Here is a 57510-nt window from a genome sequence, read left to right on the forward strand (position 1 = left end):
TGGACAAAGGGCAAATACGCCTTTTTTATTGCCACCCACACGGACAAGGCACACATCCACAATCACATTTATTACAATTCGACCTCGCTGGACTGCACCCGGAAATTTCGGGATTTCATCGGATCTGGCCGTGCGCTGCGGCGGCTCTCTGACCGCATTTGCCTTGAAAATGATCTGTCCGTCATTACCAATCCCAAACTGCACAGCAAGGGACGCTTTCTCCATTATGGGGCGTGGCTGGGGACGGATCGGCAGCCCTCGTACAAGGAGCAGTTACGGCTTGCCATTAATGAAGCTCTTGCCAAACGCCCCGCCGACTTTGACGCTTTTCTCCGGCTCATGGAGGCATCCGGCTACACGGTCAAGCATGGGCGCGGCGGTACGATCTCTTTTCTTGTTCCGGGGCAGAAGCGGGCAACCCGGCTGCGGGCGTCCACCCTCGGGGACGGCTACGATCCCGAGGACATCAAGGCGGTTATCGCTGGGGAGCGTCCAATCCCGGAGCAGCCTGTTTCTGCGCCTGCTGCCCCTCGCCGTGTCAATCTGATTGTTGATATACAGGAGCGCCTGCGTTCTGGCAAAGGTGCGGCCTATGCACGGTGGGCAAAGGTCTATAACCTTAAACAAATGGCGGCGGCACTTCAATTCATGCAGGAGCAGAATATCACCGAGTATGACCAGCTCTCCGCAAAGGCCGAGGACGCCGTTGCTTGTTTCCATACGCTGACGGAACAGCTTCGACAGACCGAGGCCGACCTTTCCCATACCTCTGAACTGATGGGAGCCGTGGTGCAGTACGCCAAGACCCGCCCGGTGTTCGATGGGTACAAGGCCGCAAAGTACAGCCGAAAATATCTTGCCGAGCATGAGGCGGAGCTGGCGGACTACCGAGCAGCCAAGGCTGCGATGGGAGAGCTGCTGGACGGAGAGAAGTTGCCCAAGATGGCAGAGCTAAAAGGAAAACGCCGCCAACTGGCGGCGCGGAAAAAGGCACTCTACGCTGACTACCGAACGGCACAGGAGCAAATGCGGCAGGCCGTGGCGGTCAAGGCCAATATTGATCATCTGCTGGGCGTCACGGACGGCCAACACAAAAAGGAACAGGAGCGATAAGCGACAGTGACGCAGACAATTACTTTGGGACAAAATGTCCCAAAGCCGGGTTTGGGGAGGCTCCCCAACAAGCGTTTTTGCAGCCCGCCGGGATGCAAAAATAGCAAGTGTGGCTACACTTGCCCTGCTTGCCGTTAGTGCGTTCCCCAGAAACCCCACGAAAAACGGAGGCAGCGCCGTTTCTTACGCTTCCTCCGTTTCTCTGGCTTTTTGTATTCCCTCTGCGGTAGCTTCCATGATCGTCAATTCATTTTCGTCCATTGTGTTTAGCATCCTGTCAATGTGCTGGCGGCAATCACTTTCTTCATTCTGCTTGTCAGGATAGAAGAATTGATCGACGGAAATATCCAGTAGAGTGACGATTTTATAAAAGGTATTCAAGCTCGGATGTTGACCACGATTTTCAAAATACATAATGGAACGAGGTGTACGGTCAACGAGCTGCGCGAGGTACTCCTGTGTCCAGCCTTTGGCTTCTCTTTTGCGCTTGATCTCCCGACCTAAAGCATGGAAGTCAAGCCGTCGTTCGTCTTGGTACATTCTCATATCACCCATATATTATTCTACATTTCGGGTTTGATTATGAGAACGAAACGATGTTTTATGTTTGGTAGTATTTAATTTCATATCCGTGCGTAAGGACGCGAGAATGGAGTTCGCTCTTGACAATCTAACGATTGTTAGGTACAATATTTCTAACAGTTGTTAGGTCGAGGAGGGATTTAACAATGAATGAAACAAGAGAACGCATACTAGAGGTGTCCTTATCCCTGTTTTCGGAATATGGATTTTCCGCTGTTTCTATCCGAGATATATGTAAAATGGTAAGCATCAAGGAAAGCACAATTTATTATCACTTCAAGAATAAGTACGCAATTTTTGAAGAACTATTATACCGATTTCAGAGTAAGGCCGATAGCATGATGGGCCATCTTACATCACAAATATCCAGTGAAACAAACACCTTTGGTGATAATTTTTATTTTGAAATTTGCAACCACTTTTTTGAACATTATCTTATGGACGAGTTTTGCAATAAGATAATGCGCATAATGCAGATCGAGCAATTCAATAATGAGGAAGTTCAAAAGATATATAAACATTGGATGTTCGCAGAGCCTTTGAAATTCCAGAGCAGTATATTTCAAAGGCTTATGGACATCGGGATCATGGAGAAAGCGGATAGCGAATATATGGCAATCAAGTATTATGCCCCGATTTTTTTCTTTGCCCAAAAGTGGCTTTTATGCGGAAAACTGTCCGAGGAAAATAAGGCGGCCTTTCGCAAAGATGCCTATCAGCATATCCATGTGTTTTTTTCTGAAATGGGGGGAGTATAAATGTCCAATATTGTTATAACTGGAGCAAATCAAGGTATAGGATATTTCCTTGTAGAGCAGTTGCTCAAAGATGGAAATAGGGTGGCTGTTTTAGATTTAGAAACGGAAAATCTTGAAAAGCTCAAAAGAGAACATGGCAATAATCTTTTATACTATGTAGTCGATGTACGAAACCACAACGGCCTGCGAAATGCCGTGCAAGCAGCTGCTGCGGAGTTTGGCAGCATAGATATTGCAGTTCACAACGCCTGTAAATGCACCTTTGATGCAGAAGTGAACACCGACCTGCATACATACAGAGATGTGTTTGAAGTAAATTATTTTGGTGCGTTGTGCCTGGCAAAAAGCGTCTTGCCGTACATGGTCAAACAAAAGAACGGCAGGATCATTTTTACGAGTTCTGGTGTTGGAGTCACTGGATTTGCAAACATCTCTCCGTATGCTTCCACAAAAGGCGCGTTGGAGGCATTGGCAAAGTGCTTGAAAATCGAATATGCCAAAGACAATATATCGTTCCATATCTTCCACCCGCCGCTGACGCGAACGAGATCGTCTGCGCCCCTGCCTGTTCCCAAAGAATTTATGGCTGCACCTGAGAAGGTGGGACAGGGTCTTGCCAAACATATTCATTCCAAGCGGTTTATCATTTGCCATAGCCTGTGGCAAAAAATTCAAACACTCGGATGCTATCTGTTTCCCATCAAGATGGGAAGCCTGTTGTCAAAAATGACCTCTCGTGCTGAAAATCAAGCAGGAAACAAATAAAGCGTCCGCTCGGCCAACCATGGAGTAAGACATCCACAAATCTACCGACTTTTATAACTGTAAGGAAAGGAGGATTCGATGAAGAAAAATATAATGATAATCAATACAGACCGTGAGGCTGCCCAAATCGTGAAGGACAACCTAGCTTGCCCCAGTACCAATATTCTTTGCGTGTCCTCCATGCACGAGGCGTTGTTGTCATTCATGGACAAGAAGTTTTGCTTGGTGATACTGGACGCCTGTATTTCCGCAGAGGATGACCACAAACTGCTGAAAGCCATGCGGAAGGCCAGAACAACGCCCATTCTGATCCTTTCCTCACAGTTCTGTCATATAGAGCGGTTAGAGGTACTACAAGCCGGTGCCCATGCCTATATCGGCTACCCCTATTCGTTGGAAGAATGCCTTGCCCAGGCACAAGCGCTTATGCAGCTATATTGTGACCTCAAACCACAAAAAGAAGTGTGCTATACGCTGGCCTTTGGCAAAAACCTCATTATTGATCCGCTGACAAGGCAAGTACAGCTCAACGGCCAAAATCTGCAACTTACCCGCAAGGAGTTCGATTTGCTGTTCTGCCTTGCAAGCAACCCCGGACAGATATTCAGCCGGGAACAGCTATACAACCAAGTATGGGACGAACACGCAGCCTACAATGTGGATGATGTGGTAAAGTCACAGATCCGTTTGCTGCGGCAAAAGCTGTCTGTTGCAGGCAAGGAATACATAAAGAATGTTTGGGGCGTAGGATACCGATTTCATAGTGAGCCGGATGACGAGTAAAAACCGTCATCCGGTTTTCCTCTTTTTCCCCTATTACTATCCCTTAGATTTTCCTTTTCCAAAATACGATTTACGCATCCGTAGTTTTACGGCCAATTCTGCTTGCCGCAGAGGGCTTGGATGCGTAAGTCAGACCCTATGCGGCGGCATACAGGAGGATGCCGTCATTGCTTATTCTAGGATTTCTACATAATATCCATGATCTTCACCAGCTAAAAAAAGCGTAGCTCCCCCGTTGGAGAAGTCCGGGTACGGACATGAAACAAATAAGTACAAAAACAACGATAATATTTCGCGCGCCCGCATAGCGTCATGCTATGCGGGCGTTTTTATATGCCTATACCTTGGGACAATTTGTCCCAAAGCAGCCAGCCCCGGCTGCCGATCCCCTCCGTGCCTCCGTTCTGTTCACCCACCCACACACGAACTGAATGGAGGAATTACAAATGACGACCATCAATCTGAAGGACTTTTACGCTTGGTACACCCATGATGAATACATCGAAGTTTCCGACGAAGTGGCCGCCGAGCTGAAGGCGGACAAGCTGTATGAGGCAGCCTATCAGCGGCGCACGACCCGCAATAAGGCGCAGTATTCCCTCGACTGTGACGATGGGATCGAATACTCGGCCTGTCTGCATGAGCCGACGCCGCAGGAGCTTCTGGATCGCATGGAGCTGTTCGTCCACCTCTGGAACGCCCTCAACTCTCTGCCGGAGGTGCAGGGCGTCCGGGTGGAGGCGCATCTGATTCTCGGCAAGAGCTACCGTCAGATTGCCCGGGAGCAGGGCGTAGACAAGAGCGCTGTTCGCCATTCCGTCAAAAACGGCAAGGCGGCCATGAGAAAATATTTGAAAAAATTTCTCTAAGGGTATCTCCAGTTGCCCGATTTTTGTCCTTGGTATATGAGAGGTAGTTTTCACCTCTCCGCAGCAAGGTAGTTGATGCTCCGTCACGGATCGTCGCTGTCCGCTGTGAGGGAGCGCCGCATTGAATATGAGCTGTCTTATGACAGGCCAACAGGAGCGGGTGCGGCGCTCCCGCCTTTCAAAAACACCTTGGGATTTGGGGTACCCCGCAAAGTCACAAGACTTTGTGGGGAGAGGAGGCGCAACGAAGTGGGCGGATTTTGGAACATTTTGTCCCAAAGCAGCATAGCGGAGTTTGTGCCGACGAGTACCGAGGTCATAAGCTACAGGCCAGCACCCGGCGTGCTGGCCTGTTTGCTTTCCCCAGCGGACAACGGGGAACGCGCATTGTGTTTTGCATCTGTGAAAGGAGGACGCCATGACTGAGAAGCCCGCCACGGAAGAATATGTGTACTACATTGGAAAGATCCGCTTTATCGTCACGCCTGTTTACAAGGAAACGGGAGAGCTGATGCGTGACATCCTTTTGAAGCTGATGCTGGCTGATCTGGAGCCGGTATAAGCCCCCATCGACATCCTTAACATGGGCGGTCGGGCGAGGTATAATATAGATAGAATAAAACCCCTTGCTTGACTGCCAGAGAGGAGGTTTATATGAAACAGTCAAGCAAAAAACACGAACTCGGCACAGCCGCTCTTTACTGCCGACTGAGCCGTGATGATAATATGGACAGCGAGTCCAACAGCATCCAAAATCAGCGGAAGATACTTCAAAAGGCTGCCAAGGACAAGGGCTATACCGACACGATCTTTTTCGTGGATGACGGTATCACGGGTACGACGATGAAGCGTCCCGGATTTCAGAAAATGCTGACCGCTATCGAGGCCGGGTACATCTCGGCGGTGTTCGTCAAAGACCTGTCCCGGCTGGGGCGCAACTACATTGAAGTCGGCAAGCTGACCGAAGAATTTTTCCCACTTCACGATATACGGCTGGTGGCTGTTTCTGATGGCGTGGACAGCGATGAAGGTGAGGACGATTTCACCCCGTTCAAAAACATTATGAACGAGTATTACGCCAAGGACATTTCCAAGAAGCGCCGGATCGTGAATAAGATGAAAGGCAACGCGGGCGTTCCGCTCTCTCCGCCGCCCTATGGCTACATCAAAAACCCGGACGATCCCCGCTTTTGGGTGGTAGAGCCGGAGGCCGCCGAGGTGGTGCGCCGGATCTACCGTATGGCGCTGGAGGGGTACGGGCTGGCGGAAATTGCCGCCCGCCTTGCCGCCGATGGCGTGGTCAATCCCACCTACTACTGGCGCAGCCGTGGGACGAGTCGGGGTGGGTCGAAAAGCACCGTGGAGCCTACCAAGTGGGGGCATACCACCGTCAAGAAGATCCTCACCTTGCAGGAATACTGCGGTGATGTCATCAACTTCAAAAGCTACTCCAAGTCCTATAAGATGAAAAAACGGATCGAGAACCCTGAGGAAAACCGGGCGATCTTCCTCAATGTCCATGAGGCCATTATTGACCGCCAGACTTGGGAAAAGGTGCAGGCGCTCCAAAAAGGGACACGCCGCAAAAAGCCCACGGTCACGCAGGAGTCCAGCGTATTCTCCGGCCTGCTGAAATGCCCGGAGTGCGGCGGCAACCTCAATTTCCACTTCAACCAGAACAATCACGACATCAAGTTTTTCAGCTGTCAAAATCATAACTCCGGCTATCGCAAGTGCAGCAAGACGCACTATATCCGGCTGGACTTCTTAGAGCAGGTTGTTTTGTACGAGGTCAAGCGGCTGGCCTGCTTCGCCAGCGAATACGAAAATGACTTTATCAAAGTCATGATCGGACATTCGGCAAAGGTGGCAGAAAATGGACGCATCCGCAAGCAGCGGGAGCTGGACGCTCTGACTGCCCGTGACCGGGAGTTGGATATGCTCTTTGAACGGCTCTATGAGGACAATGTAGCGGGAAAAATCGACGATGCCCGGTTTTCCAAAATGTCCAAACGCTATGAACAGGAGCAGGGCGAAAACGCAAAGAAGATTAAGGCTCTGCGGCTGGAACTGAAAAAGGACGAGAGCAAGCGCATGGACATTGACGATTTCCTTGAAACGGTGCGGCAGTACACGGACGCAACCACCATTACAAAGCGCATGGTCGCGGAGCTGATCGACCACATCGAGGTGTACCACGCTGAAAAGCAGGACGGCATTACCAACCAGCGCGTCGATATTCACTACAACTGCATCGGTGCCTTTGATGTGCCGGATCGCCGGAAGATCCCGGAGGCCGACATTATCATGGAAACAAGAAAAGGCGTAGCACTCAGCTACGCCCCGGAACAGGTTGCAGTATGAACTTTGTGGGAAATAAAAAAGCAGAGTGTCCATTACAGGATACTCAGATCCTATAAGGACACTCTGCATGGTCCGAGTGTCGAGATTCGAACTCGAGGCCTCTTGAACCCCATTCAAGCGCGATACCAAACTTCGCCACACCCGGATATGTAATTTTTGCTGCTCAAATCGAATCAGCTTGCTTATAATACCACCGTCCACGGCAAATGTCAACACCTTTTTTCAAATTACGAACGAAATGTAAACTTGAGCGGGAATGGGGGAGAATTGGCCGCTTCGGTGTTGACGGAAAACGATGCAAGGGTGTATAATACATTGATTTAATATGCGGAGGTAGACCCTTTATGTGGATCGCAGACGGTTGGAAGGACTATGAGCTGTTGGATTGCGGCGGCGGGGAAAAGCTGGAGCGCTGGGGACAGCAGATTTTGGTGCGGCCTGACCCCCAGGCTATTTGGGAGACGGACCATCGCCACCCCGGCTGGCGGCAGGCCAACGCCCGGTACAGCCGCTCCTCCACCGGTGGCGGTCACTGGGACAAGCACAAGCTTCCGGAGCAGTGGGCCATAGGCTATAAGGACCTGCGCTTTCAGGTGAAGCCCATGAACTTCAAGCACACCGGCCTTTTTCCGGAGCAGGCGGCCAACTGGGACTTTGCCATGGAGAAAATCAGAAACGCCGGGCGGCCCATCCGGGTGCTGAACCTCTTCGCCTATACCGGCGGGGCTACGGTGGCCTGTGCGGCGGCGGGGGCCAGCGTGTGCCATGTGGACGCGGCCAAGGGCATGGTGGCCTGGGCCAAGGAAAACGCCAAGGTCTCGGGCCTTAGCGAGGCGCCTATCCGCTGGATCGTGGACGACTGCGCCAAGTTCGTGGAGCGGGAGATTCGCCGGGGCAAGACCTACGACGCCATCATCATGGACCCGCCCAGCTATGGCCGCGGTCCCGGGGGCGAGGTGTGGAAGCTGGAGGATAACCTCTATCCCTTTGTGAAGCTCTGCGCCCGGGTGCTGTCGGATAAGCCCCTGTTTGTGATTTTGAACTCTTACACCACGGGCCTTGCGCCTTCGGTGCTGGGCTATATTTTGCAAATGCTCATCGGTAAGGAGCGAGGCGGCAAGGTCACCTGGGACGAGCTGGGCCTGCCGTGCAGCGAAAGCGGCATGGCGCTGCCCTGCGGCGCCACGGGCCGGTGGATGAGCGAATAAAAACTGCGTAGTAAAGAAATGAGATAAATCGTATGGCAACCATGATAAAAACAGAAAAACTCACCTTCACCTACCCGGCGGAGGAGGGGGGGCGGCAAGAGTCCTCCGCTCTGCGGGAGGTGGAGCTGGAGATCGAGAAGGGGAGCTTTGTGGCGATTTTGGGCCACAACGGCTCCGGTAAATCCACTCTGGCCAAGCACATGAATGCGGTGCTGCTGCCCACCGGCGGAACGGTTTGGGTGGAGGGGTTGGACACGGCGGACCCGGCGCTTTTGCTGGAGGTGCGCCGCCGAGTCGGAATGGTATTCCAAAACCCGGACAACCAGATCGTAGCCAATGTGGTGGAGGAGGATGTGGCCTTTGCCCCGGAGAACCTGGGTGTGCCCTCGGCGGAAATCCGCAAGCGGGTGGACGATGCTCTGGAGGCCGTGGGCATGGAGGAATACGCCCGCCATGCGCCGCACCTGCTCTCCGGCGGACAGAAGCAGCGCGTGGCCATTGCCGGAGTCATTGCCATGGAGCCGGAGTGTATCGTGCTGGACGAATCCACCGCCATGTTGGACCCGGTGGGCCGCCGGGAGGTGCTGACCACGGTCCACAAGCTGAACCGGGAGCGGGGCATTACCGTGGTGCTTATTACCCACCATATGAACGAGGCTATGGAGGCCGACCGGGCCATTGTGATGAACCACGGACAGGTAGCCATGGACGGCACACCCCGGGCGGTATTTGCCCGGGTGGAGGAGCTGCGGGCCCTGGGCCTGGCGGCGCCGGACACGGTGGAGTTACTTTATGAATTGCGGAGCCGGGGCATAGACATCCCGCTGGATGCTATGACCGTGGAGGAGTGCGCAGACGCTATCTGCCACGCCTTTTCCGGTGAAAAATAAAAGGGGATTAAACAAGTTGAAACCAGTATTAGAAGTTAAGGCTCTCACGCACACCTATAGTGCGGGGACACCTTTTGAGCACAAAGCCATTGAAGATGTAAACCTGGAGGTGATGCCGGGGGAGTTCCTGGGCATCATCGGCCACACTGGGTCGGGTAAATCCACCCTCATTCAGCACCTGAACGGGCTGCTGCGCCCCACCGGCGGAGAAATCCGCCTGGACGGGGAGGACATTTGGGCGAAGCCCAAGGAAATCCGCCGGGTGCGGTTTCAGGTGGGGCTGGTATTCCAGTACCCGGAGTATCAGCTTTTTGAGGAGACCGTATTCAAGGACATCTCCTTCGGACCCAAGAACATGGGCCTGGAGGACGAGGAGGTCGAGCGCCGGGTGCGTCAGGCGGCGGCCTTTGCAGGCATCGATGAGGAGATGCTGGAAAAGTCTCCCTTTGACCTCTCCGGCGGACAGAAGCGCCGGGTGGCTATCGCGGGCGTCATCGCTATGGAGCCGAAGGTGCTGATTTTGGACGAGCCCACGGCGGGTCTGGACCCCCGGGGCCGGGAGGCTATATTGGCCCAGCTGCGTGACTATCACCGGCAAAAGGGCAACACGGTTATTCTTGTGAGCCACTCCATGGAGGAGATTGCCCGGAATGTGGACCGTATCATCGTTATGAGCCACGCCCACAAGCTGATGGACGGCACCCCGGAGGAGATTTTTTCCCGGGCCAACGAGCTTTTGCAGGTGGGCCTGGATGTGCCCCAGGTAACGAAGGTAGCCATGGAGCTGCAGAGGCGGGGCCTGCTGCCGGACAGCAGTATATATACCATTGACGAGCTGGTGCGCCGCCTCCTGGCGCTGAAGGGAGGCGAGGCCGTATGCTGAAGGATATTACCCTGGGCCAGTTCTTCCCCGGCAATACCATCGTCCACCGGCTGGATCCCCGGACGAAGATTTTGGCGGTGGTGCTGTACATCGTGGCCCTGTTCAGCGCGGATAGTGTGCTGACCTATGCCATCGTCATGGTGGCGCTGACGGTGAGCATTTTGGTCTCTAAGGTGCCGTTCCGGTCGTTAACCAAGGGACTCAAGCCCATTGTCATCATAGTTATTTTCACAGCCGTTATGAACCTGTTTTTTACCAAGGGCACGCCCGTGTGCGATGTGTGGCTGCTGCGGCACATCACCTGGGAGGGCCTGGTTGCGGCGGTGAAGATGCTGCTGCGCATTGTGATGCTCATAATGGGGACCTTTCTGCTGACCTATACCACCAGCCCCATCGCCCTGACGGACGGACTGGAGTCTCTGCTGGGCTTTTTGAAGAAGATCAAGGCGCCCATCCATGAGCTGAGCATGATGATGTCCATTGCCCTGCGGTTTATCCCCACTCTCATCGAGGAGACGGATAAGATCATGTCCGCCCAGAAGGCCCGGGGCGCGGATTTTGAGTCCGGGAATATTTTCAGGCGGGCCAAGGCCCTGGTGCCGATCCTGGTGCCGCTGTTTATCTCCGCCTTCCGCCGGGCCGATGAGCTGGCCACGGCCATGGAGTGCCGCTGCTACCACGGCGGCGAGGGCCGCACGGCCCTGCATGTGCTGCGCTATGAGCGGGCGGATTGGCTGGTGCTGGGGGGCTTCATAGTCCTGGCGGCAGGGATCATCGTGCTGGGCCACTTCGGCCTGTAAAAAAACGGGAGGAAAGGATGCCCTATGCGGAACATAGCCCTTGTGCTCATGTATAACGGCACGGCCTATCACGGCTGGCAGGTGCAGAAAACCGAGATTTCCGTGGCGGAGACCCTGGAGCGGGGCCTTTCCATGGTGTGCGGTGAGAAGATCAAGTGCGTGGGCTGCGGCCGCACCGATGCCGGCGTACACGCGGAATACTATGTGGCCAATTTCCATACCAATTCCCGCATTCCCGTAGAGCGCATCCCCTTTGCGGTGAACACGCATATTCCCGAGGACATTGTAGTGCGTCGAGCCTTTGAGGTGGCGGAGGATTTTAACGCCATCGGCTCCTGCATAAAAAAAGAGTATACCTACCGTATTTATAATTCCCGCATCAAAAACCCGTTTTATGTCCATCGGGCCTATTTCTATCCCAAGAGGCTGGACGAGACGCTCATGGATCGGGCGGCGCGGATGTTTGAGGGGACCCATGACTTTGCTGCGGTGCGGTCTGTGGGGACCAATGTGAAAAGCACGGTACGCACCATTTATTATTGCCGCGTGGAGCGCCGGGGCGAGCTGCTGGAGCTGAAGGTGTGCGCCAACGGATTCCTATATAATATGGTGCGGGCCATCACGGGCACGGTGCTGTACGCCGCCGAGGGGAAGCTGCTGCCGGAGGACATTCCGGCGATTCTGGACTCGGGCAACCGCACCTTGGCCGGCCCCACGGCGCCGCCGGGAGGACTGTATCTGACCCGGGTGTGGTATGAGGATGAAAGACTGAATGGAACAGATGAAATTTGAGCAGGGAGACCTGCAGCAGGAGGCGCCCAAGCGCATAAAAAAAAGACAGCCGCCCCGGCGAAGGCTGCGGGCGCTGGCGGTGGTGGCGGCGGCGGTGCTGGCGGTGGTGGCGGCCTTTGTGCTGCTGGACCGTACCGCCTTTGACGGCCTGCGCCGGAGCATCGCCTATATGCAGGCGGAAAAGGACGAGAGCGGCTGTGCGCGGCTGTTTCAGTACAGCAGCGACGGAAGCAGCCGATATGCGGACCTGAACGGAAGCCTGCTGGTAGCCTCTGCAAATGAGATCACCCTCCTGGATGACAAGGGAAACGCTGTCTACCACACGGCCCTGCAGTTTTCTCAGGTGGCCCTCAGCGCTGCGGACGGGCAGGCGGCGGTGTATGAGATCGGAGGCCGGACCCTTTATCTGCTGAATAGCCGCGGACTGGTGCAGCAGATGGACCTGGAGGGCGATATTTTCGCCGTGCAGATGGGCCAGGGCGGCAGATTTGCCGTGACGCTTAAAAAAACAGGATATAAAACCACGGTGTCCGTCTATAATGGCAAGGGTGAGCCGCTGTACGATTTTAACTCAGCCCAGAGCTATCTGCTCACCGCCGCCGTGTCGGAAAACGGGAAATATATGGCCGCTGCGGCCATGAGCCAGGATAACGGCAGCTTTGTAAGCTCCCTGCAAATTTATAAGCTCACCTCCGAGACCATGGCAGCTGAGGGGACTCTGGAGGGCGGCGTGTATGAGATGGGCACCGTGGGCGGCCGGTTCTGCGCCGCTACGGATAAGGCGCTGTATTTTGTAAAGACCGACGGCACCGTGACCTCTTATGATTTTCAGGGTGCCAGCCTGTCCCGCTGCGGCCTGGGCGCGGATAAATTTGCCGCCGTGCTGCTGGAGAATTATGCCTCCGGCGGGCAGACGCACCTGGCCATAGTAAATGCCGCCGGAGAGGAGATCAGCTCCATGGCCGTGGACAGCGAGGTGCTGGACCTGTCGGCTGCGGGGCGGTATTTGGCGGTGCTTTACAGCAATAAGCTGGTGATCTACGATCAGAAGCTGCGGGAGTGTGCCGTGCTGGAGGATGTAAGCTCCGCCCGGCGGGTGCTTATGCGCAGCGACGGGTCGGCGGTGCTGGCGGGAACCAACGCCGCCAGCCTGTATTTGCCGTAAAAAAGGAGGCGAGTGCGTATGATTTGGTTGGATCTGGTAATCGTGGGCGTGCTGCTGCTGGGCCTGGGGATCGGCGCCAAGCGGGGCTTTTTGCAGACCCTGGGCGGCGTGGCGGCTATGATCGTGTCCTTTGCGGGGGCCGGAATCGCTGCCGGAGCTTTTTCTGGCACGGTAGCCAAATGGATACGCCCCGTACTGGAGAAAAAGCTGGAAAGTAAGGGCATCACCGGCGGTAGCACTGCCGAAATGGTGGAGCAGGCGGGCTTCTTTGGCGACACCGCCCGCCGCATTACCGACAGCGTGGGCACTCTGATGAAGGAGACCAAGGAGACCATGGTGGCTGCCGTCACCGACGGCATTGCCCAGTCCATTGCCTATGCGCTGGTGTATTTGGCGGCATTTGTGATACTGATGCTGCTGTGCAGGCTCCTGCTTCGGATGCTGAAGCTGGCGGGAAGGCTGCCGGGGCTGCGCACCCTGAATTTGGTGGGCGGCGGCGCGCTGGGGCTGGCCGTGGCGGTATTGCTGGTATTTTTGGCCGTGTGGGTGCTGCAGAGATTGCAGCTGGTCATCACGGAGGATATGGTGCAGCAGTCCGCTTTGCTGCAATTTTTCGTGGGGCAGTCCCCTATGGACTGGTTCACATCGCTGTAAACCCAAAGTCCATCCCCGGGTGGGGTGGCAGGAAAAACGGAGGAAACTATGCAACCTACTCTTTGCTCAAAGTGTAAGAAAAATGTGGCTGTGGTGTTCATCTCCCGGATGAACGAAAAGGGCGAGCCGGTGAATGAGGGCCTGTGCCTGCAGTGCGCCGCCAAGCTGGGCCTGCCCCAGGTGGAGGACATGATGAAGCGCATGGGCATCACCCCGGAGGATCTGGAGAGCCTCAGCGGCGAGATGATGCAGGCCTTCGGCGGCGCCGAGGAGCTGGAGGATCTGCCCGAGGAGGAGGGCGGCGACGAGGATGAGAGCGGAAAGACCGCTACCTTCCCGTTTTTGAACCGTCTTTTCGGCGGCAGCCAGACCCCGGCGGAAAAGCAGCCTGGGGACCAGTCTGCCCAGGGCCGGGAGACCAAGGGCGGTAAGACCGAGAAAAAGCGCAAGTTTTTGGATAATTACTGCATCAACCTTTCCCGCCGGGCTCGGGAGGGAAAGCTGGATGCGGTTATTGGCCGGGAGGAGGAAATCGAGCGTGTGGTGCAGATTTTGAACCGCCGCCAGAAGAATAATCCCTGCCTTATCGGTGAGCCCGGTGTAGGTAAGACCGCTATTGCCGAGGGCCTGGCCCAGCGTATCGTAGCCGGGCAGGTGCCCTTTAAGCTGCGGGATAAGGAGGTCTACCTGCTGGACCTGACGGCCCTGGTGGCCGGGACCCAGTTCCGTGGCCAGTTCGAGAGCCGTATGAAGGGACTCATCGAGGAAATCCGCAAGGCCGGGAACATCATCCTGGTCATTGACGAGGTGCATAACATCGTGGGCGCCGGAGATGCTGAGGGCAGTATGAATGCCGCCAACATCCTCAAGCCCGCCCTGTCCCGGGGTGAGATACAGGTTATCGGCGCTACCACCTTTAATGAGTACCGCAAGTTTATTGAGAAGGATTCCGCCCTGGAGCGTCGCTTCCAGCCGGTAACGGTGGCAGAGCCCAATATGGAGGATACGCTGAAGATCCTCAAGGGTATTGCCCATTACTACGAAAATTTCCACGGGGTGCAGATTCCCGAGGGCATTCTGCGCCAGGCGGTGACCCTGTCAGAGCGGTACATTACGGACCGTTTCCTGCCCGATAAGGCCATCGACCTTATCGACGAGGCCTGCTCGGACCTGAATCTCCGGGATGCGTCTATTAACCGCCGCATGGAGCTAAAGCGCGACCTGGAGAATATCACCTTTGAGCGGGAGAAGCTCATGTCCGCTGAGCCGGAGGAGGGGAAGGAGTTCACCCAGGAGGAGCTGGACACCCGCTACGCCCGCATTGCCGAGCTGCGCAGTCAGGAAATGCGCCTGCAGGCGGAGCTGACGGAGATCGAGAAAAAGGGCGTGCCCCAGCTCACCATGGAGAACATCGCCCGGGTCATTGAGCTGTGGACCAAGATCCCGGCCAGCAAGATTCGGGAGGAGGAGTTCAAGCGCCTGTCGGAGCTGGAGCTTCGGCTGAAGCAGCACATCGTGGGGCAGGACGAGGCTGTGGCCGCCGTGGCTGCCGCCATTCGCCGCAACCGTGTGGGCATTTCCCCCAAGCATAAGCCTGTGAGCTTCATTTTCGTGGGCAGCACGGGCGTGGGTAAGACGGAGCTTGTCAAGCAGCTGGCCGATGATCTTTTCCACGCGCCGGAGTCTCTGATTCGGTTGGATATGTCCGAGTTTATGGAAAAGCACTCCGTTTCCCGCATTGTGGGCTCCCCTCCGGGCTATGTGGGCTACGATGAGGCGGGCCAGCTGACAGAGAAGATCCGCCGCAAGCCCTATTCCGTGGTGCTGTTCGACGAAATTGAAAAGGCCCACCCGGATGTGCTGAATGTGCTGCTGCAAATTCTGGACGACGGACAGATCACCGATGCCCATGGCCGCAAGGTGAATTTTGAAAACACCGTCATCGTGATGACCTCCAACGCCGGCTCCGACAAGAGCGCCGGCGGCACCGTAGGCTTTGGCCGCAGCAGCGACGAGCAGGATAAGGAGCGGGTGATGAAGGCCCTTCAGTCCTTCCTACGCCCGGAGTTTATCAACCGTGTGGACGAGATCGTGTATTTCCATCAGTTGACCAAGGATAACTTCCGTGGCATCGCCGCCATTATGCTCAATGAGCTGGCGGAATCCCTTTCCGCCAAGGGCTTCGCCTTTATTTACGACGACACGCTGCTGGATTACCTGGTGGAGAAGTCCTATTCCGCCGCCTACGGCGCCCGAAATCTGCGCCGCTGTATCCAGAAGGAGCTGGAGGACCCCATGGCGGTGCGCATCATCGAGAGCTTCGACCATCCCATCACCCATATCCGGGCCTCTGCCGCAGACGGCAAGGTGACACTGGAGACACTGTAAGGAGGCGCTTATGCTGTTTCGCAAAAAAATAGACCCCCGCTGCGCCTACTGCGTAAAGGGGACCCGCATCAGCGACAGGGAGGTGGCCTGCGTAAAATGCGGCGTGGTGGCGGCGGAGCACCATTGTAGTGCGTTCCGCTACGACCCCCTGAAGCGGGTGCCGCCCCGGCCTGTGAAGCTGCACACCGGGGATTTGAAGCAGGAGGATTTTGACCTGTAAGGAGGGCGCACCATGAAACTGAAAAAGGTTTGGGCCGTGTACTTCAGCGGTACCGGCACCACCCGGCGCACGGTAGAGTGCATCGCCGGAGATATAGCGGCCCGGCTGGGCCTGCCGGTGCAGAGCGTGGATTTTTCCCGTCCCGCCCTGCGGCAGGAGACACTGCGCTTTTCTGACACGGATCTGGTTGTGTTCGGCACCCCGGTGTACGCCGGGCGCGTGCCCAATGTGCTGCTGCCTTTTTTACAGGAAAGGGTTGTGGGCGGCGGCGCGCTGGCTGTGCCGGTAGTGCTCTTCGGCAATCGAAACTATGACGACGCCCTCATGGAGCTGCGCAATATCTTGATTGCAGACGGCCTGCACCCCATCGCAGCCGGAGCCTTTGTGGGGGAGCATTCCTTCTCCCGGGTGCTGGGACAGGGGAGACCCAATGCCGAGGATATGGCCCAAATGGACAGATTTGCCGCCCGAACGGCGGAGCTGGCCGCAAAATTGGAGGTAGCCCCGCAAAACCCCGTAGCCGTAGGGGGGCAGGAGCCCATCCGCCCCTACTATACGCCCCGGGACCGGGCCGGAAATCCCATCAATATATTAAAGGTAAAGCCCAAAACGGATCTGTCCCGCTGTGGCGGCTGCGGCCTGTGCGCCGAGCTGTGCCCCATGGGCTCCATCGACCCGGCGGATGTGTCGCAGGTCAAGGGCATCTGCATCAAGTGCTGCGCCTGCGTCAAAGGCTGCCCCACCGGGGCCAAGTTCTTCGACGATGCGGGGTATCTCTACCACCGGCACGAGCTGGAGGCGGAATACGCCCGGCCGGCGGCGAACGAGGAGTTCTACATACAATTATAATATAAGGCGCATAAAAACCGGTCCTCTTCATAGAGGACCGGTTTTCTGTTATGGATTCACAATAGGCAGCAGGTCCAGCAGGTCCTGAATTTCATAGTCAATGCGCAGCCCCTGGGGGCGGGCCAGCCCCTGGGGATTATACCAGCAGCAGGGAATGCCGTAGTTGTTGGCTCCCCGCAGATCGCTGGAGGGGGAGTCGCCGATGAGCAGGCAGTTCTCCCGGGTGATACCGGGAATGCGGGAGAAAACATAGTCGAAGTAGGCCACAGAGGGCTTGCTGGCCCCGGCTTCCTCGGAGATGAAAGCATCACAGATGTAGGGGTGAATGTCGCTGGCGGCCAGGCGGGCCTTCTGCACGGCGGCCACGGCATTGGTCACGATGTAGAGCCTGTGGCTTTCGGCCAGGGTCCGGCAGACCTCCAGAGCGTGGGGCAGCAGAATGGTGTTGGTTTTCAGGGTATCCAGGTGGACGCTGTTGCACAGAACCGGGTCAGCCTGCAGACCGGCACGCTCTAAAAACAAACGAAACCGTTCCACCACCAAAAAATCCTTGGTACACTCGCCTCGGTCAAAGGCGGACCACATCTCCGTGTTGGCCTGCTCATAGGTTCGGAAAAGCTCGTCTGTGTCCGGCAGGTGATAGGTGCGGCACACTTCGCTGAATGCCCGGCGGTTGCCGGCGTCGAAATTAAATAAGGTATTGTCTGCGTCAAACAGAAGAATGGGGTAGGGTGTCATAGGGCTTCTCCTTTTGAATTTTGGAGCTATTATACCACGATCGACCGGGAAAGAAAAGACGGCCAAGGGGCCAATAAGCGCTTTCTATGACAGAAATTAAAAAAAGTAAAAATAAGGGTTGACAGGAGGGCGGAGGTGTGGTAAAGTAGCAAAGTCGTCGAGAGGCGGCGGCTGGTTAGGCCGGCAGGAGAGCGCAGAAAAAACTTGAAAAAAGTTGAAATTAGTGCTTGACATAGCTGGCATAACGCAGTATAATAACAAATGTTCCGCACGGGGCGTGTACCTTGTAAATTAAACAACGAACGAAACGAAAAGCACCAGACGGGAGCACTGAAAAGTGCGACTAAAACTTGGGAAAGCGGGGTTGAGTCAATTACCCGCGGAACTAAGTATAAAAAGTTTTTGAAGCTATGACAAATAGCTCTGTAAAGATTTGAGCAGCTCGATAGAGTTGTTTAGATACCATTTATAGAGAGTTTGATCCTGGCTCAGGACGAACGCTGGCGGCGTGCTTAACACATGCAAGTCGAACGAGAATCTGTGGAAAGAGGATTCGTCCAATTGAAGCAGAGGACAGTGGCGGACGGGTGAGTAACGCGTGAGGAACCTGCCTTTCAGAGGGGGACAACAGTTGGAAACGACTGCTAATACCGCATGACACATTGAGGTCGCATGGCCTTAATGTCAAAGATTTATCGCTGAAAGATGGCCTCGCGTCTGATTAGCTAGTTGGTGAGGTAACGGCCCACCAAGGCGACGATCAGTAGCCGGACTGAGAGGTTGAACGGCCACATTGGGACTGAGATACGGCCCAGACTCCTACGGGAGGCAGCAGTGGGGAATATTGGGCAATGGGCGCAAGCCTGACCCAGCAACGCCGCGTGAAGGAAGAAGGCTTTCGGGTTGTAAACTTCTTTTGTCAGGGACGAGTAGAAGACGGTACCTGACGAATAAGCCACGGCTAACTACGTGCCAGCAGCCGCGGTAATACGTAGGTGGCAAGCGTTGTCCGGATTTACTGGGTGTAAAGGGCGTGTAGCCGGGAGGGCAAGTCAGATGTGAAATCCACGGGCTTAACTCGTGAACTGCATTTGAAACTGTTCTTCTTGAGTATCGGAGAGGCAATCGGAATTCCTAGTGTAGCGGTGAAATGCGTAGATATTAGGAGGAACACCAGTGGCGAAGGCGGATTGCTGGACGACAACTGACGGTGAGGCGCGAAAGCGTGGGGAGCAAACAGGATTAGATACCCTGGTAGTCCACGCTGTAAACGATGAATACTAGGTGTGCGGGGACTGACCCCCTGCGTGCCGCAGTTAACACAATAAGTATTCCACCTGGGGAGTACGATCGCAAGGTTGAAACTCAAAGGAATTGACGGGGGCCCGCACAAGCGGTGGATTATGTGGTTTAATTCGAAGCAACGCGAAGAACCTTACCAGGGCTTGACATCCTACTAACGAGATAGAGATATGTTAGGTGCCCTTCGGGGAAAGTAGAGACAGGTGGTGCATGGTTGTCGTCAGCTCGTGTCGTGAGATGTTGGGTTAAGTCCCGCAACGAGCGCAACCCCTATTGTTAGTTGCTACGCAAGAGCACTCTAGCGAGACTGCCGTTGACAAAACGGAGGAAGGTGGGGACGACGTCAAATCATCATGCCCCTTATGTCCTGGGCTACACACGTAATACAATGGCGGTTAACAGAGGGATGCAAAATCGCAAGATGGAGCGAACCCCTAAAAGCCGTCCCAGTTCAGATTGTGGGCTGCAACCCGCCCACATGAAGTCGGAATCGCTAGTAATCGCGGATCAGCATGCCGCGGTGAATACGTTCCCGGGCCTTGTACACACCGCCCGTCACACCATGAGAGTCGGGAACACCCGAAGCCCGTAGCCTAACCAATTATGGAGGGCGCGGTCGAAGGTGGGTTCGATAATTGGGGGTGAAGTCGTAACAAGGTAGCCGTTCGAGAACGAGCGGCTGGATCACCTCCTTTCTAAGGAGACCTCAAGCAGGCCAAGAGCTTGACTTGTAACATCCTGGTCAGACCGTTTAAGATTTCGTTTTGTCGTTGTTTAATTTAGAGGGCACACACCCTTGAAGATAGGACGGGGATATAGCTCAGCTGGGAGAGCGCCTGCCTTGCAAGCAGGAGGTCGCCGGTTCGATCCCGACTATCTCCACCAAAAAGGAAATATGGGCCCGTAGCTCAGCTGGCTAGAGCGTACGACTGATAATCGTAAGGTCGGTGGTTCGAGCCCACTCGGGCCCACCAATCTGAGTAAGCTCGGAAATAAGTATTCAAAGAAATTGAGTACTTATTTCTGGCCTTAACAAAGGCTGGAGATTGCACCTTGAAAACTGAACAATGTATTAAAGTGATGAAAGCAAGGCAACAGAGAGGTCTTTCAAGGAAACTTGAAAGAAAGTAAGTTGATTTTAATTGTGGACAACATCTGGAAAGATGAGGGTAACAATAACAATTTTGCGTAATCTGTGATTGCCTGCATAATTCAACTATAGAGAACCATATCTCTAATAGGTCAAGCTATAAAGAGCGCAAGGGGAATGCCTTGGCATCAGGAGCCGATGAAGGACGCGACAAGCTGCGATAAGCTTCGGGGAGGAGCAAATATCCGTTGATCCGGAGATTTCCGAATGGGGAAACCCACTGGAGCAATACTCCAGTATCGTGCGTTGAATCAAATAGGCGTACGAAGGGAACGCCCTGAACTGAAACATCTAAGTAGGGGCAGGAAAAGACATCAACCGAGATTCCGCTAGTAGTGGCGAGCGAACGCGGAGGAGGCCAAACCGGAGGATTTATTCTCCGGGGTTAGGACTTGCATCACGATCAGAGGAATCTAAAAGAACGGCATGGGAAGGCCGGCCATAGAGGGTGAGAGCCCCGTATTTGAAAGAGGAAGCTGACAGCGAGTATCCAGAGTACCGCGGGACACGAGGAACCCCGTGGGAAAACGGGTGGACCACCATCCAAGCCTAAATACTACCTGATGACCGATAGAGGAGCAGTACCGTGAGGGAAAGGTGAAAAGGACCCCGGGAGGGGAGTGAAAGAGAACCTGAAACCTTGTGCTTACAAGCACTCAAAGCCCGTTAAAGGGTGATGAGGTACTTTTTGTAGAACGGTCCGGCGAGTTATAGTAACGAGCAAGGTTAAGGTATTCAGTACCGAAGCCGAAGCGAGAGCGAGTCTGAATAGGGCGTATAAAGTTCGTTGCCATAGACCCGAAACCGGGTGACCTAACCATGAGCAGGTTGAAGTGAGAGTAAAATCTCATGGAGGACCGAACGCACGTTCGTTGCAATGACCGGCGATGACTTGTGGTTAGCGGAGAAATTCCAATCGAACTCGGAGATAGCTGGTTCTCCCCGAAATAGCTTTAGGGCTAGCGTTGATTTAGATTACCGGAGGTAAAGCACTGAATGAGCTAGGGGGCGATAAGCTTACTGAACTCTATCAAACTCAGAATGCCGGCTAATTGATGATCAGCAGTCAGACAGTGTGAGATAAGTTTCATTGTCAAAAGGGAAACAGCCCAGACCTACAGCTAAGGTCCCTAATATACGCTAAGTGGAAAACGATGTGGAGTTGCGAAAACAACCAGGATGTTGGCTTAGAAGCAGCCATTCATTAAAAGAGTTCGTAATAGATCACTGGTCGAGTGACTCTGCGCGGAAAATGTAACGGGGCTAAGCGTATAACCGAAGCTTAGGATTGTTCCAAGAACAGTGGTAGGGGAGCGTCGTGTATGGGGTGAAGTCGCATCGGAAGGAGCGGTGGACTGTACACGAGTGAGAATGCCGGAATGAGTAGCGAGAATTATGTGGGAATCATAATGGCCGAAAATCTAAGGTTTCTTGGGGAAGGTTCGTCCGCCCAAGGTAAGCCGGGAGCTAAGGCGAGGCCGCAAGGCGTAGTCGATGCACATACGGTAGAAATTCCGTAGCCACCGAACCTTAAACCGGAAGGACACTTTGAGATAGCAGAACCCAGCCGTTGGTTGAGCTGGGCGTAAGGGACTGAAATATAGTAGGGAAGTCTGCGATGCTCAGAGGCGAGAAAAGCTCCGGTGTATGCTAAGGTGCCCGTACCGCAAACCGACACAGGTAGATGAGGAGAGAATCCTAAGGCCAACGGGAGAAGGGTTGTTAAGGAACTCGGCAAATTGACCCCGTAACTTCGGAAGAAGGGGAGCCTCGAAAGAGGCCGCAGTGAATAGGCCCAAGCAACTGTTTACCAAAAAACACAGGTCTATGCTAAATCGAAAGATGACGTATATGGGCTGACGCCTGCCCGGTGCCGGAAGGTTAAGAGGAGATGTCAGGAGCAATCCGAAGCATTGAATTGAAGCCCCGGTAAACGGCGGCCGTAACTATAACGGTCCTAAGGTAGCGAAATTCCTTGTCAGGTAAGTTCTGACCCGCACGAATGGCGTAATGATTTGGGCACTGTCTCGACAGCCCGCCCGGCGAAATTGTAGTACTGGTGAAGATGCCAGTTACCCGCAACTAGACGGAAAGACCCCATGGAGCTTTACTGCAGTTTAATACTGGGAATCGGTAATTCATGTACAGGATAGGTGGGAGACTAGGAAGCCGGGGCGTCAGCTTCGGTGGAGTCACCGGTGGGATACCACTCTTGGATTGCTGGTTTCCTAACCTGCGGCCCTGAATCGGGTCGGGGGACACTGTTAGACGGGCAGTTTGACTGGGGCGGTCGCCTCCAAAAGAGTAACGGAGGCGCTCAAAGGTTCGTTCAGCACGGACGGAAATCGTGCATTGAGTGTAAACGCATAAACGAGCCTAACTGCGAGACCGACGGGTCGAGCAGTAACGAAAGTTGGAGTTAGTGATCCGGTGGTATGTGAGTGGAAATGCCATCGCTCAACGGATAAAAGCTACCCTGGGGATAACAGGCTGATCTCCCCCAAGCGTCCACAGCGACGGGGAGGTTTGGCACCTCGATGTCGGCTCGTCGCATCCTGGGGCTGTATTCGGTCCCAAGGGTTTGGCTGTTCGCCAATTAAAGCGGCACGCGAGCTGGGTTCAGAACGTCGTGAGACAGTTCGGTCCCTATCTGTTGCGGGCGTAAGAGATTTGAAGGGAGCTGTCCTTAGTACGAGAGGACCGGGATGGACATACCTCTGGTGCACCAGTTGTCCTGCCAAGGGCATAGCTGGGTAGCTATGTATGGACGAGATAAACGCTGAAAGCATCTAAGCGTGAAACTCCCCCTAAGATGAGATCTCTCATCCTTTATGGAGTAAGGGCCCAGAAAGACGATCTGGTTGATAGGCCGGAGGTGGAAGTGCAGTAATGTACGCAGCTGACCGGTACTAATAGCCCGAGGGCTTGACCTACAATTTATGCAGGCAATAAGCCTTCCTGATTCCCGATAATACATTGTTCGGTTTTGAAGGTGCAATCGAGCGCGTAAGTGCAATATGCACCATTAGCTCAGCTGGTAGAGCACCTGACTCTTAATCAGGGTGTCCAGGGTTCGAGTCCCTGATGGTGTACCAGAATTCAGACAGCGCAAGCTGATGAAGATAGAGAGACGGACATGGCCCGTTGGTCAAGTGGTTAAGACAGAGGCCTCTCACGCCTTTAACATCGGTTCGAATCCGGTACGGGTCACCATTTCTTTCTTGACAAAGTACGGAAAAGTGAATATACTACTGTTTGTTACCGCGAATCACGGTTTCAATAGTTGGTGCTGATTAGGGCGAGGGTCCACCCGTTCCCATCCCGAACACGGAAGTTAAGCTCGCTTCTGCCCACGATACTTGGCTGGAGACGGCCCGGAAAAATAGGTAGCGCCAACATAGAGAAGGCACCCAATAGGGTGTCTTTTCTTTTTACTTGCGTTTGATTTATGGAGGAAAATCGGGATGGGCGACCATCCCGTGACAGGTCAGTTAAGCTCGCTTCTGCCCACGATACTTGGCGGGCCGACGCACCCGGAAAAATAGGTAGCGCCAACACAGAGAAGGCACCCAACAGGGTGTCTTCTCTTTTCCTAATTAAAGAAGGACGGCGGGCCTGCAGGTCTGCCGTCCTTCCCATATAAATATGACTACGCTTACGCCTCCACCAATTCTGTGAAGCTGTGTATATACCTGTCACAGAGCTTACGCATTTCGACTTCTGATACATCAAAATACGGATCGTATACGCCGATTGCGTGCATACCGGCAGCTTTGGCCCCCCGACAGGCGTCCAGGGAATCATCGAATAGGGTGCATTCTTCCGGCTTCACACCGCACTCCTTTGCTGCCAGAAGAAAAATATCCGGGTCCTTCTTGTCCAGCCCCAGGTCATGGGCAAAAAATATCGTTTCAAAATAGGGCATAAGGTGCAGATGGGTCAGGGCACTGCGGCAGTGCTCCGGTACAGCAGAGGTGAGTACGATCATCCGTTCCCCCTTTTGACGGCACTGCTCCAAATAGGCCCGGACTCCCGGCTTCACGGGTACACGGGTGGCGTAAGCGTCCCCGGCCATTTCCATCCACTCGGCCATAATCTCCTCTGTGGACTCCTGCAGATTGCAGTAGGCTTTGGTAAATACCGCCGCCTTTGGGAAAATAGTGTGGGCCACGCCCTGGTAGTATTCCTTCGTGTAGGGGAAGCCGCGCTTTTTCAGAAAGGCGATGTCCACCTCCCGCCAAACTCCGTTGGAGTCAATGAGGGTTCCGTCCATGTCAAATATCAGCATAAATTCGTCCTTTCCAGCCAAAATCTCCAGGGAAAATCCACTGCTTCCTCCGCATAATCGATACCGATGCGCTTGCCTGTGCGTAGGATATAGGAGCCTGCATCCACCGGAGGCAGCCCCACATCCTCCGGCCCATCGCAGAGAAATAGCGTATCTGCCGTCAGACCCAGCCCGTTTTCCGCCCGGGTCAGGTCCAGGGCCCGGCAGCATTTTCCGGGTCCGTTGAGAAAATTCTTCCTTTGGTATGCTGTGAGCTGTGTCAAGGGCTTGCCATACCGCAGCAGGCTCATTTGCTCCGCCCCATAAACTGCCTCCAGGCCCCGCAGCAACACGGCGGAGGGCTCACCCTCCGGCTCCGTGACGAAGTTCAGGCAGCAGTGCATTCCGTAGATGAGGTAGATGTAGGCGTGCCCCGGAGGTCCGAACATAGTGGCGTTCCGGGGCGTTTTATGGTAGCCATAGGCGTGGGCAGCCTTGTCGATAGCGCCCACATAGGCCTCTGTTTCCGTGATGCGCGCTACCAGAGGCTGCCCGTCCCACATCCGCACCAAGTAGCGGCCCGGCAGAGCCTGGGCAATAGAGACGGTGTCGCCGCTATAAAAATCTCGCAAAAGCTTTGACATTTTCTCACCTCAATGCTATCATACCATTATTGCGGAAATCTGTAAATACGAAAGAGTGACGGCTATGCAGGAAATCAATTACAAAAAGGGAATTCCCACGCTCTTACTGTGCTTTTTCATATGGGGCTTTCAGCCGCTGTACTGGTATATCTGCGGGGAGTGGGATACCTATTTTTTGCTGGCCTGCCGCATCATTTGGGCAGCGGTGTGCTGCCTGTGCATCCTATGGGCGCAGGGGAAGCTGCCGCAGCTTCTTGCAGTATTCCGGGATAAAAATATACTGAAGCGGGAGATTCCGGCTTCGGTATTTTTGCTGGCGGACTGGGGTGTATACCTCTGGGCGGTACAGAATGGCCGGGTGCTGGAGTGCAGCTTGGGGTATTACATCCAGCCCATTGTGGTATTCATCCTCGGTGCGGTGATCTTCCGGGAGAAGGTGAGCTGGCGGCATATTGTCATATTGGCGGTGGTTGTGGTGGGCATCGTCCTCTCCACAGACGGCTTTAACGGCATCCCCTATGTGACCATCCTTCTGGCGGTGTGCTTTGCCATTTACGCAGCTATTAAGCGGAGCCTGCGCATCGACTCGGTGGTAAGCACCTCCGCGGAGATAGTAATGATGGTGCCGCTGGCACTGCTTTTCATTCTGTTTTTCCGCATGGGAGATACAGGGATGGGATCCATCACGCCTCTGCGACAGCTGATGCTCCTGGGTGCGGGGGTAGTCACGGCCATGCCCATGGTCCTCTACTCTGTGGGAGTGAAATATTTGCCTTTGATGACGGCGGGCTTCTGTCAGTATCTAAGCCCTACTTTGGCCATCGTCTGCGGCATGGTCATGGGCGAATACTTAACAGCGGAAAAGCTCAGGAGCTTCTATTTCATCTGGGCCGGTGTACTCCTCTACTGTTTGAACACCGTGTATGAGGAGCGAAAAAAATCGCGCCTAAAGCCGTGATCGTTCCGATAAAGTGGGGGCTACCGTTCCTATCCCTACCTCTATTTCAGTAAAAAAAGGCAGACACCAGGGTGTTTTCCCTGTGTCTGCCTTTTTCTCACAGCCGGAGGCCGTGTGCTCTATTTGAGTAGTTTTATTCGCGCATCATAGTCCGGCAGAGTCCCTCGAACCAGGGCATAGAAGTCCGGCCCGTGGTTTTTGTGGCGGATATGGGCCAGCTCATGGACCACCACCGCCTCAGCAGCCTCTTCGGGGTACTCCATGAGATACAGGGAAAAGCACAGGCTGTTTTTCCCGCTGCAGCTTCCGAACCGTGACCGAGCGGCGGTGATCTTTACTCCCGTGGGGGTAACGCCCATCTGCCGAGCCCAGAAATGCACCAGGGGTGGCAGCGTCTGTCGGGCCTTTTGGCGCAGGGCCTCCTGCTCCTCCGGGGATCGGGGCGGATGCTGGGTTCGGCGCTGGGCCTGCCGGGCAAGCTGGGCTGCGATCCAGGCCTCATGCTCCGCCACAAAGCGGTCAATGTCGTCTCCAGCGGCGTAGAGGGGGGCCCGGACCACCACCCGGCAATCCTTTGTCACCTGCAGCGCCAGAGTGCGCCGCCGAGAGCGGATGACGGTGTAGCCGCTCATGGCTCCACCCAGGTGAAGCGGGGGCCGGAATAGCCGTCGCGCTCCACAGTTTCCTGCCACATGGCGGCCGGGCGCACCCAGTAGTCCTGCTCTCCGTAGAGGGCCCGGTAGACCACCATTTCCTCTCCCGTTTCGCTGTGTCGGGCGGAAAACAGAACGCGGTATAGATTTCCCTTGAAGTGGCGGTATACGCCGGGCTTAACGGTTTCCATGCAGCATCGCTCCTTTTTGGAAAAGTATACCACGGATGCTGGAAAAATGCAAAAAAATATGCTATACTGCTCTACAATATAGACTGAGGAGGAATGCTCCGTGAAAAACACCACCCTGTGCTACCTGCTGCAAGGGGATCAGGTGCTGCTGCTGCACCGCGTGAAAAAGGAAAACGATCTGAACCATGATAAGTGGATCGGTATCGGCGGAAAGTTCGAGGAGGGGGAGAGCCCCGAGGAGTGCCTGCTGCGGGAGGCTTGGGAGGAGACCGGTCTCACGCTCACCGACTATCGGTACCGGGGCATCGTGACCTTCGTGTCCAATGAATGGGAGGGGGAATATATGCACCTCTACACTGCCACCGGCTGGACCGGGGCGCTGAAGGAGTGCAACGAGGGCGTACTGGAGTGGGTCAGCCGGGAGAAGATGAAGGAGCTGCCCCAGTGGGAGGGGGATAGGATCTTCCTGCGCCTGCTGGAGGAGGAAGCACCGTTTTTCTCCCTGAAGCTGTGCTATGAGGGGGATCGGCTGACCTATGTGGCCCTGAACGGGAAGGAACAGACGCTATGAATGTGCTGGTGAGTGCGTGTCTGCTGGGACTTTCCTGCCGCTATGACGGGCAGAGTAAGGGCCATCCCCTTGCCGGAGACCTGGTGGCCAGGCACACGGCCATCCCCGTCTGTCCGGAGATTTTCGGAGGCCTGTCTACCCCGCGTCCGCCCTCGGAGCGGCGCTGCGGCGGCGTATTTACCCGAGAGGGGACGGATGTCACCGCCGCCTATGACCGGGGCGCCCAAGAGGTGCTACGCCTGGCCCGGCTCTATGGCTGCACCGTGGCGATTTTGAAGGAGCGGAGCCCAGCCTGCGGTTCTGGAAAAATCTATGACGGCACCTTTACAAAAACGCTGGCAGACGGCTACGGTGTGGCGGCGGAGCTGTTAGAGAAAAACGGTGTCCGGGTCCTGGGCGAGAGCCAGCTGGAAGTATTTTTGCAAGAGTGTAGGGAGGACAGCCTATGAATCGCAGAGCAAGCGGTGTTTTGCTGCCCGTCTACGCCCTGCCCTCACCCCACGGCATCGGTACCTTGGGCCGGGCCGCCTACGACTTTGCCGACTTTCTCCACGCCGCCGGCCAGCGGTGCTGGCAGATGTTGCCCCTGGGCCAAACGGGCTTCGGCGACTCCCCCTACCAGAGCTTTTCCTCCTTTGCTGGGAATCCCTATTTCATTGATTTGGACCTCTTAGCGGAGGACGGCCTGCTGACAGGGGACGAGGCGGACGCCTGCTGCGCCGGGATAGATCCCCGGTATGTAGAGTACGGGCGGCTCTATACGGAGCGCTTCGCCGTGCTGGAAAAGGCCTTTCACCGGGGCTGGCTGCGGGATAGGGAGCAGGTAGAGTGCTTCCAAAGGGAAAACGCCGCCTGGCTTTCGGATTATGCGGACTTTATGGCCCTGAAGGACCGCTTCGGCTCTCAGCCCTGGACAGCCTGGCCGGAGCCCTTTCGCCGCCGCACCGGGCCGGGCTATGCCGCCGCCGCAGCCGCCTGCGGAGAGGATTTTGCGCAGCGTCGGTCATTTTATATCTATCTGCAGTATCTGTTTTTTAAGCAGTGGAGCGCCCTGCGGGCGTATCTGCGGGAGAAGAATATCACCGTCATAGGCGATCTGCCTATCTATGTGGCTCCGGATTCCTGCGATGTGTGGGCTGCGCCGGAGTTTTTCTCTCTGGATGACCGGTGCCGCCCCACGGCGGTGGCCGGGGTGCCGCCGGACTATTTCAGCCCCACGGGCCAGCTTTGGGGGAATCCTCTCTACCGCTGGGATGCGATGGAAAAAGACGGCTTCGGCTGGTGGCTGCGTCGCATTGACGGGGCGGGAAAGCTCTTCGATGTGATCCGCTTCGACCATTTCCGGGGTCTGGATGAATACTGGGCCGTGCCCGTGGGGGAGGAGACGGCGGAGAAGGGGCAGTGGCTTCCCGGCCCGGGGCGCAGGCTGGTGGATGTGCTGAATAGCTGGTTTCCGAACCTGCGGTTCATCGCCGAGGACCTGGGCACACCTACACCGGGGGTGGAGAAGCTGCTGCAGGCATCCGGCTGGCCGGGGATGAAGGTGCTGGAGTTCGCCTTTGACGACCCGAAGAGTGCGGCCTATCTGCCCCACACCTACACGGAAAATTGCGTCTGCTATACCGGCACCCATGACAATAGCCCCTTGGCCCGCTGGCTCACCGAGACTCCGGAGGAAACGGTGAGGTACGCCGCCGAGTATATGGGCAGCCCGGCGGATCCGGCGGAGGCCATGCTTCGGCTGGGAATGTCCAGCACGGCCGGGCTTTTTGTGGCGCAGATGCAGGACTGGCTGGGTCGGAGTGACCGCACCAACCGTCCCGGCACCCGGGAGAGAAACTGGCGCTGGCGGATGCTGCCCGGAGAGACTACCCCCGAATTGGCAAAAAAAATGCACCGCTTTGCGGAGCTTTACGGGAGAATATAAGGTTTTAATTGCCCCTGCCCTACAAAACGCTCTGTAGGGCGGGACCCATGTGTCCCGCCGCAGCGTGTTAAAAAAGCCTCGCAGAGTTTGCCGCCCGCAGGCGGCAAAGAAATAAAATCATTTTCTCTCGCGACATGTGCGTGAGAGAAAATACAGCTCGGGCTGCCAGTGTGGAATTTGTCCGTCACAGACGGACAAATTATGCGCGCAGCAGACCGCAAGCCTTTTGTCGGAAAAACCCGGAGGTTTTTTCGACAATCGCCGAAACCCGGACAGGCATTAAGTCTGTCCGGGTTTCTATATGAGAAAGGTAAATCGTATATCGAAAGGAAGTATCGCTCAGGAGAGAAGGAGCTTATCGTCATTTGCCTCCGTACCGCTGGCCTTGCTAAACAGGGTCAGCAGGTCGGAAACGGTGAGCTTTTTCTTTTCTTCGCCGGAGATATCCAGCACCACATGGCCCGCATCCATCATAATGAGGCGGTTGCCGTGGGCGATGGCATCGCGCATATTGTGGGTGATCATCATGGTGGTCAGGTGGTTTTCCTCCACGATCTTGTCACTGAGCTCCAGCACCTTAGCGGCGGTGCGGGGGTCCAGGGCGGCGGTATGCTCGTCCAGAAGCAGCAGCTTGGGCTTTTGCAGTGCCGCCATCAGCAGTGTCAGCGCCTGGCGCTGGCCGCCGGAGAGCAGGCCCACTTTAGCCTTCATGCGGTCCTCCAGACCCAGATCCAGGTCCTTGAGCTTCTGATAGTATTCCTGCTCCTCCTGGGGGGTGATGCCCCACTTCAGGCCCCGGTGCTTGCCGCGTCGGGCGGCCAGAGCCAGGTTTTCCTGAATTTGCATGGTAGGGGCAGTACCCATCATGGGGTCCTGGAACACCCGGCCCAGGAGCGCCGCCCGTTTGAATTCGGGCAGACGGGTAACATCCTTGCCGTCAATAAGAATGGAGCCGCTGTCCACGGAGAAGGTACCGGCAATGGCGTTGAGCATAGTGGATTTTCCCGCACCGTTACCGCCGATTACGGTGACGAAATCGCCCTCGTGGAGGGTCAGACTCAGATTGTCCAGTGCCGTTTTTTCGTGGACGGTGCCGGGGAAGAAGGTTTTGGAAATGTTTTTCAGCTCAAGCATGGCGTGCGCCTCCTTTCTTATGGGCTACTTTTCCCTTCCAGTAAGGGACGGACAGGAATACGGCCACGATCAGGGCGGAAACCAGCTTCAGATCGTTGGTGTTCAGGCCCAGCTGCAGGACTATCTGCAGCACGAAGTAGTAGATCACGGCACCCAGGGATACGGCGAACATCTTCAAACCGAAGTTTTGGAAGATCTTGCCGAAGGTCACTTCACTGATGATAACGGCGGCCAGGCCGATAACAATGGCACCGCGCCCCATGCCCACATCGGCAGAGCCCTGGAACTGAGCCAGCAGGCCGCCGGAAAGGGCCACCAGGCCGTTGGAGAGCATGAGACCCAGAACGATATTAGCGCCGGTGTTGATGCCCTGGGCCCGGGCCATGTTGGCATTGGCGCCGGTAGCGCGAACGGAGCAGCCCCGCTCAGTGCCGAAGAACCAGTACAGAGCGACAACCGTCACGACGGTGATGACCAGCAGCAGCGGCAGGGGATTGCTGATAGACAGATCCCGCACATACCGCTGGGAAACAACCAGATCGTACTTGTCCACGCCTACGGGCTGGTTGGCCTTGCCGCCCATGATCCGCAGATTCACGGAGTACAGGGCAAGCTGTGTGAGAATACCAGCCAGGATGGCGGGAATACCGCACTTGGTATGAAACAGGCCCGTAACCAGGCCCGCCAGCAGGCCGGAAGCAAAGGCGCACAGCAGAGCCAGCCAGCAGTTCATGCCCCCTCGAATCAGCATCACAGCCACGGCGCCGCCGGTGGCAATGGAGCCGTCCACGGTCAGGTCGGCCACATCCAGCACCCGGAAGGTGATGTACACACCGATGGCCATGATGCCCCATACAAGGCCTTGTGCCGCCGCGCCGGGCAGCGAATTCAAAAGTGAAGTCAGGAATGCCATTTTCTTTTCTCCTCAATCTGCCGCCCTTAGGCGGCTTCGTGTAACGGGGGAGGGGACGAACGCCCCCTCCCGGCGGTTTATGTTATGGGGAATTACTCGGTAGCCAGAGCGGTGTAGTCAGCGGGAATGGTGATGCCCAGCTTCTCACAGTTGGCCATGTTGGCCTGCTTGGTTGCAGTGGGAGCGAATTCCACAGGCATGGTGGAGATGTCGGCCTCACCGGTGAGGATCTTAGCAGCCATCTGACCGGTGATCTTGCCCAGCTCGTAGTAGTCGATGGAGAGCGTCGCCACGCCGCAGCCCTTGCAGATGCCGGCCTCGCCTGCAATGACGGGGGTTCCGGCGGCCAGGACCACATTGGCAATGGCCTCGGTGTTGGAGGCAGCGGTGTTATCGGTGGGGATGTAGAGCACATCGGAATCGTCGCAGGCCTTCTGGGTGACGGAGGAAACATCGTTGCTGTCGGTGAAGGTGTACTCGGTGCAGGTGATGCCGGCGGCGGAGAGCAGCTTGGTCACCTCATCAACCTGGTATTTGCTGTTGGGCTCGCTGGAGCAGAAGAGCATACCCACCTTCTTGGCGTTGGGGAACAGCTCCTGGAGCATGGCGGCCTGCTTGTCCAGGGGAGCCAGGTCGGAGGTGCCGGAGATGTTGCTGCCCACGGTGCCGGTCCAGTCGGCGATCTCCAAAGCAGTGGCGTAGTCGGTAACGGAGGTGCCCAGGATGGGAATGGTGCTGGTGGCGGAGGCGGCAGCCTGGAGGGCCGGGGTGGCGTTGGCCATGATCAGGTCAACCTTGTCGGAAATGAATCCGTTAACGATGGTGCTGCAGTTGTTAGAATCGCCGGAGGCATTCTTTTCAACTACCTCCACCTTGTCGCCCAGGGCTTCCTTCAGGGCATCGGTGAAGCCCTTGGTGGCGGCGTCCAGAGCCTCGTGCTGCACCAGCTGCACCACGCCTACCTTATAGGTCTTGTCGCCGGTGTCTTTGTCTTTGTTGCCGGAGCCGCAGGCCACCAGGGAAAGGGCCATTACCGCGGCAAGGACGAGAGAGATAAGCTTTTTCATGATTTTTCTCCTTTGCGTTTGATTTTGTTTGGTTGTGTTTTTATAAAAAAGAGGCCGCTCTGTCCGAACCAGAGCGGCCTTTTCTTTATCTGCGGAAAAGAACGAAAACTCTATTTTGATACGGACGGCTTTATGAATTTGTCGCAGCAAAAGAAACCCGCAAAATAGCGAGCCATAAAGCCGTAATAGTAGCCCCGACGGGAGGCGCTGGTGGAAGAAGAAATGTTACACATATCGGGGCTCCTTTCTGCCGCGTGGCGGCGTTGTTTCGTTGTGAAAAATATAGAACTTTAAAGGCTTAAAGTCAACAGTGAAAATGCACAAAAAGATCGGGATATTTTAGATGTTTTTTATAAGCGCGAGACTTTTTTCTCAAATCTGGGGAGAAAATACGAAAAAGGGGGGCTGTGGCCCGGCGCATAAGGCGTAATTATTCGTCGCAGCTTAACTCGTCAGCGCTGAAAAGCTGGGTAAACTGAGTCTGGCCGTATGCCTGCATCCGGCGGCAGAATTCGTCGTACTGCTCCAAAAGCTTTTCCCCCTGGGGGGTGAGTACGGCCCCGCCGCCGTTTTTGCCGCCAGCGGAGGAATAGAGCAGCTTATAGCCCAGGGCATTCTCCGCGGTGCGCAGCACGGTCCAGGCCTTGGAGTAGGCCATGTTCATGGAGTTGGCTGCCGCCCGGAGAGAGTGGAGCTCCCGGACCCGGTGCAGCAGCTGTGCGATCCCCGGCCCGAATACCTTATTCTCGTCCTGATAAATACGGACGCTCATTTTGAAAATCATCGAATCCTTCATAATCAAAAAACCTGTCATTGCGAGACCGGCGCACACGCCGGTCGTGGCAATCCGCATCCCCCGTCCCCAAGGCCCCCTTACCTAAAGGACACGAAGCACCGAAGGGTTGCGCCCAGCACTCCTTGTAAGCTATTTTTTATTTTATCAATTCTCCCGAAAAAGTCAATGGAAGGGGTCTTAAAATCCAAAATAGTTTTGCCCCCGGAGGGACGATTATGCAGAAGTCATAATTTTTGTTAGGTTATCTAAATTTTTTTGTAAAAATAGTGGAGATAAACAGTGGATTCTTTTATTTTTCTATGTTATAATACAAATATTAAAATGGTGGGACAATGCTTATTCCGGCGGAATCCTATATTATTTTATATATGAAAAGGAGACATTATTATGGCCATTGATCTGAGCAAATACGGCATTCTCGGTACCACTGAGATCGTCTACAACCCTTCCTACGACACTCTGTTCGCAGAGGAGACCAAGGCAGAGCTGACAGGTTATGAGGTCGGCCAGGTCACGGAGCTGGGCGCGGTAAATGTGATGACCGGCATTTACACCGGTCGCTCTCCCAAGGACAAGTATATTGTCATGGATAAAAACTCCAAGGACACCGTTTGGTGGACCAGCGAGGGCTATAAAAACGATAACCATCCCATGAGCGAGGATGTATGGGCTCAGGTGAAGAAGCTGGCCGTCAGCGAGCTGTGCAACAAGCGCCTGTTCGTGGTGGATGCCTTCTGCGGCGCCAACAAGGACACCCGCATGGCCGTGCGCTTCATCGTAGAGGTGGCCTGGCAGGCACACTTCATTAAGAATATGTTCATCCAGCCCTCCCAGGAGGAGCTGGAGAGCTTCGAGCCTGACTTCGTGGTGTATAACGCCTCTAAGGCCAAGGTAGAAAACTTTAAGGAGCTGGGCCTCAACTCCGAGACCTGCGTGGCCTTCAACATCACCTCCCGGGAGCAGGTCATCATCAATACCTGGTACGGCGGCGAAATGAAGAAGGGCATGTTCTCCATGATGAACTATTACCTGCCTCTCAAGGGTATTGCCGCCATGCACTGCTCTGCCAACACCGACATGAACGGTGAAAATACCGCCGTTTTCTTCGGCCTGTCCGGTACCGGCAAGACCACCCTGTCCACCGACCCCAAGCGTCTGCTTATCGGTGACGATGAGCACGGCTGGGACGATAACGGCGTCTTTAACTTCGAGGGCGGCTGCTATGCCAAGGTCATCAACCTGGACAAGGAATCCGAGCCCGACATCTATAACGCCATCCGCCGGGACGCTCTGCTGGAGAATGTCACCGTGGACAAGGACGGCAAGATCGACTTCAGCGACAAGTCTGTCACCGAGAATACCCGTGTCAGCTATCCCATTGATCATATTGATAAAATCGTGCGCCCGGTCTCTGCGGCGCCCGCTGCCAAGAATGTGATCTTCCTGTCCGCCGATGCCTTCGGTGTGCTGCCTCCCGTTTCCATCCTGACTCCGGAGCAGACCCAGTATTACTTCCTCTCCGGCTTCACCGCCAAGCTGGCCGGCACCGAGCGGGGCATCACCGAGCCCACCCCCACTTTCTCCGCCTGCTTCGGTCAGGCCTTCCTGGAGCTGCATCCCACCAAGTACGCCGAGGAGCTGGTCAAGCGCATGAAGATGAGCGGTGCCAAGGCCTATCTGGTGAATACCGGCTGGAACGGTACCGGCAAGCGTATTTCCATCAAGGATACCCGCGGCATCATTGACGCCATCCTCAGCGGCGCCATCAACGAGGCCCCCACCAAGACCATTCCCCACTTCCATTTCCAGGTGCCCACGGCTCTGCCCGGTGTGGACCCTGCCATTCTGGATCCCCGCGACACCTATGCCGATGCCTCCCAGTGGGAGGAGAAGGCCAAGGATCTGGCCGGCCGCTTCGTGAAGAACTTCGCCAAGTACGAGTCCAACGAGCACGGCAAGGCCCTGGTGGCCGCCGGCCCCAAGGCGTAACCCCATTAAACCTAAAAGCGCCGGAATACCACATTCCGGCGCTTTTACCGTATCAAAAAACCCATGTCACTGGCTGTGGCAATCCGTACTCCAAGGTTTCCCTTGCCTAAAGGATGAGATATAAAAGTACCCGTGATTTCAATAAAGGAGACCCTATGATCGAACTGAAAGTCCTTATCGACGATCTGGATTATGACTCCATTGCCGAGTACCTGATCCCGGCCCTGGCCGAAAGCATGGCCCGGGACCAAAAAGGCGGCATTTTAGGCGGCGTCCTGGCCAATAACCCGGATATGCTCACCTCCATGGCCCGCACCCTCCTGGGCACCCTGAGTCAGGAAAAGCGGGACGAGCTGCTGGTGCAGCTACTAAACAAAAATAGAGAAAAGCTCCTGCAAAAAGCCACCCAAGCCGCCACCGATAAAGGCATCCAAGTCAAACTCTGCGACCTGACCGCCAGGAAATTTTGACCCCCCAAAAGTCAAATCCATCCGCCCGGACTTGTGCCGCAAATCTTGTTGCCATCCGTAGGAGCGGACACCCCTGTCCGCCCGTTGTAAAATCTCTCAAATATGCGTAGGGGCGGGGTTCTACCCCGCCCGATAACGGACGAATTTCCGCTTCCCCTCCGTAGGGGCCGATGCCTACATCGGCCCGCCTTACCGAACCTCTTGCGATACTCCGTAGGGCGGGCTGCCCTCACCCTGCCGCCTGTCAACCATCGCACCCCCGAAAAACCGTCGCCTCCCTTGCCTAAAGGGAGGGGGACCAGCTGCAGGCTGGTGGAGGGATTCTTGCGGGGTACAAGGTGATTTGGTTGCTGTGAGTCCGTGAATGGAAGAATCCCTTGTGCAAAAATTGCCTCCGGCGGGGTACTTTCTGTCACCAGCGACAGAAAGTACCCAAAGAACGCTGCCAAAACCAATGGTTTTGGATTCCTTGCGCGGGCGCGGTGCGGGAAGTGTCGAGACCTTTCACCCCCGCGAATAAAACGGTACAACCTCGCCCCGTGCTTTCGCACTGTCTTGGTGTCTATTCACCGCGACGCGCTCCGCGCTTGTGCTGCCCGTCCAAACGGGCTGACCCCCTATGTCTACCGTGCGGCGCTGGGCATCGCACCCTACGAAATACTATCGGTAAACGGTGCGTAGGGGACGATGCCCACATCGTCCCGCCCTACCACACTACTTGCAACCCACCCGTAGGAGCGGACACCCCTGTCCGCCCACCGTACCGGCGCTCATCCATCCGTAGGGGCGGGGTTCTACCCCGCCCGTTCTGCCGATACGCACGGCACTGTCGCAGTACGCACAGCTTCCATCCTTGCTTCGTAGGGTGGGCTGCCCTCACCCCGCCGCCCTTTAACCCACCGCACTCCATGTAAAAAACCATGTCATTGCGAGACCGGCACACACGCGGGTCTCGCAATCCGCATCCTTTATCAAAAAAAATCCGGCCCCACCGGGCCGGATTTTTTAGAGGCTGTCGGAAAAACCCTCCGGGTTTTTCGACAGTCTTAGTTACTTCTTCAGCGCCTCCACGCCCTTGCGCAGGGCGGCCACATTTTCCTCCGTGGTGGCCCAGCTGGCGGCGAAGCGGATAGCGGAGTGGGTCTCGTCCACCCGCTCCCAATACTCATAGCCGAACTCTTTCCCCAAGACGGCCAGCTCCGCATCGCTCATAATGGGGTACTGCTGGTTGGTGGGGGAGTTGAAGAAGAAGGGGTAGCCGTTGTCCTCGAAGATGGCGTGTATTTTCTTGGCCATTTCGTTGGCGTGGCGGGAAATCTTGAAGTACAGGTCGTCGGTAAACAGGGTGTCGAATTGCAGACCCAGCAGCCGGCCCTTGGCCAGCATACCGCCCCGCTGCTTCATCATGAAGCGGAAGTCCTTTTTCAGCGCCGGGTTCATCACCACCACGGCCTCGCCGAACAGGGCGCCCACCTTGTTGCCGCCGATGTAGAAGATGTCGCACAGACGCGCTACCTCCGGCAGTGTCAGGTCGCAGTCGTCGCAGGTGAGTCCGTAGCCCAGCCGTGCCCCGTCGATAAACAGCGGCAGAGAGCACTTCTTGCACACCTCGTACAGCTCCGTCAGCTCCGCCTTGGAGTACAGGGTGCCGCCCTCGGTGGGCAGGGAGATATAGACCATACCGGGCATGACCATGTGCTCATAGTCGGGGCTGAAGTGGTGCCAGTTGTAATAGTCCTCTACCTGCTTCGCGGTAATTTTACCGTTGTCCGTGGGAAGGGTCAGAACCTTGTGCCCGGAGGACTCGATGGCGCCGGTTTCGTGGCAGTTTATGTGGCCGCTGGTGGCGGAGAGCACACCCTGATAGGGGCGCAGAACAGAGGCGATCACCGTGGTGTTGGTGAGGGTGCCGCCCACCAGGAAATGCACATCGGCATCCGGGGCCTGGCATGCGGCCTTGATCTTCTCCCGGGCGGCGGCGCAGTATTCATCCTCGCCGTAGCCCACGGTCTGTTCCATATTGGTCTGCATCAGGCGCTCCATAATGGCGGGATGTGCGCCCTCCAGGTAGTCGCTGTTGAAATAGATCATCTGTGATTTCTCCTTTCAGTTCCTCTGACGGTATTTTACCGCAAAAAGCAGGCACTGTAAATGGGGAATTTCAGTTTGCCGAAAATCCAATTTCCCTATGAGAAAAACCGCCGCTTGCCAAATCTGCGAAAATCGTTTATACTATGAATTATCAGAGCCGGAAAGGAGGCTGCGCCATGAAGAAGAAAACAGTGAAAAATGTACTTTATTATGTTGTGCTGGCCGTGTTGGTGGCCGTTTTCTGCTTCTCTGCCTATAAGATATACAGCTATTACGCGGAAAAAAGGGAAAGCACCCGCCTCAATGAGTCTGTGGCCCGGGAGTATACCATTCGCAAAACCGGCCAGGCTAAGGAGGAAGAGGAGTATTTCCAGGTAGATTTCGACCAGCTCTGCCAGCAGAATTCCGATGCTGTGGCCTGGCTCTATCTCAAGGGCACCCCCATCAACTATCCGGTGCTTCAGCACGATGACAATGTTTATTATCTGGATCATCAAATCGACGGCTCCGTAAACTCCAACGGCAGCATTTTCATGGACTATCGCAACGCCCCGGACTTTTCCGACCGCAACACCTTGATCTACGGTCACCATATGCGCACGGGCAATATGTTCGGCAAGCTGGTGAATTTTAAGAGCAACAGCTACTATCAGCAAAACGACCATATGTACCTCATGACCCCTCAGGGCACCTATCGCCTGGACCTGCTGTGCGGCGCAGTGGTGGACCCCACCGACCCCATCTACTCCGTGGACCCCACTCCGGAGGCTCTCAGCGCCTGCATGCGTAAGTCCACCTTTCAGACCAAGCTGGACCTGCCCTCGGAGGACGCCAGACTTGTGACCCTGTCCACCTGCAGCTACGAGTTCGAGGATGCCCGCTACATCGTCATCGGTGTCCTGACCCCTGTGCCCGATGCGCAGACCTGACACAAAGCGAAAAAATCCACACTGTCCGATGAAAGACAGTGTGGATTTTTCATATGCAGACTGGCTCAGACCATGATCCCCGTGCGGTTCTTGCTCTGGGCAATGAGGCGGTTCAGCCCCTTGGCCGGGCGGTACAGCGCTAGCCCCAGCACCGTGAACACGACCAGGAAAATGAGCAGGATCCCCAGATCCTTCCAGTAGTTGGTGCCGTAGCTCCCGGCCACGCACTCCCGCATGGCGTCCATAGCATAGCGGAAGGGCATGTAGGGGTTCAGCTTCTGGAAAATCTCCGGCAGGACCTCCACCGGATAGGTGCCGCCGGCACCGGCCACCTGCACCACCAGCAATATCACATCCAGGGCCATGCCGATGTTGTCCAGGGCAAAGACCATGGCGTAATTGATAAGGGAGAATACCAGGCCGTTTACACAGGCGGCCAGCAGGAATTTCCACGGATACAGGCATTGGATCTGCACATACAGCAGATCTCCTGCGGCCACAATTACAGCCTGGGCCAGGCCCACCAGCAGGAAGATACCGTAGCGGCCAAAGAAATGGGCAGCCAGAGAGGGACGCTCCAGCTCAGGCCGGGGCTTGTAGCCCACCTTCAGGAAGGTGGCGCACAGCAGGGTGCCCACCCACTGGGCCAGCACCGTATAAAACGGAGCCATAGCTGAGCCATAGGTGGCGATGGGATAGGTGTCCACCGTCTCCATGGCCACAGGGGAGGCCAGGTATTCTGCCAGGCTCTTGCCGTTTCCCTGAAGCAGATCCGTAAGTTCCTGCGCCTCCTTGTCTCCGGAGAGACGCTCCAGGAGCTTGTCGGCGGTGTCCAGAGCGCTGCTGACGGAGCCCAGGCCCGACCGAGCCTGCAAAAGCCCCGTCTCCAGAGACGAAAGCTGGGTGTTGAAGTCGGTGATGGCCTGTCGGATGGACACACTCACCGAGTCGGTCCCGGCCAGAAGCTGGGCCGCTCCGTCCAGGGTCTGCTGCAGGCCCTGAAGCTTCTGCTGCACCTGCTGGGTGGTCTCCTGGCTCACCAGCTCGGAGAGACTGCCTACAGCCTCCTGGGCCTGGGCTGTCACCTGGGAGGCAGTCGCCAGCAGGGCGGCGGCCTCATCCAGCTTGGCATCTGCCACGCTCTGTACCGTCTCCAGGGCCCGGCGCACGCCGTCAAGCTGCCCGGCCAGGGCTTCCAGGGCCTGTGCTGCCTGGGTGGCGCCCAAGGCCTGCAGCTGCTGGGACATAGCCCGGCACTGCTGCGATAGAGCTGCTACGGACTGGATCTGCCCCGTCAGCTTTTCCCGGGTATAGGAATGGAAGTCGTCCAGGGATTGGCTGGCCTTGTTCAGGTGTGTCTGAATGTCTCCCAGGACAGTGGAGACGGCCTCCAAAGCATCCCGGGTGGCGGCGTTGGTCTTGTCGATAAGGCTGCCGGTGCCGCTGAGGACGGTATTGGCGTCGCCCAGAAGGACTCCGGCGGAGGTAGCCGCGTCGGCGGCGTCACCGGTAAACTGGTAGGCGCAGGTGAGGATGGTCTGGGCGGTGTTATTAAGCCCCGACAGGGCATCCAGCGCCGTGGCCGCCGTACCCAGCTGCCCCCGGATGGATTGACTGGCCGATTGCAGCTTGGCAATCAGCGTAGGCCCGTCCACGCCCATAGAGCTGAGGAAGTGAGCAAAGTCCGCCAGGTAGCCGGTGATGGTCTCTATAAAGGTGGTGTTCACCTGCTGCTGCACGGCGGTTTTCGCCTTGCCGGTTATTTTGGGGGCAATGGCGTTTTTCTTGTCGTTTTCGTAGTAGTGCAGCTTAGGGCTTACACTGCCGCCGGAGAGGGAGTCAAAAACATCCTGGGTGAAGTCGTCGGACACCACCAAAACCGCATAGCAGTCACTCTTTTCCAGGAGCGTCATGGCCTCGTCCTTGCTCTCGGGAAACACCCAGCCGATGGTGTCGTTGGCCTCCAGGGCCTCCAGGATCTTATCGCCGATGTTCATTTCCAGGCCCAGGAGACTTCCGCCCTTGTCCTCGGACACCACCGCCACGGGGATACGGGAGGTGGCGTCGGGGCCGTAGGGATCCCAGTTGGAAAAAATATTAAACCAGGCGTACAGGCACGGCACCACGCACAGGCCCAGCAGGATCACAATGGACACGATGCTGGCGGTGACCCGGCGCAGGTCGCTCCGGAAAATAGCTCGAATGGCTCTCATTTTTCCCCCTCCTTTTCCTCTGCCGCCGTAAAGGAGCGTATGTACAGGTCCAGGTGCTGGGCATTGGCGCGGATGGTCTCCATCCACTCAGGGTGGGCGGTGTGTGCGTAGGAGCACAGGGCAAAGTAGCTGTGGCAGCCGCAGCGGGGGATGTAGTCCTCCACCTGAGACAGCAGGGAAACGCTGCTCTCCGCCGCCGGACGGGCCGCCGGGGCGGGCTTGTCCTTCGCCGGGGCCTGAACGGGAGCCGCAGGAGCCTCCGCCTGGATCACAGACGCTTTATCATCCGATACATGGGGCAGGGGAGAGGGCTTTTGCGCGGTCTCCTCGGGGCCGCCCGGCTCCTCCGGACTCACCCGCTCAATGCGGCTGCCGTACTTGGCGTCCAGCCGCTCGTAAGCCTCCAGCAGCCGACGGGGCGGCTCCAGGGAGAGCAGGTCGTCGAATTGCTTCTCCGTCTCCAGGGCCTCCCGCATCTTTTTCTGAATGGAGTCGTCTATGTATGCGATCCAAATGAGGTACCCCGCCAGGACGAACATACAGAATATCCAGATCAGCAGGAACGCCACCCGATTGCTGTCCGTGAGCCGCCGGGCCAGCAGCAGCACCACCGGCAGCACCAGCATGCACCACAGCCCTCCGCGAATACGCTTTTTGTTGCTGCTGTGCAGCTCCTGAACGAAGGACAGAAGCTGGTCATAGAGCCTTTTATACTGCTGATTATTTTCACTCATGCAAACTGTCCTCCTTTCACATCAGTTCCGTTTCTTCCAGCTTTTCGCTGACGAAGTGGTTGGTGCCGATAAAGGGCTTGCGCACCAGCAGACCGATGCAGAATGCCAGCACCGCGAAGATCAGCAGCTCCAGCAGATACACCGCATAGTCCATCTCATAGGTGCCGCAGATAGCCTCGCGCATAGCGTTGATGGCATAGGGGAAGGGGAAGAAGCGGTAGATCTTCTCAAATATCTCCGGCAGGATCTCAATGGGATAGGAGCCGGAGGACCCGGCGATCTGCACCACCATCACCACCACCACAATAGCCTTGCCGATGTCCCCGAAGGAGACGGTAAGGGAGTAGATCAGTGTCACAAAGGTGAACGAGGCCAGCCCCGCCGCCAAAAACAGCATCCCCGGGTGCAGACACTGGCACTTCAGCAGGTAAATGTCCCCCAGCACAATAACCGCAGCCTGGAGCTGCCCTATGAGCAAAAACAGCAGCAGACGGCCAAAATAGCACTGGTTGTCCGTGGCCGTGGGGAACTTTTTCCGATCCGGATGGACCTGTATCAAGGCCACCAGGATAACGCCGCCCACCCAAATGGCCAGCACCGAGTAAAAGGGCGTCATGGCGGTACCGTAGTTTTTCACCGGGTACACCGTCTCCGACTCCACCTCCACCGGGGAGGCCAGGAAAGCACCGAAGCGGCTGGCATCGCCACTGAGGGCGGTGTCAAGCTGATGCAGAAGGTCGGAGCTGGAGCAGGCGGCAGCCAGCTTACTCAGCTCGTCCATGCGGTCGGCCAGGCCACCCAGCACCACCTGCAGGCAGCCCAGGGCGGCCACTGCATCGTCCTTGCTGCCCTGCACCGCGTCAATGGCCGGAACGATGTCCTGCTTCATGGTCTCCATGGCCTTTAGAAGCGGCTGCACATCCGTGGCGGCGTTCTTCACGCCTCCGGCAATTTGCTCCAGGTCGGCGCGTATTTCGCCTGCTGCCAGCTTTTCAAGACTCGGCATAGCCTCCAGGCAGGTCTGTATCTGCTCATTGGTGACGGCTTTGTCCTCTATTACCGTGCGAATTTGCTGCAGGTGCAGCTCCGCTGTGTCCAGCAGCGTCAAGGTTTGGCTCACCCCGTCCAGGCGGCTCAGATGGGCCAGGACGGAGCGAATGTTCTGCACTTTCGTCTGGGCATCCTTGGCTGCCTGGGCCGCGTCGGTGAGGGCCGCTTGGTCGCCCTTGGCCGCCTGCTGCAAGGCGCTCTCCAGATCCTCGAGAGAGCCCGTCAGAGCGCTGGCGGCCTGCCCGGACTGCTCCTGCACCTGACTTAGGAGGGCGGTGCTGTTTTCGATTTGCTGCTGCCAGGTGTCGGCCCCCTCAAAGGTCAGCCCGCCCCCCTGGGTGAGCTGGTCCAGGGCCACGCTGTCACCCAGGATGTTCCCGATGACATTGCTGTATGTCCGCAGCTTAGCCCCCAGTGCCGCAATGTGCTGGGATACCTGCTCGGCGGCCTGAGCGATGTTGGCCGAGCCCGTCAGCTCGGTGGTATCGCTGTAAAGCTGGGAGAACAGGTTCCCCAGGTACTTGGCCCGCACATCCTGCTGCAGGGAGGTCACGGCGGTCTGGGTGATCTTACTGGCCACGGCGTTTTTCTTGCCGTTTTCGTAGTAAGTCATACCGGCCCCGCCGCTGGAGACGGCGGTGGAGAGATCCGTCATTCTTGCCGTGAAGTCCTCGCTGAGGATCACAGCGGCATAAGTGTCCCCGGCATATACGCCGTCAATGGCCTCCTGCACAGAGTCCGTCACGATCCAGTGAATGGTGGTTTTGGCGGCTAAGTCGTCCATGACCTCCTGCGCCATGTTCACATAGGAGCCGTCGTCCAGGGTCACGCCCGGGTCGTCCGAGGCCACGGCAATGGCAATGTTTTTGGTGCTGCCGTAGGGGTCGGTATTGGCATAGATGTTGAACCAGGCGTATAGCGCCGGGAGGATGCAGATGGCCAGCATGATAACAATGGCGAAAAACTGCCGTCCCACGGCGCGAAGGTCGTTTATGAAGATGTTAAGAATCTGCCTCATAATAGCCTCCTTGGTTGTCATAACACCTATTTTACCATATTTTTTTCTCCCGTCAATCCTTATTCTATGGAGGCAGACCGGTTGTATATTTGTGCAGAATATGATATAGTAGACCCGAAAAAATTCATTGTGCGGCAGAGGTACGATATGGAACGCATACAATTGCAGGATAATAAGAGAGACCTGGCGGTGCTGGTGGGCCTGCGCTCCCCGGTGCTCCGGGAGGACAGCACCGACGAGGAGAGCCTGGAGGAGCTCTCCGCCCTGGTGGAGACCGCCGGTGGTCAGGTGGTAGGGAGCATCCTCCAGAGCCGGGATAAGCCCGACCCCCACAGCTTCATCGGCGAGGGCAAGGTGGAGGAGGTCAAGACCATGGTGACCCTGGAGGGCGCCACCCTGGTCATCTTCGATAACGAGCTGTCGCCCTCTCAGATCCGTGTGCTCACGGAGCTTTTAGGCGTGCAGGTCATTGACCGCAGCGGACTGATTCTGGACATTTTCGCCCAGCGGGCCAAGACCAAGGAGGGGTGCTTGCAGGTGGAGCTGGCCCAGTATCAGTACCTGCTGCCCCGGCTTATCGGTATGTGGACGCACCTGGAGCGTCAGGCGGGCACCAGCGGCAAGGGTCCCATCGGCTCCAAGGGCCCGGGCGAGACGCAGCTGGAGACGGACCGCCGCCACATCCACCGTAAGATCGACAAGCTCAAGGAGGAGCTGGAGGAGGTGCGCCGGGTCCGCAGCACCCAGCGTCAGCGCCGGATGAAAAACGAGATTCCCGTGGTGGCCATCGTGGGCTATACCAACGCCGGAAAATCCACCCTTCTGAATGCCATCACCGGCGCGGACATCCCCGCCAATAACCGCCTTTTCGACACCCTGGATACCACCACCCGGCTGCTCACCGTCAGCGATACGCTGGATGTGGTTATTTCCGACACGGTGGGCTTTATCCGCAAGCTGCCTCACCAGCTGGTGGAGGCGTTCAAGGCCACCCTGGAGGAGCTGGAATATGCGGATCTTCTGCTCCATGTCATCGACCTCTCCAACCCCCAGTGGGCCCAGCAGGCCCAGGTGGTAGACAGCCTCATCCGGGAGCTGAAGGCGGATCACATCCCCTGCCTGCGGGTGTATAACAAGTGCGACCTGGCCTTCCCCGGCGCCCTGCCCCGGGAGGAGGGCAGCGTGTATATCTCCGCCAAGACCGGCGAGGGCATTGACCGCCTCCTTGGGGCCGTGGACCAAAAGCTGGATAAGGGCACCCGTCGGGTGACGCTGCACCTGCCCTATGATAAGGCGGGGCTTTTGGACGGTCTGTATCGGGAGGCCAAGGTGGAGTCTGTGGAATATGAGCAGACCATCACCGTGGTGGCCGTCTGTCCGCCCAAGGTCCTGGGCCAGATAAAGCCCTATGTGGAGGGGTGGCAGGAGGAAAAGGAGGACTGGGAGTAATGCAGAAAATTCCCTTTTCCGCCGCCCAGAGCGAGTTCACCGAAAAGCGCTCCCGGTTCATCGGCCAGGTCTGGCCCGTCTCCTCCGAGGAGGAGGCCCAGGAGCGCATCCGCTCCGCTAAAAAGAAATACCACGATGCCCGGCACAACTGCTGGTGCTACATCCTGGGCGATACCGTCCTGCGCTATAGTGACGACGGGGAGCCCCAGGGTACGGCGGGCCAGCCTATGCTCAATGTCTTTCAGCGAGAGGGCGTTGGCAATGTGTGCTGCGTGGTCACTCGGTATTTCGGCGGCATCCTGCTGGGAGCCGGCGGCCTGACCCGTGCCTATGGCAAGGCCGCCCGAGACGCCCTTTCTGCCGCCGGAGTCTCCACCCTGCATCTGTGGAGCCGGGGGCAGCTTCACTGCGATTATAGCCTCCTGGAGCGGATAAAGCTGGACATCGCCGCCCTTGACGGCCTGGTGGACGGCATGGACTACGGCGCAGATGTGACGATCACCGTCTCTCTGCCGCAGGGGGCCTTCCAGGTATTGCAGCAGCGTCTCACGGAGCTCTCCGCCGGGTCTGTCACCTTGCAGCCTCTGGGCGAGAGCCTCCGCCCGGGTCCGAGAGAAGAAATATAATAGTGTATTGACCCCACCGGGTCTGCTCCGCCGTCAGGCAGCCGTTATTTCCCATATGGCTGCCCCTTTTTTCCTTGACAGATGGGAAATACCTGCTATAATAATGTTGGCTTATAAAAAATAAAAAACCATAAGCATTTTTTATAGGAAATATTGCGCGGTATAATAACGCCGATTACAGAGCGGGAATGCTGCGACAATGAAAAGAAAAAGCATCCGCAGGCGTCCGGAAAAAGACCTCTGCGGTGCTGAAATCCAAGGCTTTCGGAGCTTTTTTCAAGGCTTCAAAAGCACGAGCGGCGGGGCAAAGAGACTCATTTTGCACGCTGCCTATCGCACACCGGGAGGAACGGATATGAAGTATGATGTCATTATAATCGGCGCAGGCCCCGGCGGCATTTTTGCGGCCTACGAGCTGACGGAGCGGGATGCTTCCTTGCGCATTGCCGTCATTGAGGCAGGCCACAGCCTGGAAAAGCGCCACTGCCCCATCGACGGTGACAAGGTCAAGACCTGTATCAAGTGTAAGAGCTGCTCCATTATGAGCGGCTTCGGCGGCGCAGGCGCCTTTTCCGACGGTAAGTATAACATCACCAATGATTTCGGCGGCACGCTCCACCAGCACATCGGCAAGGATAAGGCTCTGGAGCTGATGCGCTATGTGGACAGCATCAATATGCGCTACGGCGGCCAGGGTACAAAGCTCTATTCCACCGCCGGGACGCAGTTTAAGAAGCTCTGCATCCAGCATAAGCTGAACCTGCTGGACGCCTCTGTCCGTCATCTGGGCACCGACATCAATTTTGTGGTCCTGCAAAATCTCTATGGCCACCTGAAAGACAAGGTGACCTTTTACTTTGATACCCCTGTGGAGCATCTTTCGGCTCTGCCGGAGGGAGGCTATCGGGTGACCTCCGCCGCCGGGGAGATGGACTGCGACCGGTGCATCGTCTCCGTGGGCCGCAGCGGCAGCAAGTGGATGCAGGCCGTTTGCAAGAAAATGCACATCCCCACCAAGAGCAACCGTGTGGACCTGGGCGTTCGGGTGGAGCTTCCGGCCGTTGTGTTCTCCGACCTCACCGACGAGCTCTATGAGAGCAAGATCGTCTACCGCACGGAGAAGTTTGAGGACAATGTCCGCACCTTCTGCATGAACCCCAACGGCATCGTGGTCAATGAAAATACCAACGGCATCGTAACCGTAAACGGCCACAGCTATGAAGACAGCGCCATGAAAACCGAGAATACCAACTTCGCCCTGCTGGTGGCGAAGCATTTCTCTGAGCCCTTTGAAGACAGCAATGGCTACGGCGAGAGCATCGCCCGCCTGTCGAATATGCTGGGCGGCGGCGTAATCGTCCAGCGCTTCGGTGACCTGGTCCGGGGCCGCCGCAGCAACCAAAAGCGCATTGACGAGGGCTTGGTGACCCCCACCCTCAAGGCGACCCCGGGGGATTTGAGCCTGGTGCTGCCTAAGCGCCTGCTGGACGGCATCATTGAGATGGTTTACGCCTTGGATAAGATCGCCCCCGGCACCGCCAACGATGATACCCTTCTCTACGGCGTCGAGGTGAAGTTCTATAATATGGAGGTGGCCGTAGACGAGAATCTGGAGAGCTGCTGCAAGGGCCTGTATGTCATCGGCGACGGCAGCGGCATCACCCACTCCCTGTCCCATGCCTCTGCCAGCGGCGTATATGTGGCCCGCCACCTGACGGAAAACCGGTAAAGATCGGTAAAGAAGGAAAAACAATACTTGCAAAAATATAAAAGAAAAGAGGAAAAGTTATGGCAGTATTGGAAGGCTTGGAGCCTCGTGGGGTACTTCATTGGTTTGAGGAGCTGTGCCGTATTCCCCACGGCAGTGGCAACACACAGGCCCTCAGCGATTATCTGGTGCAGTTTGGCCGCGAGCGGGGCCTTGCGGTGCAGCAGGACGCGCTGGGGAATGTGATTCTCTGCAAGCCCGGCACCCCGGGCTATGAGAACGCCCCCGCCGTGATGCTCCAGGGACACATGGACATGGTCTGCGAAATGGCTCCGGGCTGCACCAAGGACATGGCTCGTGAGGGTCTGGATCTGGTGGTGGACGGGGATGCGATCTACGCCGAAGGCACCACCCTGGGCGCAGACGACGGCATCGCCGTGGCTATGGGCCTGGCCCTGCTGGATAGCCACGATATTCCCCACCCGCCCCTGGAGGTCGTGCTTACGGTGGACGAGGAGGTCGGGATGAAGGGTGCCACCGGCATCGACCTGTCGGGCCTTAAGAGCCGCCTGCTTTTGAACCTGGACTCCGAGACGGAGGGTGAGATCACCGCCGGATGCGCCGGTGCTGCCAGGGTTGATATTGCAGTGCCTGTAAAGCGGGATGCCTTCCCGGGAGAAACGGTGGAAATCACTGTCTCCGGCCTTTTGGGCGGCCATTCCGGCGCTGCCATCGACCGGGGCCGGGCCAACGCCATGGTGCTGCTGGGCCGGATCTTGTACGCATTTTTGCAGGAGAACAGCGGCCGTCTGGTCACGCTCTCCGGCGGCGGTAAGGATAACGCCATTCCCGTCGCTGCCAGCGCTGTTTTGACCGTGGCGGATGCGGAAAAGACAACGCTTATCTGCCAAAAGATGGAGAAGATCTTCCGCAGAGAGTTTGCTGTGGCCGACAGTGATATTACCGTCGCCGTGGCACCCTGCCGGAGTGATGTCCTGCCCATGGACGCTGACTCCACCCACCGGGTCCTGGCCCTGCTGCAGTGCGCTCCCAACGGTGTGCTGGAGCGGAGCAGGGAGGTAGAGGGCCTGGTCCAGACCTCTCTGAACCTGGGCATTCTCGCCACGGAGGCGGATTCCGTGGTGGCCACCTTCTGCGTGCGCAGCAATATGAACACGCAGAAGGAGATGCTTCTGCAGAAGCTGGAGCTGCTGTGTGACCTGCTGGGCGGCAAGATGTCTGTCAGCGGCAGCTACCCGGCCTGGGAGTTCCGGGAGGATTCTCCTCTGCGCTCTCTGATCGTAGAGGTGTTCACAGAGCAGTATGGCCACGCCCCCAAGATAGAGGTACTGCACGGCGGTGTGGAGTGCGGCATGCTGGCCGATAAGCTCCCCGGCCTGGACGCTGTGTCCATGGGCCCGGAGGTGAACCAGATCCATACGCCTCGGGAGCGGATGTATATTTCCTCCGTCCAGCGCACCTGGAACCTGGTCCTTGAGACCCTCCGCCGTCTGCACTGAAAACACATCCGGAGCCAAAGACGCCGGTAAATACGAATAAATAAAGAAACGCGGCATTTCAAATGCCGCGTTTCTTTCAGCGTATTAAAAAGCCTCGCAGAGTTTGCCGCCCGCAGGCGGCAAAGAAATAAAATCATTTTCTCTCGCGACATGTGCGTGAGAGAAAATACCGCTCAGGCTGCCAGTGTGGAATTTGTCCGTTATAGACGGACAAATTATGCGCGCAGCAGACTGTGGGCCTTTTGTCGGAAAAACCCGGAGGGTTTTTCGACAGTCTCAGAGAAACGCGGCACTTCAAAATGCCGCGTTTCTTTTCTTTGTGATTTATCCTCTTCCGAAGAAGTAGTCATACAGGGAGCCAAAGCTGTTGCCGCCGTTCTGCTGATCCTGCTGATTCTGCTGACCCTGCTGATTCTGCTGGCCTTGCTGGCTGTCCTGCACCGTATCGTCGGCCTTTACATCAAAGGTCAGGCTGGTGGTGTGGCTGCTTCCGTCACGGAAGTAGGTCACCGTCACGGTGTCCCCGGCCTTGTGCCCCTTCTTGGCGGCGGTAAGGTCCTCCATGGAGGCAATGTCGGTGCTGTCCACCTTGGTGATCACATCCCCCATCCGCAGTCCGGCCTTTTCACCGGCTCCGCCCTTGTTTACGCTGTAAACGAAGGCACCGCTCTTTTGCTCAATTTGATAATGAGCCGCCATCTGCTCGGTCATAGTCCCGGCGGTAATGCCGAAGGAGGGCTTATCCGTCACCTGGCCGTTTTCCATAATGTCCGTGATAATGGCCTGCACATCCCCGATGGGAATGGCGAAGCCCAGACCCTCCACAGTGGTGTCGGAATAGCTGGAATACTTGGCGGACACAATGCCCACCACCTCGCCATACAGGTTCATCAGCGGGCCGCCGGAGTTGCCGGGGTTGATGGAGGCGTCCACCTGGATCATGTTAAAGGGTGTGCCGTCCACATTGATGGCCCGGTCGCAGCAGGATACGATGCCCTGGCTCATGGAGAAGGTCAGCTCCCCCAGGGGATTGCCGATGGCCAGCACCGAGTCGCCTACATTCACGTTGCTGCTGTTGCCCAGAGTCACCGGCTGTAGGTCTGTGGCGTTGATTTTCAGCACCGCCACATCGTAGTCACTGTCGCTGCCCACCACCGTGGCCGGGTACTCCCTGCCGTCATGCAGCGTCACCGTAACCGAGGACGCGCCACTGACGACATGGTGGTTGGTCACGATATAGCCGTCCTGTGTGATAATGAATCCGCTGCCGGAGGAGGCAGACTGCACGGACTGACCGAAAATGTTGGTGGACACGGAGGAGCAGTTGATGCTCACCACGCTGTTTACCGTGGAGGCGTATACCTCCGCCGGAGACATGAGGGTTTGGCCGCTGACCTGCTTCACGGTGATCTCCGACGCCGTGCGATTGCTCTGCCGGATCGTGGTCTTGCCGCTGCTGGAGAGAGCTGCGCCGCCGTAGCCTGCCGCGCCGCCTACCACCGCGCAGGCCAGGAGCAAGGCTGTGACCTTTACACCGGCCTTTTGCCAGAAGGAGGGCTTTTTCGCCGCCGCCGGCACCTCCGCCCAGCCCGGGTCGAGCGGTGTATTGTGCTGCTCGTTGTAATTAAAATGGTACAGGTTTTCAGGGTTGTTGTACCCCTGCTCCTCGTGACGGAAATCGTTATTTTCGCTCATAGTATTGGCCTCCTGTCGTTTCTGTTATTTGAGGATATTTTTCCGCGCCGGGTGCTTGTGGTCAGCGGAAAAATGTTGTATACTGTGTTAAACTTTCCCGGGACGCCTGCTTTCGTCCTATGCTCCTTATCATAACCCTTTATCTTAATTGAAGCTTTAAGAATATATGAATTTTTTTAAGAAGGGAGGAATTTTTCCTTGCTGAAACTGGAACAGGTCAAGCGCCGCCCGGAGGAATCGGAGGATTGCCTGCGGGAAAAGGCGGCCGCTCTCCTGCGCATTCCCCCGGAGGAAATTCTCTCCCTGACCGTTCTGCGCAGGGCGGTGGATGCCAGGCCCCCTATCTGCCTGGTCTACACCCTGGCTGTGGAGGTGAAAAATGAAAGGGCGGTGCTGCGGCGCAGCCGGTGCAGGCAGGTGTCCCCGTATTTTCCCCAAAGATACACTTTTATCGGCACCGAATCGGCACCGAATTGGCACCAAACGGCACCAAATGTCCTGCCTCCCGTGGTGGTGGGGGCAGGCCCGGCGGGGCTGTTTGCGACCCTGCTATTGGCCCGGGCTGGGCTTCGGCCCATCCTCTTAGAGCGGGGCCAGCCCGTGGAGCAGAGGCAAAAGGATGTGGAAAATTTTTGGTCCGGCGGGCCCCTTCTTCCCAACTCCAATGTGCAGTTTGGCGAGGGCGGCGCCGGGGCTTTTTCCGACGGAAAGCTAAACACCGGCACCAAGGATCCGCGCCATCGCTTCATCCTGGAGGAGCTGGTTTCCTGCGGCGCGCCGGAGAGCATTCTCGTGGATGCCAAGCCCCATGTGGGTACGGATATGCTCCATATTACCCTGAAAAATATGAAGAAAAAAGCTCCTCTCTCTGGGGGCGGACATCCGCTTCGGCCATCGGCTGGAGGGGATAGAGACCCGGCAGGGACAACTGACGGGTATCACCGTCGCCCATGGGGAAGAAATTTACGCCTTGCCTGTCCGCAATCTGATTTTAGCGTTGGGCCACAGCGCCCGGGACACGGTGGAAAGGCTCTATGGTCAGGGCCTTTTTATGGAGGCCAAGCCCTTTGCCGTGGGGGTGCGTATCGAGCATCTGCAAAGCCGCATGGATGCCGTGCAGTATAAGGAATATGCCGGGCATCCGGCCCTGCCTGTGAGCAGCTACAAGCTCTCCTGCCACCTGCCCGACGGACGGGGCGTGTTCTCCTTCTGTGTCTGTCCAGGGGGACAGGTGGTGGCGGCGGCCTCGGAGCCCCGGCGTACCGTTACCAACGGTATGAGTGAGTATGCCCGCAGCGGCGAGAACATCAACGGCGGCCTGCTGGTGGGCGTGAGCCCAAGGGATTTTGGCAGCGACCATCCCCTGGCGGGCATCGCTTTTCAGCGGCGGCTGGAGGAGGCGGCCTACCGCCTGGGCGGCGGCTTTACGGCGCCCTGTCAGCGGGTGGAGGATTTTCTGCATCACCGTCCCTCCACGGGCTGCGCAAGCGTGAGGCCCAGCTATCGGCCCGGCGTGCGCTACGCCGACCTTCACGACTGTCTGCCCGATTTCATCGCCGGAGCTCTGGAGCAGGCTCTGCCCCTTTTGGATAAAAAGCTTCCGGGCTTTGCCGACGGTGACGCCCTGCTTACAGCGGTGGAGAGCCGTTCTTCTGCCCCGGTACGCATACCCCGGAACGAGGACTACGAGAGCAATATCACCGGACTTTACCCCTGCGGCGAGGGGGCCGGGTACGCAGGGGGGATCTTGTCGGCGGCGGCGGACGGGATGCGCTGTGCGGAAAAAATTTTGGCGAAAAATCTGTGATTTTATGCCGGTTTATGAATAAGGAGGACTATATAAAATGAAAAAAATTGCGGCGGCGGATGTGTTTTTTACCCCGGAGCATCGGGAGCAAATTGAGAAAACCGCAGCAGAGTGCGGCTATACCGTGGACTTTTACCCGGACGGACATCTGCCTCCGGAGAGAGCGGCGGAGTATGAGATTGTTTATGGGTGCTGCCTGCCCGGAGAGCTGAAGGCGGCGGCCAATTTGAAATGGTTTTGCTGCAGCTTCGCCGGGGTAGATATCTATATGGACGAAAGCATTTATCCCCATCCGGGGGTGCTGCTGAGCAATTCCTCCGGGGCCTACGGCATTACCATTGCTGAGCATATCATCATGGTGACGCTGATGCTCTTGCGGCGGATGCCGGAATTTGAAAAGGTGGTTCGGGAGAGAGGATGGCTGCGCACGCTGCCCATGCGCTCCATTTGCGGCAGCAGCATTACCATCCTGGGCACCGGGGACATCGGCACCAATTTCGCCGTCCGGGCCAGGGCCCTGGGAGCCAAGGCGGTGCGGGGTGTGCGCCGGACCCAAAAGGCCGGGGACCCCGCTTACGATGCGATGTATACCTTTGCGGAGCTTGACAGCGTCCTGCCCAAGACGGAAATCCTTGTTATGGCCCTGCCGGGTACCCCGGAAACCCATCACATCCTCTCCCGGGAGCGCATTGCCCTGCTGCCGGAGGGGGCGTATGTGGTGAATGTGGGCCGGGGCAGCGCCATTGACCAGGAGGCTCTGATGGAGGCCCTGAACGGCGGACACCTGGCCGGGGCGGCTTTGGATGTGATGGTCCCGGAGCCTCTGCCCAAGGATCACCCTCTGTGGGATACCAAGAATCTGCTCCTCACCCCCCACATCAGCGGCAATATGTCCCTGGGCATTACCTGCGACCGGGATGTGGCCCTGTTCTGCGAGGACCTAAAAAATTTCGCCTCCGGGAAGAAGTTAAAGCGCTTCGTGGATCGCTCCCTGGGTTACTAAGCCCCTGAAAATGCCCTGCGGGAGCGCAGGAAAAAAATTGCGCTAAAAAAAGAACCGCCCCCGGGCGGTTCTTTTTTATAGGTGATAGAATTACCGGTCCAGCTCTTTATCCAGCTCGTCCAAAGCAGTGAGCATTTCGCCAAAGCCGGACAGGTCCGACTCCTGGACCACATTTTTGGCCGTCTCCAGCTTCTCGGCAAAGCGCTGCAAAAGCTCCTCATAGCGTACCCGGTTTTCATTGCACCAGCTTCGCTGCTGGGCGACCAGGGTGTGGATGCGCTGGATGGCCTGGGCCCGGAACTCCTCCGTCCGCCGGTGGGCGCTGATCTCGATTTCCGCAATGTGGTCACGGATTTTTGCGTACTCGTCGGCCTGCTCCTGCAAAAGCCCGCACCGCTCCTCCATTTCCCGCATAGCGTCCTGCAGGTCACGGTTTTCCTGGGCTAAGCGCTGGTTTTGCTGGGAAAGCTCGTCCTTTTCCCGAGAGGAAGATTCATAGCTGTCCAAACGGCTGCGCAGGGCGGCAACCTCCTGGCGGAGTCCGTCGTTTTCCTGGGAAAGGGCCTGATTTTGCTGGGTCAGCTTCTCCAGCTGGGCCTGATTTTCCTGGGTGATCTTCTTGATATAGGCGACCACATCCTCCCGGTCGAAGCCGCCGAACATACGAGTTCTGAAATTTGTACTCATAGATGTCCTCCATTTTCCCTGCCTATTTCCCAAAAACCGCAGGAAATCATTGTTTTCATACCTTACCATAGCACAAAATTAACCATATGACAAGCAGGAAAATGGACAGAGTAAAGGATATTGGTGCAGATTCTGCATATTTATCTGTGTTCACGGCTGTGTTCATGGAGCGCACCATCGTCGGATTGGGACGAATATTTCATGGAAAAAAGTAATAAAAATCCCTGAAATCGCTGCATTCTCAGCAATTTCAGGGATTTTTTGTGGTCGGAGCGGAGGGATTCGAACCCTCGGCCTCATGGACCCGAACCATGCGCGATACCAAGCTTCGCCACGCCCCGTTTTTTCATAGCTTTCTTATTATAGGGATTTTTGCCCCCAATGTCAAGGGGTTTTACACCGGATAGGACAGGAAAAATATACGAACAGATGTTTGCAGTTGGCCTTGCGCTATGGTATAATCGAAAATAAGAAAAAACAGGGAGGTATAAGCGTATGCTGCAGCTTTGGATCGGCCGGGCAGGCACGGGAAAATCCGAGCGGATTCTGGAGACGATGAAGCGTGACTGCCGCACCCGGGGACAGGTGCTTATTGTTCCGGAGCATGTGTCCCACGAGGCGGAGGTGGCGCTGTGCCGGGCTTTGGGCGACACAGCCAGCCGGTATGCAGAGGTGCTGAGTTTGCGTAACCTTTCCGGGCGCGTGCTGGGAGAGGTGGGTGGCTTGTCTGATTTCACCCTGGACGGGGGCGGCAAGCTGCTGACCATGCGCATGGCACTGCAAGAGGTGGCCGGAAGCCTCCATGTGTTCAATAATCCCTCCCGGCGGGCGGCGTTTTTGGAGCAGCTTGTGGCCCTGATGGACGAGCTGTACGCCTACGAAATCGCCCCGGAGGAGATGTATGTCCGGGTGCAGGAGGCCCCGGGACAGCGAGGGGACAAGCTGCGGGATGTGGCCCTGCTCTACGCTGCCTACGACGCTCGGCTCCGGGAAGGGGGGCGGGATGCCCGATCCCGGGTGCAGAAGCTTCGGGATGCCCTGCCGCAGTCAGACTATCTGCGGGATAAAGATGTGTTTTTTGACGGCTTCTCCTATTTTAATAAAGTGGAAGAGGGAATTTTGGAGACGGTCTTGCAGCAGGCACACAGCGTTACTGTGACCCTTTTGGGGGACCGCTCTGCTTCCGACATATTCCAAAACGCCTTCCGACAGCGCCAGAGGCTCGTGCGCATGGCCCGGCAGATGGGGCAGCGGTGCGAGATGGAGTTTATGGAGCGTCAGGAAAATTCGGCCTTGGGACATCTGGAACGGTACTTTTTCGGGGCGGCGGCCCCGGAGCGGTCCGGCGGAGAGGACCAGGTGAAGCTGTACGAGGCTACCACCGCCTACGCGGAGGTGGAGTATGCGGCGGCACAAATCCGGCAGATGCTTTCCCGGGGCTATCGCTGCCGGGACATCGCCGTGACAGCCCGGAACCTGGAGGAGTACGGCCCGCTGCTGGAGCATATTTTTGCCCGGGACGGCATTCCGGTCTATATGAGCCGCCGCAGCGATATCCTGCAAAAGCCGCCGCTGCTGCTGATTCTGGGCGCACTGGACGCCGTGACCGGCGGCTTTGAATACGAGGATATGTTCCGATACCTGAAAACCGGCCTGGCGGGCATCGACCGGGCGGAGTGCGACGCACTGGAAAACTATGTGGTCCTGTGGGGGATTCGGGGAAAAATGTGGCTGCGGGATGTGGCCTGGACGGCAAATCCCGATGGATACGGCGCGGATATGACCCCGGAGCGCCAGGCACGGCTGGACGAAATCAACACCATTCGGGAAAAGGTACGGCTGCCGCTGCTGGCCCTGTACGAGAGCATGGGTGCGCCCTCGGCGGCGGTGAAAAAAGCGGAGGCTGTGTACCGCTTTGCCCAGCAGGCAGGGGTGCCGGAGCTTTTGCAGCAGCAGGTGCAGCACCTTCTGGAGACCGGACGGGTGCAGACGGCAGAGGAGTACCGCCAGCTATGGGAAATTTTCTGCGGCGTGCTGGACCAGTTTGCGGAGATCCTGGGCGATACGCCTCTGAGCGGGGAGGAATTTTGCCGGATGCTACGGCTGGTGCTGACCCAGTACAGCGTGGCCACCATTCCGGCCACCCTGGACCAGGTGAAGGTCAGCGAGATGACCCGGGCCGACCGCAGAAGGGTGCGGTCACTTTTCCTGCTGGGGTGCAACGACCATGTGCTGCCCCAGGTGAACCAGAGCGGCGGCATATTGGACCGCAAGGACAGAAGCTTTTTGCAGGAGCATGACCTGCCATTGGCGGATGCATCCTTTGACGAATTGGACAATGAATTGCAAAATATTTACTCGGCCCTGACCCAGCCCACGGAGCGGCTGTGCGTGAGCTATCCCACGGTGTCACTGGAGGGGAGCGCCCTGCGCCCTGCCTTCGTGGTGGAGCGTATCCGGCGGCTTTTGCCCCAGGTGCCGGTGCAAAAGGAGGATGGCGCATACCGTCTCGGTGTGCCTGCCACGGCTTTGGAAATCGCGGGACGCTATCCGGGCAGCGCTCTGGCGGACTATTTCCGGCGGGACGGAGAAAACGGTCGGGTGCTGGAGGCCATCGCCCGGGCGGAGCAGATGGAGCGGGGACGGCTGTCACCGGAGGCGGTGCGTGCCCTGTACGGAACCCAGGTGCAGATGTCCGCGTCCCGGATGGATCGCATGAAAAGCTGTCATTTCGGCTACTTCATGGAGTACGGTCTGCGGGCTAAGGAGCGAAAAACCGCCGGATTCCAGGCACCGGAAATCGGAACCTTCCTCCACTATCTGCTGGAAAATGTGCTGCGCACGGTTCGGGACCGGGGCGGCTTTGCCTGCGTGGAGACGGAGGAGCTGGACGCACTGGTGGAGCAGTTCACCGGAGAATTCGCCCGGACGAAAATCGATCGGTACAGCGAGAAAAGCGCGCGGTTCCGCTATCTGTTTGAGCGGCTGCAAAGGACCGCCTGCGCAGTGGTGCGGAGCATTGCCGATGAAATGCGGCAGTCGGACTTTAAGCTGCTGGAGTTCGAGATGAATTTCGGCGGGAAGGATGCGGATCTGCCGGCAGTCTGCGTGGAGCGGGAGGGGATCT

At 56.8% G+C, this 57510-nt stretch carries 48 protein-coding genes, 6 tRNA genes and 3 rRNA genes (2 of these 57 only partly in view); 39 read left to right on the forward strand and 18 right to left on the reverse strand.

Annotated elements, in window-relative coordinates; genetic code table 11:
• A protein-coding gene (locus KI236_RS01910) for a relaxase/mobilization nuclease domain-containing protein (protein ID WP_212818811.1) crosses the window boundary here: on the forward strand, positions 1-1113 show its 3' portion. 252 nt of this gene lie to the left of the window's left edge; the window shows 1113 of its 1365 coding nt (coding positions 253-1365); its start codon lies beyond the left edge, outside the window; it ends in the stop codon at positions 1111-1113.
• A gap of 183 nt (positions 1114-1296) precedes the next feature.
• Here KI236_RS01910 and KI236_RS01915 read toward each other — a convergent pair whose 3' ends face one another.
• On the reverse strand, positions 1297-1659 hold the full coding sequence (locus KI236_RS01915; RefSeq protein WP_456243477.1) for a helix-turn-helix domain-containing protein: 363 nt from the start codon (positions 1657-1659) through the stop codon (positions 1297-1299).
• Positions 1660-1841: 182 nt separating this feature from the next.
• Between KI236_RS01915 and KI236_RS01920 the strand changes: the two genes are divergently transcribed.
• From KI236_RS01920 to KI236_RS01945, 6 genes are all read left to right on the forward strand, one after another.
• Complete coding sequence (locus KI236_RS01920; RefSeq protein WP_212818815.1) at positions 1842-2453, forward strand: TetR/AcrR family transcriptional regulator; 612 nt, start codon at positions 1842-1844, stop codon at positions 2451-2453.
• Complete coding sequence (locus KI236_RS01925; protein ID WP_212818817.1) at positions 2454-3218, forward strand: SDR family NAD(P)-dependent oxidoreductase; 765 nt, start codon at positions 2454-2456, stop codon at positions 3216-3218.
• Between the two features lie 78 nt (positions 3219-3296).
• Complete coding sequence (locus KI236_RS01930) at positions 3297-4001, forward strand: response regulator transcription factor (protein WP_212818819.1); 705 nt, start codon at positions 3297-3299, stop codon at positions 3999-4001.
• 446 nt (positions 4002-4447) lie between these two features.
• The gene (locus KI236_RS01935; protein ID WP_212818821.1) at positions 4448-4870 is read left to right on the forward strand and encodes an RNA polymerase sigma factor; all 423 of its coding nucleotides are present in this window, start codon (positions 4448-4450) and stop codon (positions 4868-4870) included.
• Positions 4871-5288: 418 nt separating this feature from the next.
• Positions 5289-5432: a hypothetical protein gene (locus KI236_RS01940; protein WP_212818823.1), complete on the forward strand. Its 144-nt coding sequence runs from the start codon at positions 5289-5291 to the stop codon at positions 5430-5432.
• A gap of 92 nt (positions 5433-5524) precedes the next feature.
• On the forward strand, positions 5525-7234 hold the full coding sequence (locus KI236_RS01945) for a recombinase family protein (protein ID WP_212818825.1): 1710 nt from the start codon (positions 5525-5527) through the stop codon (positions 7232-7234).
• Between the two features lie 68 nt (positions 7235-7302).
• On the opposite strand, the gene KI236_RS01950 is transcribed toward KI236_RS01945, so the two are convergent.
• Positions 7303-7379, reverse strand: a tRNA-Pro gene (locus KI236_RS01950).
• A gap of 199 nt (positions 7380-7578) precedes the next feature.
• Here KI236_RS01950 and KI236_RS01955 point away from each other — a divergent pair.
• From KI236_RS01955 to KI236_RS02000, 10 genes are read left to right on the forward strand one after another with little or no spacing between them, the layout of a single operon-like run.
• A complete protein-coding gene (locus KI236_RS01955; protein ID WP_212818827.1) occupies positions 7579-8442 on the forward strand; it encodes a class I SAM-dependent methyltransferase in 864 nt (287 codons plus the stop codon).
• 32 nt (positions 8443-8474) lie between these two features.
• On the forward strand, positions 8475-9332 hold the full coding sequence (locus KI236_RS01960) for an energy-coupling factor transporter ATPase (protein WP_212818829.1): 858 nt from the start codon (positions 8475-8477) through the stop codon (positions 9330-9332).
• A gap of 16 nt (positions 9333-9348) precedes the next feature.
• Positions 9349-10215, forward strand: a complete 867-nt coding sequence (locus KI236_RS01965) for an energy-coupling factor transporter ATPase (RefSeq protein WP_212818831.1) — start codon at positions 9349-9351, stop codon at positions 10213-10215.
• Positions 10209-11015, forward strand: coding sequence for an energy-coupling factor transporter transmembrane component T family protein (locus KI236_RS01970; protein WP_212818833.1), 807 nt, complete (start codon positions 10209-10211; stop codon positions 11013-11015). The genes KI236_RS01965 and KI236_RS01970 overlap by 7 nt, the downstream gene beginning before the upstream one ends.
• A gap of 24 nt (positions 11016-11039) precedes the next feature.
• Entirely contained in the window at positions 11040-11807 is a 768-nt protein-coding gene (gene truA, locus KI236_RS01975) for a tRNA pseudouridine(38-40) synthase TruA (RefSeq protein WP_212818835.1), read from the forward strand.
• The gene (locus tag KI236_RS01980) at positions 11788-12972 is read left to right on the forward strand and encodes a DUF5711 family protein (protein WP_212818837.1); all 1185 of its coding nucleotides are present in this window, start codon (positions 11788-11790) and stop codon (positions 12970-12972) included. The genes truA and KI236_RS01980 overlap by 20 nt, the downstream gene beginning before the upstream one ends.
• Positions 12973-12990: 18 nt before the next feature.
• Entirely contained in the window at positions 12991-13626 is a 636-nt protein-coding gene (locus tag KI236_RS01985; protein ID WP_212818839.1) for a CvpA family protein, read from the forward strand.
• 48 nt (positions 13627-13674) lie between these two features.
• Entirely contained in the window at positions 13675-16014 is a 2340-nt protein-coding gene (locus KI236_RS01990) for an ATP-dependent Clp protease ATP-binding subunit (protein WP_212818841.1), read from the forward strand.
• Positions 16015-16024: 10 nt separating this feature from the next.
• Positions 16025-16234, forward strand: a complete 210-nt coding sequence (locus tag KI236_RS01995) for a hypothetical protein (RefSeq protein ID WP_212818843.1) — start codon at positions 16025-16027, stop codon at positions 16232-16234.
• A 12-nt stretch (positions 16235-16246) separates the two neighbouring features.
• Complete coding sequence (locus KI236_RS02000) at positions 16247-17083, forward strand: EFR1 family ferrodoxin (protein ID WP_212818845.1); 837 nt, start codon at positions 16247-16249, stop codon at positions 17081-17083.
• 48 nt (positions 17084-17131) lie between these two features.
• Here the strand turns inward: KI236_RS02000 and KI236_RS02005 are convergent, their stop codons facing one another.
• On the reverse strand, positions 17132-17821 hold the full coding sequence (locus KI236_RS02005; protein ID WP_212818847.1) for a YjjG family noncanonical pyrimidine nucleotidase: 690 nt from the start codon (positions 17819-17821) through the stop codon (positions 17132-17134).
• Between the two features lie 465 nt (positions 17822-18286).
• On the opposite strand from KI236_RS02005, the gene KI236_RS02010 reads away from it, so the two are divergent.
• The 7 genes from KI236_RS02010 (at position 18287) to rrf (ending at position 23671) form a co-directional block, all read left to right on the forward strand.
• A 16S ribosomal RNA gene (locus tag KI236_RS02010) occupies positions 18287-19818 on the forward strand.
• A 114-nt stretch (positions 19819-19932) separates the two neighbouring features.
• Positions 19933-20008 (forward strand) — tRNA-Ala (locus KI236_RS02015).
• Positions 20009-20020: 12 nt separating this feature from the next.
• A tRNA-Ile gene (locus tag KI236_RS02020) sits at positions 20021-20097 on the forward strand.
• A 266-nt stretch (positions 20098-20363) separates the two neighbouring features.
• Positions 20364-23206 (forward strand): 23S ribosomal RNA (locus KI236_RS02025).
• Positions 23207-23292: 86 nt separating this feature from the next.
• A tRNA-Lys gene (locus tag KI236_RS02030) sits at positions 23293-23368 on the forward strand.
• 43 nt (positions 23369-23411) lie between these two features.
• Positions 23412-23486: transfer RNA gene (locus tag KI236_RS02035), tRNA-Glu, on the forward strand.
• A 69-nt stretch (positions 23487-23555) separates the two neighbouring features.
• A 5S ribosomal RNA gene (gene rrf, locus KI236_RS02040) occupies positions 23556-23671 on the forward strand.
• Together the 16S, 23S and 5S rRNA genes with 4 tRNA genes alongside form the textbook arrangement of a ribosomal RNA operon.
• Positions 23672-23928: 257 nt before the next feature.
• Here rrf and KI236_RS02045 read toward each other — a convergent pair.
• The gene (locus KI236_RS02045) at positions 23929-24561 is read right to left on the reverse strand and encodes an HAD family hydrolase (protein WP_212818849.1); all 633 of its coding nucleotides are present in this window, start codon (positions 24559-24561) and stop codon (positions 23929-23931) included.
• Positions 24555-25184 carry a DNA-3-methyladenine glycosylase gene (locus KI236_RS02050; RefSeq protein ID WP_212818851.1) on the reverse strand — a complete coding sequence of 210 codons (630 nt, stop codon included), beginning with the start codon at positions 25182-25184 and terminating at the stop codon, positions 24555-24557. Before KI236_RS02050 ends, KI236_RS02045 begins: the two co-directional genes overlap by 7 nt.
• 64 nt (positions 25185-25248) lie before the next feature.
• Between KI236_RS02050 and rarD the strand changes: the two genes are divergently transcribed.
• Complete coding sequence (rarD, locus tag KI236_RS02055; protein ID WP_212818853.1) at positions 25249-26142, forward strand: EamA family transporter RarD; 894 nt, start codon at positions 25249-25251, stop codon at positions 26140-26142.
• 119 nt (positions 26143-26261) lie between these two features.
• Here rarD and KI236_RS02060 read toward each other — a convergent pair whose 3' ends face one another.
• Together KI236_RS02060 and KI236_RS02065 are read right to left on the reverse strand one after the other, a co-directional pair.
• Complete coding sequence (locus KI236_RS02060) at positions 26262-26774, reverse strand: M48 family metallopeptidase (RefSeq protein ID WP_212818855.1); 513 nt, start codon at positions 26772-26774, stop codon at positions 26262-26264.
• On the reverse strand, positions 26771-26986 hold the full coding sequence (locus KI236_RS02065) for a DUF1653 domain-containing protein (RefSeq protein WP_212818857.1): 216 nt from the start codon (positions 26984-26986) through the stop codon (positions 26771-26773). Before KI236_RS02065 ends, KI236_RS02060 begins: the two co-directional genes overlap by 4 nt.
• Positions 26987-27086: 100 nt before the next feature.
• On the opposite strand from KI236_RS02065, the gene KI236_RS02070 reads away from it, so the two are divergent.
• The 3 genes from KI236_RS02070 to malQ are packed head-to-tail and all read left to right on the forward strand — an operon-like array spanning position 27087 to position 29484.
• Positions 27087-27557 (forward strand): NUDIX hydrolase, encoded by a 471-nt coding sequence (locus tag KI236_RS02070; RefSeq protein ID WP_212818859.1) that lies wholly within the window; start codon positions 27087-27089, stop codon positions 27555-27557.
• Entirely contained in the window at positions 27554-28006 is a 453-nt protein-coding gene (locus KI236_RS02075) for a DUF523 domain-containing protein (RefSeq protein ID WP_212818861.1), read from the forward strand. Before KI236_RS02070 ends, KI236_RS02075 begins: the two co-directional genes overlap by 4 nt.
• Positions 28003-29484: a 4-alpha-glucanotransferase gene (gene malQ / locus KI236_RS02080; protein ID WP_212818863.1), complete on the forward strand. Its 1482-nt coding sequence runs from the start codon at positions 28003-28005 to the stop codon at positions 29482-29484. The genes KI236_RS02075 and malQ overlap by 4 nt, the downstream gene beginning before the upstream one ends.
• A gap of 339 nt (positions 29485-29823) precedes the next feature.
• Here the strand turns inward: malQ and KI236_RS02085 are convergent, their stop codons facing one another.
• From KI236_RS02085 to KI236_RS02100, 4 genes are all read right to left on the reverse strand, one after another.
• Entirely contained in the window at positions 29824-30618 is a 795-nt protein-coding gene (locus tag KI236_RS02085) for an ABC transporter ATP-binding protein (RefSeq protein WP_212818865.1), read from the reverse strand.
• Positions 30611-31531, reverse strand: a complete 921-nt coding sequence (locus tag KI236_RS02090; protein ID WP_212818867.1) for an ABC transporter permease — start codon at positions 31529-31531, stop codon at positions 30611-30613. The genes KI236_RS02085 and KI236_RS02090 overlap by 8 nt, the downstream gene beginning before the upstream one ends.
• Positions 31532-31623: 92 nt before the next feature.
• Positions 31624-32598 carry an ABC transporter substrate-binding protein gene (locus KI236_RS02095; RefSeq protein WP_212818869.1) on the reverse strand — a complete coding sequence of 325 codons (975 nt, stop codon included), beginning with the start codon at positions 32596-32598 and terminating at the stop codon, positions 31624-31626.
• Between the two features lie 430 nt (positions 32599-33028).
• On the reverse strand, positions 33029-33394 hold the full coding sequence (locus KI236_RS02100; protein WP_212818871.1) for a winged helix-turn-helix domain-containing protein: 366 nt from the start codon (positions 33392-33394) through the stop codon (positions 33029-33031).
• A gap of 384 nt (positions 33395-33778) precedes the next feature.
• Here KI236_RS02100 and pckA point away from each other — a divergent pair, with 384 nt between their 5' ends.
• Both pckA and KI236_RS02110 read left to right on the forward strand, forming a co-directional pair.
• Complete coding sequence (gene pckA / locus KI236_RS02105) at positions 33779-35383, forward strand: phosphoenolpyruvate carboxykinase (ATP) (RefSeq protein WP_212820590.1); 1605 nt, start codon at positions 33779-33781, stop codon at positions 35381-35383.
• Between the two features lie 155 nt (positions 35384-35538).
• A complete protein-coding gene (locus KI236_RS02110; protein ID WP_212818873.1) occupies positions 35539-35853 on the forward strand; it encodes a hypothetical protein in 315 nt (104 codons plus the stop codon).
• 1050 nt (positions 35854-36903) lie between these two features.
• Here the strand turns inward: KI236_RS02110 and KI236_RS02115 are convergent.
• Entirely contained in the window at positions 36904-37944 is a 1041-nt protein-coding gene (locus tag KI236_RS02115; protein ID WP_212818875.1) for a threonine aldolase family protein, read from the reverse strand.
• 176 nt (positions 37945-38120) lie between these two features.
• Here KI236_RS02115 and srtB point away from each other — a divergent pair, with 176 nt between their 5' ends.
• Positions 38121-38873, forward strand: a complete 753-nt coding sequence (gene srtB / locus KI236_RS02120; protein WP_212818876.1) for a class B sortase — start codon at positions 38121-38123, stop codon at positions 38871-38873.
• Between the two features lie 65 nt (positions 38874-38938).
• Here the strand turns inward: srtB and KI236_RS02125 are convergent, their stop codons facing one another.
• From KI236_RS02125 to KI236_RS02135, 3 genes are read right to left on the reverse strand one after another with little or no spacing between them, the layout of a single operon-like run.
• Positions 38939-41086 carry a YhgE/Pip domain-containing protein gene (locus tag KI236_RS02125; protein WP_212818878.1) on the reverse strand — a complete coding sequence of 716 codons (2148 nt, stop codon included), beginning with the start codon at positions 41084-41086 and terminating at the stop codon, positions 38939-38941.
• A complete protein-coding gene (locus KI236_RS02130; RefSeq protein WP_212818879.1) occupies positions 41083-41820 on the reverse strand; it encodes a hypothetical protein in 738 nt (245 codons plus the stop codon). Before KI236_RS02130 ends, KI236_RS02125 begins: the two co-directional genes overlap by 4 nt.
• Before the next feature lie 16 nt (positions 41821-41836).
• Complete coding sequence (locus KI236_RS02135; protein WP_212818881.1) at positions 41837-43888, reverse strand: YhgE/Pip domain-containing protein; 2052 nt, start codon at positions 43886-43888, stop codon at positions 41837-41839.
• A 147-nt stretch (positions 43889-44035) separates the two neighbouring features.
• On the opposite strand from KI236_RS02135, the gene hflX reads away from it, so the two are divergent.
• From hflX to KI236_RS02155, 4 genes are all read left to right on the forward strand, one after another.
• Positions 44036-45337 carry a GTPase HflX gene (gene hflX / locus KI236_RS02140; RefSeq protein ID WP_212818882.1) on the forward strand — a complete coding sequence of 434 codons (1302 nt, stop codon included), beginning with the start codon at positions 44036-44038 and terminating at the stop codon, positions 45335-45337.
• The gene (locus KI236_RS02145; RefSeq protein ID WP_212818884.1) at positions 45337-45963 is read left to right on the forward strand and encodes an IMPACT family protein; all 627 of its coding nucleotides are present in this window, start codon (positions 45337-45339) and stop codon (positions 45961-45963) included. The genes hflX and KI236_RS02145 overlap by 1 nt, the downstream gene beginning before the upstream one ends.
• Before the next feature lie 355 nt (positions 45964-46318).
• A complete protein-coding gene (locus KI236_RS02150) occupies positions 46319-47692 on the forward strand; it encodes an NAD(P)/FAD-dependent oxidoreductase (protein ID WP_212818886.1) in 1374 nt (457 codons plus the stop codon).
• Positions 47693-47751: 59 nt separating this feature from the next.
• On the forward strand, positions 47752-49191 hold the full coding sequence (locus KI236_RS02155) for an aminoacyl-histidine dipeptidase (RefSeq protein WP_212818888.1): 1440 nt from the start codon (positions 47752-47754) through the stop codon (positions 49189-49191).
• 324 nt (positions 49192-49515) lie between these two features.
• On the opposite strand, the gene KI236_RS02160 is transcribed toward KI236_RS02155, so the two are convergent.
• Positions 49516-50886 (reverse strand): S1C family serine protease, encoded by a 1371-nt coding sequence (locus tag KI236_RS02160; protein WP_212818889.1) that lies wholly within the window; start codon positions 50884-50886, stop codon positions 49516-49518.
• Positions 50887-51084: 198 nt separating this feature from the next.
• Here KI236_RS02160 and KI236_RS12280 point away from each other — a divergent pair, with 198 nt between their 5' ends.
• From KI236_RS12280 to KI236_RS02170, 3 genes are read left to right on the forward strand one after another with little or no spacing between them, the layout of a single operon-like run.
• Positions 51085-52011 (forward strand): FAD-dependent monooxygenase, encoded by a 927-nt coding sequence (locus KI236_RS12280; RefSeq protein ID WP_329958957.1) that lies wholly within the window; start codon positions 51085-51087, stop codon positions 52009-52011.
• Positions 51938-52693, forward strand: a complete 756-nt coding sequence (locus KI236_RS12285; RefSeq protein WP_329958958.1) for an NAD(P)/FAD-dependent oxidoreductase — start codon at positions 51938-51940, stop codon at positions 52691-52693. The genes KI236_RS12280 and KI236_RS12285 overlap by 74 nt, the downstream gene beginning before the upstream one ends.
• Before the next feature lie 37 nt (positions 52694-52730).
• Complete coding sequence (locus KI236_RS02170; protein ID WP_212818891.1) at positions 52731-53696, forward strand: D-2-hydroxyacid dehydrogenase; 966 nt, start codon at positions 52731-52733, stop codon at positions 53694-53696.
• 90 nt (positions 53697-53786) lie between these two features.
• Here KI236_RS02170 and KI236_RS02175 read toward each other — a convergent pair whose 3' ends face one another.
• Entirely contained in the window at positions 53787-54383 is a 597-nt protein-coding gene (locus KI236_RS02175; RefSeq protein ID WP_212818893.1) for a hypothetical protein, read from the reverse strand.
• A 264-nt stretch (positions 54384-54647) separates the two neighbouring features.
• Positions 54648-54724, reverse strand: a tRNA-Pro gene (locus KI236_RS02180).
• 154 nt (positions 54725-54878) lie between these two features.
• Here KI236_RS02180 and KI236_RS02185 point away from each other — a divergent pair.
• Positions 54879-57510, forward strand: partial view of a PD-(D/E)XK nuclease family protein gene (locus KI236_RS02185; RefSeq protein WP_212818895.1) — the 5' portion only. 692 nt of this gene lie beyond the right edge of the window; 2632 of the gene's 3324 nt are visible here — the first part of the coding sequence; it begins with the start codon at positions 54879-54881; the stop codon falls past the right edge of the window.

This window comes from Vescimonas fastidiosa (assembly GCF_018326305.1).
Lineage (GTDB): Bacteria > Bacillota > Clostridia > Oscillospirales > Oscillospiraceae > Vescimonas > Vescimonas fastidiosa.

Bases quoted from the DNA above. Each gene is read 5' to 3' on its own strand.
- KI236_RS02130 (WP_212818879.1), bottom strand. From the start codon at position 41,820: ATGAGTGAAAATAATCAGCAGTATAAAAGGCTCTATGACCAGCTTCTG.
- KI236_RS01945 (WP_212818825.1), top strand. From the start codon at position 5,525: ATGAAACAGTCAAGCAAAAAACACGAACTCGGCACAGCCGCTCTTTAC.
- KI236_RS01930 (WP_212818819.1), top strand. From the start codon at position 3,297: ATGAAGAAAAATATAATGATAATCAATACAGACCGTGAGGCTGCCCAA.
- KI236_RS01925 (WP_212818817.1), top strand. From the start codon at position 2,454: ATGTCCAATATTGTTATAACTGGAGCAAATCAAGGTATAGGATATTTC.
- srtB (WP_212818876.1), top strand. From the start codon at position 38,121: ATGAAGAAGAAAACAGTGAAAAATGTACTTTATTATGTTGTGCTGGCC.
- KI236_RS02000 (WP_212818845.1), top strand. From the start codon at position 16,247: ATGAAACTGAAAAAGGTTTGGGCCGTGTACTTCAGCGGTACCGGCACC.
- KI236_RS01940 (WP_212818823.1), top strand. From the start codon at position 5,289: ATGACTGAGAAGCCCGCCACGGAAGAATATGTGTACTACATTGGAAAG.
- KI236_RS02110 (WP_212818873.1), top strand. From the start codon at position 35,539: ATGATCGAACTGAAAGTCCTTATCGACGATCTGGATTATGACTCCATT.
- KI236_RS02155 (WP_212818888.1), top strand. From the start codon at position 47,752: ATGGCAGTATTGGAAGGCTTGGAGCCTCGTGGGGTACTTCATTGGTTT.
- KI236_RS01990 (WP_212818841.1), top strand. From the start codon at position 13,675: ATGCAACCTACTCTTTGCTCAAAGTGTAAGAAAAATGTGGCTGTGGTG.
- KI236_RS01985 (WP_212818839.1), top strand. From the start codon at position 12,991: ATGATTTGGTTGGATCTGGTAATCGTGGGCGTGCTGCTGCTGGGCCTG.
- KI236_RS02085 (WP_212818865.1), bottom strand. From the start codon at position 30,618: ATGCTTGAGCTGAAAAACATTTCCAAAACCTTCTTCCCCGGCACCGTC.
- KI236_RS02095 (WP_212818869.1), bottom strand. From the start codon at position 32,598: ATGAAAAAGCTTATCTCTCTCGTCCTTGCCGCGGTAATGGCCCTTTCC.
- KI236_RS02045 (WP_212818849.1), bottom strand. From the start codon at position 24,561: ATGCTGATATTTGACATGGACGGAACCCTCATTGACTCCAACGGAGTT.
- KI236_RS01920 (WP_212818815.1), top strand. From the start codon at position 1,842: ATGAATGAAACAAGAGAACGCATACTAGAGGTGTCCTTATCCCTGTTT.
- KI236_RS02145 (WP_212818884.1), top strand. From the start codon at position 45,337: ATGCAGAAAATTCCCTTTTCCGCCGCCCAGAGCGAGTTCACCGAAAAG.
- KI236_RS02135 (WP_212818881.1), bottom strand. From the start codon at position 43,888: ATGAGGCAGATTCTTAACATCTTCATAAACGACCTTCGCGCCGTGGGA.
- KI236_RS02075 (WP_212818861.1), top strand. From the start codon at position 27,554: ATGAATGTGCTGGTGAGTGCGTGTCTGCTGGGACTTTCCTGCCGCTAT.
- KI236_RS01935 (WP_212818821.1), top strand. From the start codon at position 4,448: ATGACGACCATCAATCTGAAGGACTTTTACGCTTGGTACACCCATGAT.
- KI236_RS02005 (WP_212818847.1), bottom strand. From the start codon at position 17,821: ATGACACCCTACCCCATTCTTCTGTTTGACGCAGACAATACCTTATTT.
- KI236_RS02125 (WP_212818878.1), bottom strand. From the start codon at position 41,086: ATGAGAGCCATTCGAGCTATTTTCCGGAGCGACCTGCGCCGGGTCACC.
- KI236_RS02115 (WP_212818875.1), bottom strand. From the start codon at position 37,944: ATGATCTATTTCAACAGCGACTACCTGGAGGGCGCACATCCCGCCATT.
- KI236_RS01980 (WP_212818837.1), top strand. From the start codon at position 11,788: ATGGAACAGATGAAATTTGAGCAGGGAGACCTGCAGCAGGAGGCGCCC.
- truA (WP_212818835.1), top strand. From the start codon at position 11,040: ATGCGGAACATAGCCCTTGTGCTCATGTATAACGGCACGGCCTATCAC.
- KI236_RS01960 (WP_212818829.1), top strand. From the start codon at position 8,475: ATGGCAACCATGATAAAAACAGAAAAACTCACCTTCACCTACCCGGCG.
- KI236_RS02100 (WP_212818871.1), bottom strand. From the start codon at position 33,394: ATGAAGGATTCGATGATTTTCAAAATGAGCGTCCGTATTTATCAGGAC.
- KI236_RS02175 (WP_212818893.1), bottom strand. From the start codon at position 54,383: ATGAGTACAAATTTCAGAACTCGTATGTTCGGCGGCTTCGACCGGGAG.
- hflX (WP_212818882.1), top strand. From the start codon at position 44,036: ATGGAACGCATACAATTGCAGGATAATAAGAGAGACCTGGCGGTGCTG.
- KI236_RS01915 (WP_456243477.1), bottom strand. From the start codon at position 1,659: ATGAGAATGTACCAAGACGAACGACGGCTTGACTTCCATGCTTTAGGT.
- KI236_RS02160 (WP_212818889.1), bottom strand. From the start codon at position 50,886: ATGAGCGAAAATAACGATTTCCGTCACGAGGAGCAGGGGTACAACAAC.
- KI236_RS12285 (WP_329958958.1), top strand. From the start codon at position 51,938: ATGGAGGCCAAGCCCTTTGCCGTGGGGGTGCGTATCGAGCATCTGCAA.
- KI236_RS01995 (WP_212818843.1), top strand. From the start codon at position 16,025: ATGCTGTTTCGCAAAAAAATAGACCCCCGCTGCGCCTACTGCGTAAAG.
- KI236_RS02060 (WP_212818855.1), bottom strand. From the start codon at position 26,774: ATGAGCGGCTACACCGTCATCCGCTCTCGGCGGCGCACTCTGGCGCTG.
- KI236_RS02170 (WP_212818891.1), top strand. From the start codon at position 52,731: ATGAAAAAAATTGCGGCGGCGGATGTGTTTTTTACCCCGGAGCATCGG.
- KI236_RS02065 (WP_212818857.1), bottom strand. From the start codon at position 26,986: ATGGAAACCGTTAAGCCCGGCGTATACCGCCACTTCAAGGGAAATCTA.
- KI236_RS01970 (WP_212818833.1), top strand. From the start codon at position 10,209: ATGCTGAAGGATATTACCCTGGGCCAGTTCTTCCCCGGCAATACCATC.
- KI236_RS02090 (WP_212818867.1), bottom strand. From the start codon at position 31,531: ATGGCATTCCTGACTTCACTTTTGAATTCGCTGCCCGGCGCGGCGGCA.
- malQ (WP_212818863.1), top strand. From the start codon at position 28,003: ATGAATCGCAGAGCAAGCGGTGTTTTGCTGCCCGTCTACGCCCTGCCC.
- KI236_RS02150 (WP_212818886.1), top strand. From the start codon at position 46,319: ATGAAGTATGATGTCATTATAATCGGCGCAGGCCCCGGCGGCATTTTT.
- KI236_RS02050 (WP_212818851.1), bottom strand. From the start codon at position 25,184: ATGTCAAAGCTTTTGCGAGATTTTTATAGCGGCGACACCGTCTCTATT.
- KI236_RS01955 (WP_212818827.1), top strand. From the start codon at position 7,579: ATGTGGATCGCAGACGGTTGGAAGGACTATGAGCTGTTGGATTGCGGC.
- rarD (WP_212818853.1), top strand. From the start codon at position 25,249: ATGCAGGAAATCAATTACAAAAAGGGAATTCCCACGCTCTTACTGTGC.